49 protein-coding genes, 2 tRNA genes and 1 pseudogene (2 of these 52 only partly in view) are annotated in these 57,671 nt (G+C 73.2%); 42 read left to right on the plus strand and 10 right to left on the minus strand.

All coding sequences use genetic code 11. The features are described 5' to 3' along the window. From nadD to ACF07S_RS05545, 7 genes are all read left to right on the plus strand, one after another. A protein-coding gene (nadD, locus tag ACF07S_RS05515; RefSeq protein WP_391962126.1) for a nicotinate-nucleotide adenylyltransferase crosses the window boundary here: on the plus strand, window positions 1-381 show its 3' portion. The gene continues 258 nt to the left of window position 1, outside the view; the window shows 381 of its 639 coding nt (coding positions 259-639); its start codon lies beyond the left edge, outside the window; it ends in the stop codon at window positions 379-381. 16 nt (window positions 382-397) lie between these two features. Beyond that, on the plus strand, window positions 398-2,176 hold the full coding sequence (locus ACF07S_RS05520; RefSeq protein WP_391973494.1) for a LytR C-terminal domain-containing protein: 1,779 nt from the start codon (window positions 398-400) through the stop codon (window positions 2,174-2,176). Window positions 2,177-2,272: 96 nt separating this feature from the next. Further along, entirely contained in the window at window positions 2,273-2,719 is a 447-nt protein-coding gene (rsfS, locus tag ACF07S_RS05525) for a ribosome silencing factor (RefSeq protein ID WP_391962124.1), read from the plus strand. Beyond that, entirely contained in the window at window positions 2,710-3,384 is a 675-nt protein-coding gene (locus ACF07S_RS05530; RefSeq protein WP_391973495.1) for a histidine phosphatase family protein, read from the plus strand. The genes rsfS and ACF07S_RS05530 overlap by 10 nt, the downstream gene beginning before the upstream one ends. Window positions 3,385-3,515: 131 nt before the next feature. Continuing rightward, window positions 3,516-3,588 (plus strand) — tRNA-Ala (locus tag ACF07S_RS05535). Between the two features lie 316 nt (window positions 3,589-3,904). Further along, a complete protein-coding gene (locus ACF07S_RS05540; protein WP_005479297.1) occupies window positions 3,905-4,138 on the plus strand; it encodes a hypothetical protein in 234 nt (77 codons plus the stop codon). A 123-nt stretch (window positions 4,139-4,261) separates the two neighbouring features. Continuing rightward, window positions 4,262-4,334 (plus strand) — tRNA-Ala (locus ACF07S_RS05545). Window positions 4,335-4,438: 104 nt separating this feature from the next. Here the strand turns inward: ACF07S_RS05545 and ACF07S_RS05550 are convergent. Beyond that, entirely contained in the window at window positions 4,439-6,049 is a 1,611-nt protein-coding gene (locus ACF07S_RS05550) for an NADH-ubiquinone oxidoreductase-F iron-sulfur binding region domain-containing protein (protein WP_391962122.1), read from the minus strand. Next, complete coding sequence (locus ACF07S_RS05555) at window positions 6,046-7,266, minus strand: cytochrome b/b6 domain-containing protein (protein WP_391962121.1); 1,221 nt, start codon at window positions 7,264-7,266, stop codon at window positions 6,046-6,048. The genes ACF07S_RS05550 and ACF07S_RS05555 overlap by 4 nt, the downstream gene beginning before the upstream one ends. A 478-nt stretch (window positions 7,267-7,744) precedes the next feature. On the opposite strand from ACF07S_RS05555, the gene leuS reads away from it, so the two are divergent. The 8 genes from leuS to holA all read left to right on the plus strand — a co-directional run bounded on the left by leuS (window position 7,745) and on the right by holA (window position 18,904). Further along, window positions 7,745-10,630 carry a leucine--tRNA ligase gene (gene leuS, locus ACF07S_RS05560; RefSeq protein WP_391973496.1) on the plus strand — a complete coding sequence of 962 codons (2,886 nt, stop codon included), beginning with the start codon at window positions 7,745-7,747 and terminating at the stop codon, window positions 10,628-10,630. 142 nt (window positions 10,631-10,772) lie between these two features. Next, window positions 10,773-11,519 (plus strand): hypothetical protein, encoded by a 747-nt coding sequence (locus ACF07S_RS05565; protein WP_391973497.1) that lies wholly within the window; start codon window positions 10,773-10,775, stop codon window positions 11,517-11,519. Between the two features lie 83 nt (window positions 11,520-11,602). Beyond that, window positions 11,603-12,448 (plus strand): DegV family protein, encoded by an 846-nt coding sequence (locus tag ACF07S_RS05570; RefSeq protein WP_391962118.1) that lies wholly within the window; start codon window positions 11,603-11,605, stop codon window positions 12,446-12,448. A 538-nt stretch (window positions 12,449-12,986) separates the two neighbouring features. Next, window positions 12,987-14,060, plus strand: a complete 1,074-nt coding sequence (locus ACF07S_RS05575) for a helix-hairpin-helix domain-containing protein (protein WP_391973498.1) — start codon at window positions 12,987-12,989, stop codon at window positions 14,058-14,060. Then, window positions 14,057-16,675, plus strand: coding sequence for a ComEC/Rec2 family competence protein (locus ACF07S_RS05580; RefSeq protein ID WP_391973499.1), 2,619 nt, complete (start codon window positions 14,057-14,059; stop codon window positions 16,673-16,675). Before ACF07S_RS05575 ends, ACF07S_RS05580 begins: the two co-directional genes overlap by 4 nt. 4 nt (window positions 16,676-16,679) lie before the next feature. Further along, window positions 16,680-17,531 (plus strand): arylamine N-acetyltransferase, encoded by an 852-nt coding sequence (locus tag ACF07S_RS05585; RefSeq protein WP_391973500.1) that lies wholly within the window; start codon window positions 16,680-16,682, stop codon window positions 17,529-17,531. Window positions 17,532-17,546: 15 nt separating this feature from the next. Then, the gene (locus ACF07S_RS05590; protein WP_391973501.1) at window positions 17,547-17,801 is read left to right on the plus strand and encodes a hypothetical protein; all 255 of its coding nucleotides are present in this window, start codon (window positions 17,547-17,549) and stop codon (window positions 17,799-17,801) included. 113 nt (window positions 17,802-17,914) lie between these two features. Next, window positions 17,915-18,904: a DNA polymerase III subunit delta gene (gene holA / locus ACF07S_RS05595; RefSeq protein WP_391962113.1), complete on the plus strand. Its 990-nt coding sequence runs from the start codon at window positions 17,915-17,917 to the stop codon at window positions 18,902-18,904. Between the two features lie 325 nt (window positions 18,905-19,229). On the opposite strand, the gene rpsT is transcribed toward holA, so the two are convergent. Beyond that, the gene (rpsT, locus tag ACF07S_RS05600) at window positions 19,230-19,496 is read right to left on the minus strand and encodes a 30S ribosomal protein S20 (protein ID WP_145869297.1); all 267 of its coding nucleotides are present in this window, start codon (window positions 19,494-19,496) and stop codon (window positions 19,230-19,232) included. 253 nt (window positions 19,497-19,749) lie between these two features. Here rpsT and lepA point away from each other — a divergent pair, with 253 nt between their 5' ends. Continuing rightward, window positions 19,750-21,618, plus strand: coding sequence for a translation elongation factor 4 (gene lepA, locus ACF07S_RS05605; protein ID WP_391962112.1), 1,869 nt, complete (start codon window positions 19,750-19,752; stop codon window positions 21,616-21,618). Between the two features lie 245 nt (window positions 21,619-21,863). Next, window positions 21,864-23,738 (plus strand): AMP-dependent synthetase/ligase, encoded by a 1,875-nt coding sequence (locus ACF07S_RS05610; protein ID WP_391962111.1) that lies wholly within the window; start codon window positions 21,864-21,866, stop codon window positions 23,736-23,738. 113 nt (window positions 23,739-23,851) lie between these two features. On the opposite strand, the gene map is transcribed toward ACF07S_RS05610, so the two are convergent. Next, window positions 23,852-24,634, minus strand: coding sequence for a type I methionyl aminopeptidase (gene map, locus ACF07S_RS05615; protein ID WP_391973502.1), 783 nt, complete (start codon window positions 24,632-24,634; stop codon window positions 23,852-23,854). A 66-nt stretch (window positions 24,635-24,700) separates the two neighbouring features. Here map and ACF07S_RS05620 point away from each other — a divergent pair, with 66 nt between their 5' ends. From ACF07S_RS05620 to hemW, 3 genes are all read left to right on the plus strand, one after another. Next, window positions 24,701-25,003, plus strand: coding sequence for a helix-turn-helix transcriptional regulator (locus ACF07S_RS05620; protein WP_391962109.1), 303 nt, complete (start codon window positions 24,701-24,703; stop codon window positions 25,001-25,003). Between the two features lie 353 nt (window positions 25,004-25,356). Continuing rightward, on the plus strand, window positions 25,357-27,570 hold the full coding sequence (locus ACF07S_RS05625; RefSeq protein ID WP_391973503.1) for a SpoIIE family protein phosphatase: 2,214 nt from the start codon (window positions 25,357-25,359) through the stop codon (window positions 27,568-27,570). Between the two features lie 71 nt (window positions 27,571-27,641). Beyond that, window positions 27,642-28,874 (plus strand): radical SAM family heme chaperone HemW, encoded by a 1,233-nt coding sequence (gene hemW, locus ACF07S_RS05630; protein ID WP_391962107.1) that lies wholly within the window; start codon window positions 27,642-27,644, stop codon window positions 28,872-28,874. Window positions 28,875-29,010: 136 nt separating this feature from the next. On the opposite strand, the gene ACF07S_RS05635 is transcribed toward hemW, so the two are convergent. Together ACF07S_RS05635 and ACF07S_RS05640 are read right to left on the minus strand one after the other, a co-directional pair. Beyond that, on the minus strand, window positions 29,011-29,814 hold the full coding sequence (locus ACF07S_RS05635) for a DUF3097 domain-containing protein (protein ID WP_391962106.1): 804 nt from the start codon (window positions 29,812-29,814) through the stop codon (window positions 29,011-29,013). A 34-nt stretch (window positions 29,815-29,848) separates the two neighbouring features. Next, window positions 29,849-30,577 (minus strand): MBL fold metallo-hydrolase, encoded by a 729-nt coding sequence (locus tag ACF07S_RS05640; RefSeq protein WP_391962105.1) that lies wholly within the window; start codon window positions 30,575-30,577, stop codon window positions 29,849-29,851. Between the two features lie 169 nt (window positions 30,578-30,746). Here ACF07S_RS05640 and hrcA point away from each other — a divergent pair, with 169 nt between their 5' ends. From hrcA to ACF07S_RS05685, 9 genes are all read left to right on the plus strand, one after another. After that, window positions 30,747-31,763, plus strand: coding sequence for a heat-inducible transcriptional repressor HrcA (hrcA, locus tag ACF07S_RS05645; protein WP_356315179.1), 1,017 nt, complete (start codon window positions 30,747-30,749; stop codon window positions 31,761-31,763). After that, entirely contained in the window at window positions 31,763-32,899 is a 1,137-nt protein-coding gene (gene dnaJ / locus ACF07S_RS05650; RefSeq protein WP_391962104.1) for a molecular chaperone DnaJ, read from the plus strand. Before hrcA ends, dnaJ begins: the two co-directional genes overlap by 1 nt. 213 nt (window positions 32,900-33,112) lie before the next feature. Next, the gene (locus ACF07S_RS05655; RefSeq protein ID WP_391962103.1) at window positions 33,113-34,186 is read left to right on the plus strand and encodes a nitronate monooxygenase; all 1,074 of its coding nucleotides are present in this window, start codon (window positions 33,113-33,115) and stop codon (window positions 34,184-34,186) included. Further along, window positions 34,183-34,923 carry a 16S rRNA (uracil(1498)-N(3))-methyltransferase gene (locus tag ACF07S_RS05660; RefSeq protein WP_391973504.1) on the plus strand — a complete coding sequence of 247 codons (741 nt, stop codon included), beginning with the start codon at window positions 34,183-34,185 and terminating at the stop codon, window positions 34,921-34,923. The genes ACF07S_RS05655 and ACF07S_RS05660 overlap by 4 nt, the downstream gene beginning before the upstream one ends. A 127-nt stretch (window positions 34,924-35,050) precedes the next feature. Further along, window positions 35,051-35,605 carry a hypothetical protein gene (locus tag ACF07S_RS05665; RefSeq protein ID WP_391962101.1) on the plus strand — a complete coding sequence of 185 codons (555 nt, stop codon included), beginning with the start codon at window positions 35,051-35,053 and terminating at the stop codon, window positions 35,603-35,605. Between the two features lie 46 nt (window positions 35,606-35,651). Then, entirely contained in the window at window positions 35,652-38,933 is a 3,282-nt protein-coding gene (locus tag ACF07S_RS05670) for a S41 family peptidase (RefSeq protein WP_391973505.1), read from the plus strand. A 218-nt stretch (window positions 38,934-39,151) separates the two neighbouring features. Further along, window positions 39,152-39,505, plus strand: coding sequence for a histidine triad nucleotide-binding protein (locus ACF07S_RS05675; RefSeq protein ID WP_391962099.1), 354 nt, complete (start codon window positions 39,152-39,154; stop codon window positions 39,503-39,505). Between the two features lie 6 nt (window positions 39,506-39,511). Then, entirely contained in the window at window positions 39,512-40,417 is a 906-nt protein-coding gene (locus ACF07S_RS05680; protein ID WP_391962098.1) for a ribonuclease Z, read from the plus strand. A gap of 20 nt (window positions 40,418-40,437) precedes the next feature. Further along, complete coding sequence (locus ACF07S_RS05685; protein WP_391962097.1) at window positions 40,438-41,430, plus strand: adenosine deaminase; 993 nt, start codon at window positions 40,438-40,440, stop codon at window positions 41,428-41,430. A 3-nt stretch (window positions 41,431-41,433) separates the two neighbouring features. Here ACF07S_RS05685 and ACF07S_RS05690 read toward each other — a convergent pair whose 3' ends face one another. Beyond that, on the minus strand, window positions 41,434-42,762 hold the full coding sequence (locus ACF07S_RS05690) for an MFS transporter (protein ID WP_391973506.1): 1,329 nt from the start codon (window positions 42,760-42,762) through the stop codon (window positions 41,434-41,436). 182 nt (window positions 42,763-42,944) lie between these two features. Beyond that, the gene (locus ACF07S_RS05695) at window positions 42,945-43,739 is read right to left on the minus strand and encodes an IclR family transcriptional regulator (protein ID WP_391962095.1); all 795 of its coding nucleotides are present in this window, start codon (window positions 43,737-43,739) and stop codon (window positions 42,945-42,947) included. A gap of 233 nt (window positions 43,740-43,972) precedes the next feature. On the opposite strand from ACF07S_RS05695, the gene ACF07S_RS05700 reads away from it, so the two are divergent. The 11 genes and pseudogenes from ACF07S_RS05700 to era all read left to right on the plus strand — a co-directional run bounded on the left by ACF07S_RS05700 (window position 43,973) and on the right by era (window position 53,373). Next, window positions 43,973-44,386, plus strand: coding sequence for a hypothetical protein (locus ACF07S_RS05700; RefSeq protein WP_391973507.1), 414 nt, complete (start codon window positions 43,973-43,975; stop codon window positions 44,384-44,386). Between the two features lie 504 nt (window positions 44,387-44,890). Next, window positions 44,891-45,109, plus strand: a pseudogene (locus tag ACF07S_RS05705) (5-dehydro-4-deoxyglucarate dehydratase); the annotation flags it as partial. After that, the gene (locus tag ACF07S_RS05710; RefSeq protein WP_391973508.1) at window positions 45,106-46,461 is read left to right on the plus strand and encodes a glucarate dehydratase family protein; all 1,356 of its coding nucleotides are present in this window, start codon (window positions 45,106-45,108) and stop codon (window positions 46,459-46,461) included. The pseudogene ACF07S_RS05705 and the gene ACF07S_RS05710, both read left to right, overlap by 4 nt. A gap of 137 nt (window positions 46,462-46,598) precedes the next feature. Then, window positions 46,599-47,720 (plus strand): carbohydrate kinase family protein, encoded by a 1,122-nt coding sequence (locus ACF07S_RS05715; RefSeq protein WP_391962092.1) that lies wholly within the window; start codon window positions 46,599-46,601, stop codon window positions 47,718-47,720. 209 nt (window positions 47,721-47,929) lie between these two features. After that, window positions 47,930-49,000: a PhoH family protein gene (locus tag ACF07S_RS05720; RefSeq protein WP_391962091.1), complete on the plus strand. Its 1,071-nt coding sequence runs from the start codon at window positions 47,930-47,932 to the stop codon at window positions 48,998-49,000. Window positions 49,001-49,012: 12 nt separating this feature from the next. Continuing rightward, a complete protein-coding gene (gene ybeY / locus ACF07S_RS05725; RefSeq protein WP_391962090.1) occupies window positions 49,013-49,510 on the plus strand; it encodes an rRNA maturation RNase YbeY in 498 nt (165 codons plus the stop codon). Further along, window positions 49,507-50,817 carry a hemolysin family protein gene (locus tag ACF07S_RS05730; protein ID WP_391962089.1) on the plus strand — a complete coding sequence of 437 codons (1,311 nt, stop codon included), beginning with the start codon at window positions 49,507-49,509 and terminating at the stop codon, window positions 50,815-50,817. The genes ybeY and ACF07S_RS05730 overlap by 4 nt, the downstream gene beginning before the upstream one ends. Continuing rightward, window positions 50,814-51,173 (plus strand): MmcQ/YjbR family DNA-binding protein, encoded by a 360-nt coding sequence (locus ACF07S_RS05735; RefSeq protein WP_391962088.1) that lies wholly within the window; start codon window positions 50,814-50,816, stop codon window positions 51,171-51,173. Before ACF07S_RS05730 ends, ACF07S_RS05735 begins: the two co-directional genes overlap by 4 nt. Before the next feature lie 21 nt (window positions 51,174-51,194). Further along, entirely contained in the window at window positions 51,195-51,548 is a 354-nt protein-coding gene (locus ACF07S_RS05740; protein ID WP_391962087.1) for a cytidine deaminase, read from the plus strand. A gap of 195 nt (window positions 51,549-51,743) precedes the next feature. Next, window positions 51,744-52,223, plus strand: coding sequence for a hypothetical protein (locus ACF07S_RS05745; RefSeq protein ID WP_391962086.1), 480 nt, complete (start codon window positions 51,744-51,746; stop codon window positions 52,221-52,223). Window positions 52,224-52,386: 163 nt separating this feature from the next. Next, window positions 52,387-53,373, plus strand: coding sequence for a GTPase Era (era, locus tag ACF07S_RS05750; RefSeq protein ID WP_391962085.1), 987 nt, complete (start codon window positions 52,387-52,389; stop codon window positions 53,371-53,373). 51 nt (window positions 53,374-53,424) lie between these two features. Here the strand turns inward: era and ACF07S_RS05755 are convergent, their stop codons facing one another. Further along, window positions 53,425-53,691, minus strand: coding sequence for a protealysin inhibitor emfourin (locus ACF07S_RS05755; RefSeq protein ID WP_391962084.1), 267 nt, complete (start codon window positions 53,689-53,691; stop codon window positions 53,425-53,427). A gap of 21 nt (window positions 53,692-53,712) precedes the next feature. Beyond that, window positions 53,713-54,783: a M4 family metallopeptidase gene (locus ACF07S_RS05760; protein ID WP_391962083.1), complete on the minus strand. Its 1,071-nt coding sequence runs from the start codon at window positions 54,781-54,783 to the stop codon at window positions 53,713-53,715. Between the two features lie 329 nt (window positions 54,784-55,112). Between ACF07S_RS05760 and leuA the strand changes: the two genes are divergently transcribed. Both leuA and ACF07S_RS05770 read left to right on the plus strand, forming a co-directional pair. Then, window positions 55,113-56,834, plus strand: coding sequence for a 2-isopropylmalate synthase (gene leuA, locus ACF07S_RS05765; protein WP_391962082.1), 1,722 nt, complete (start codon window positions 55,113-55,115; stop codon window positions 56,832-56,834). A 184-nt stretch (window positions 56,835-57,018) separates the two neighbouring features. Further along, a protein-coding gene (locus tag ACF07S_RS05770) for a TerB family tellurite resistance protein (protein ID WP_391962081.1) crosses the window boundary here: on the plus strand, window positions 57,019-57,671 show its 5' portion. Its footprint extends 49 nt past the window's final position; only the first 653 of its 702 coding nucleotides appear in the window; its start codon is at window positions 57,019-57,021; its stop codon lies off the right edge, out of view.

Here is a 57,671-nt window from a genome sequence, read left to right on the forward strand (position 1 = left end):
CAGTTCTCGGTGAGCCGCATCGACATCGACCGCGGCGGCCCCACCTACACCGTGGACACCCTGCGCGACCTGCGCGCCCTCAACCCGGACACGGACCTGTTCTTCATCACCGGCGCCGACGCCCTCGCCCAGATCCTCACCTGGCGCGACAGCGAGGAGCTGTTCTCCCTGGCACACTTCATCGGTGTGACCCGGCCCGGCCACCATCTGACCGACGCCGGCCTCCCCGAGGGCGGTGTCTCGCTCGTCGAGGTCCCGGCCCTCGCCATCTCCTCGACGGACTGCCGTGCGAGAGTCGCCAAGGGGGAGCCCGTCTGGTATCTGGTGCCGGACGGAGTCGTGCGCTACATCGACAAGCGCGAGCTGTACCGCGGCGAGTGAGCCGAGAGGGGCACCGGTGAACGACCGATACGACGCGGGACACGGAACCGACGGGGCCGCCCCGTACGAGCTCGTCGGCTACGACGAGTACGGCCAACCCGTCTACCGCCAGGCCACGGCCCAGCAGACCCAGCAGACCCAGCAGTACGACGCCTACCAGCAGCAGGGGCAGCAGGAGCAGCAGGGATACGGCTACGACCCGTACGACCCGTACGGCACGGGCGGACACCAGCAGCCGTACGACCCCTACGGAACCGCAACCGGGACCGGGGTTCCGCAGCAGCCGCAGGACCCCTCCTACGACCCCTACGGCGCCCAGCAGGGCGGCCGGAGCGCGTCCTACGACACCTCCTACGACACCTCTTACGCCCCCTCCTACGACCCCTACGGGCAGGCCGCGCAGGGCGGCACCGGGCAGCAGCCCCGGGTCGCCGAGCAGACCGCGCACATCCCGCAGCAGGCCGGCCCGGTCGACGACGGCGACGGCGACGGCGACGGTCGGGCCCCCGCCGAGCCCGGCCGGGACTACCGCACCGAGCAGTTCGCCTTCGTCGAGGAGCCCGACGGCGACTCCGAGGACGTCATCGACTGGCTCAAGTTCACCGAGAACCGCACCGAGCGGCGCGAGGAGGCCCGGCGGCGCGCCCGCAGCCGGATCGTCGCCCTGGCCGTGGTGCTCGCCCTGGTCGCCGCCGGCGGCGTCGGCTACCTCTGGTACGCCGGGAAGCTGCCCGGCCTGTCCGGCTCCGGCTCCGGCACGGGCACCACCACGGCCGCGGGCGCCCAGAAGCGCGACGTGCTCGTCGTCCACCTGCACGACACCACCAGCGGCGGCACCGCCACCGCGCTGCTCGTCGACAACACCACCACCAAGCAGGGCACCACCGTCCTGCTGCCCAACTCCCTGGCGCTCACCGCCGACGACGGCAGCACCACCACCCTCGCCAAGTCGGTCGACGACGACGGCTCCGAGGGCACCAGGACCGCGCTCGACACCGTCCTCGGCACCGACATCGAGGGCACCTGGCGGCTGGACACCCCGTTCCTGCTCACCCTCGTCGACCTCGTCGGCAACATCGAGGTCGACACCGACACCGACGTGCCCGACCCGGACGCCGGGAAGGGCGAGGCCCCCCTGGTCAACCAGGGCAGGAGCCAGACCCTCAGCGGCAAGGCGGCCGTCGCCTACGCCACCTACCGCGCCCCCGGCGAGGACCAGAACGCCCAGCTGGAGAGGTTCGGGCAGGTCCTGCACGGCGTCCTGCGCAAGATGACCTCCGACCCGGACGCCGCCACGACCACCGTCCAGACCCTCGGGCAGATCATCGAGCCGCCCCTGACCGACAAGGACCTGGGCGCCTTCCTCGCCCGGCTCTCCGACCTCGCCAAGGGCGGCGACCACAGGACCGCGCTGCTGCCCGTGCAGGACGACGGCACGCTCAGCGCGCAGGCGAGCGACAGCGTGGTCAAGGACGTCCTCGGCGGTACCGCCAAGAGCCCCGACGAGGACGCCGCCGTCAGCGTCTCCGTGCGCAACGCCACAGGTGTGAAGGACCACACGGAGAAGGCCCGCGTGGTGCTCCTCAACGGCGGCTTCACCTTCCGGGAGGCCGGCGCGGCCGGCGCCGTGGAGGCCGCGTCGAAGGTCGTCTACGCCGACGCCGCCGAGAAGGAGAACGCCACCGAGGTCGCCAAGACCCTGGGGCTGCCCGCCGACGCCGTCACCAAGGGCGAGGTCTCGGCGAACGCCCGCGTCTCGGTGCTGCTCGGCCAGGACTACGACCCCGGGTCGTAGCCGGGAGGGCGAGGGCGTACCCCGTCATGGCGTGGGGTGCGCCCGGCGGTCCGTGAGACCCTTGAGGGCAAGTGACCGCCGACCGAAAGCCTTGTGGTGACCGCAACCGACCGTTCCATCGAGCTCGTCCACACCGCCGCGCAGGCGGCCGCCGACAAGCTCGCGCACGACATCGTCGCCTACGACGTCAGTGACGTGCTGTCCATCACCGACGCCTTCCTGCTGGCGTCCGCGCCCAACGACCGCCAGGTCAAGTCGATCGTCGACGAGATCGAGGAGCGGCTCAGCAAGGAGCTCGGCGCCAAGCCGGTCCGCCGCGAGGGCGACCGCGAGGCGCGCTGGGTGCTGCTCGACTACGTCGACATCGTCGTCCACGTCCAGCACAGCGAGGAGCGCGTCTTCTACGCCCTGGAGCGGCTGTGGAAGGACTGCCCCGAGCTGGAGCTCCCCGAGGACGCCAGGGCCACACGTGGCAAGGCGGCCGAGCACGCCCGGCTGCGGGAGGCCGAGGAGGCCGCGGAGCCGGGTGGTGAATGGCGGTGAGCGCCATCGGTGAGGCGAGCGGGTCCGGGCGCCGGGGCCGCCGCGTCATCCTCTGGCGGCACGGCCAGACCTCCTGGAACGTGGAGCGCCGCTTCCAGGGCACCACCGACGTCGAACTCACCGAGACCGGCGTCGCCCAGGCCCGCCGGTCCGCCCGTCTGCTCGCCGGTCTCGGGCCGGACGCGATCGTGGCCTCCGACCTGAAGCGGGCCGCGGACACCGCCGCGGAACTCGCCGCGCTCACCGGCCTGGAGATCACCCACGACGAGGCCCTGCGGGAGACCTACGCGGGCGTCTGGCAGGGCCTGACGCACGACGAGATCATCGCCAGGTACGGCGACCAGTACGCCGCCTGGAAGCGCGGTGAGCCCGTGCGCCGCGGCGGTGGCGAACTGGAGACCGAGGTCGCCGACCGCGCCGCCCCCGTGGTGCTGCGGCACGCCGAGAAGCTCCCCGAGGACGGCACGCTCGTCGTGGTCAGCCACGGCGGCACCATCCGCACCACCATCGGCTGGCTGCTGGGTCTCCAGCCCCACAACTGGGAGAGCCTGGGCGGCCTCACCAACTGCTGCTGGTCCGTCCTCGGCGAGGGCGCCCGCGGCTGGCGGCTGCTCGAGCACAACGCCGGCACCCTGCCCGAACCGGTGCTCGGCGACGACGACTGAACGCCCTCCCGTCCGGCCCCGGGACACCCCGGGACCCGGATTTCACTTTCTGGCAGGTCGCAGGCTAAAGTTCTTCTTGTTCGCCCCGCCGAGCGGGACGGAAGACCAGGCGGTTGCACCGCGTGGCACCAGGGGCTATAGCTCAGTTGGTAGAGCGCCTGCATGGCATGCAGGAGGTCAGGAGTTCAATTCTCCTTAGCTCCACGTGACGAAGATCCCGCCTCCCTCCGGGGAGGCGGGATCTTTCGTTGTCCGCACATGAGCAGGACGGCCCTCCCGGACGTACACCTCCACGAGACGTCGAGCCGTGTCCCGACCGGTACCTCGGCGTCGCTGACCGTATTGGTCCGGTCGTGGCAGAATCAAACGGCCGGAAGGGGGCGCGGCCCGACGGGAGGGAGTTGTGATGCCTGCGAGCATCCTCGAGGAGGTCGACCACCTTCTCGGAGCGGTGCCGACGCGACGTATCCCGACCATCCCCTACATGTGCACGGCCCGCGGCCACACCTGGAGCTGATCAATGGGTGCACACAGGCGGAAGTGCGACTGGTGCGGCAGCGGAACGCCGATCGTCCGGGACATGGAGCCGGTCAACGCCGACTACCAGTACTGGTGCGAGGAGTGCGCGCGGGCGCTGATCATAAAAGGCGACCCCATCGAGACGTACCGCGAACTCGAGGGGGAGCCGATCTACGGCCGGCTGCTGGAAGAGCACTGCACCCTCAAGCGCTTCTATTCGTTCGTGACCGCGTGACCGCGTGACCGCGGCGGTGGCATATCGGGCATAGCCGAGCGAAGCGAAACCGATTTGGTGTTGGCCCGGGTCGACCGTGTAAAGTTGGCGTCGCCGCCGGGGAAACCGGGCGGAGCGAAGCAAGGGGCTATAGCTCAGTTGGTAGAGCGCCTGCATGGCATGCAGGAGGTCAGGAGTTCAATTCTCCTTAGCTCCACAGAAGTCGAGGGCGGATCATCCGAACGGATGGTCCGCCCTCGCTGGTTGGTCTCGCTGTCCGGTGGGGATGGTCCGCCCCCGACTCCGCGGGGGCGGACCGCCTCAGCGGCCCAGGGCGCGCCGGCCGCGGCCCTGGGAGAGCACCGGCAGATTCCGCGAGGGCGCCTTGGCCTGGGGAGCCTCCTCCTCGATGCGCAGGGCCAGCGCCGGACAGCGGCGCACCGCGCGCAGCGCCTTCGCCTCGGCGAAGCGCGGCACCTGGGCCTGGGCCACCGTCGGGAAGCCGTCCGCGCCGAGCTGGAAGACCTCCGGGAGGATGTCCGCGCACAGGCCGTGGCCCCGGCACAGCGTCCAGTCGACGTAGATCTTCTGGCGGCTGGGCCCGTTCTCCTCCCCGCCGCCGCCCGGGATGCCCGTAGGGGCCCTGCCCCCCTCGAAGAGCGGCAGAACGCCCGCCACGGGCCGTCCGCAGCCGTTGCCGAGGACATGGGCGGCGAGGTCGTCGGTGAACGCCCTGACGGTCGACTCCAGGAACATCGCGGAGCCGTCCGGGTGCGAGCAGGCGCCGCGCCGCTTCACGTTCTTGGCGACCTGCTTGACCGCCTCCAGGGCGGCCGGCCCGCCGCCGTCGAGGATGTCCTCCAGGCCGCGCGCGGCGGCCGGCAGTCCCAGGTAGCAGGGGCCGCACTGGCCGGCGCTCTCCTCGGCCAGCCACTGGGCCACCCGCAGCGACTCGCCGAGCGCGCAGGTGTCCTGACTGATCGGCAGAATCGCGCCCGCGCCGAGCGAACCGCCCACCGCGTCCAGCGAGTTGCGGGAGACGATCGCCTCGTTGACGGTCGCCGCGTCGATCCACTTGCCGTGGTAACCGCCCGTCAGCACACCCTGCGGCACCGGGGGAGCCCCGGCGAGCTGCAGGACGTAGCGCAGTGGCACGCCCGTCGGCACCTCGATCACCATGGGGCGGGCCACCGCGCCGGACACCGTGAGCATCACGGTGCCCGGCTCGTCGTACAGGCCGGTGTTGCCGTAGCGCTCGGGGCCGATGCGGGCGGCGATGGCGAGCTGGGCGAAGGTCTCCGCGTTGGACAGCAGTGTGGGGGCGCCGCCGACGCCGTTCCTCGAGGCGCTGACCTTGCGGCCCGGCGGGACGGCCGGGCCGCCGTCGATGGAGCGGATCAGGGAGGCCGCGGCGCCGGTGACCATGCGGACCGGGTTGCGCTGCACACGGGCGCGCAGCACGGAGCGGCGCCCGTTGCTCAGGCCGCGTTCGGCGAGCGCGGCCTCCATGGAGCGCTGGGTGGACTCCCGGGTGACCCCCACGACGAGCGTGCGGGCCCCCATGGCCTCGGCGCACAGCAGCGCGCCGTCCAGGATGAGGTGCGGGGCACGGTTGATCAGCACCGTGTCCTTGCGGCAGGCCGGTTCGTCCTCGCTGCCGTTGACGACGACGACCGGCCGGACGCCGCGCTTGATCGCCGATTCGGCGACCGAGCGCAGCTTCTTGTGGAAGGGGAAGCCCGCGCCGCCGCGGCCCCTGAGGTTGATGCGTTCGGCGAGCTGCGCGAGCTGCTCACCGCCCAAGGGCTCGAGCGGTCCGTGCACCTTGAGGTGCATGGGCAGATCGAGCCGGTCGACAAGGTCGAAGCCCGACGTGAGCTGGGGAAGGCCGACCACGCGGACTTCGGGTACGTCGGGCAGGGCCTCGTTCACTTAAAGCCTCCGGAGGGCATGTTCCAAGGTTCGCCCGAACCCGGTGCGTCGACGCCGTAGGACGACGAGGGCGACGCACCGGGGGGTGTTTCAGTGGCGGGACCGCTGTTGTACGTGTCGTCCGGGTTGTACGTGCCGTAGTGGGCGTTCGTCTCAGCGGTGTCGTACACATCACTCGAGCCGTAGCCGGAGCCGACCGGATTGTCGTAGGCCGGGATGGTGTATCCGGTGTCGTTGAGCGGGTCGTAGGCCGACGGCGGGGCCTCGCCGACCGGCGGCGGGGACGGGACCGGCCAGGTGCCCGAGGTGCTCGCGGGCCCGTCCACGCGCGCGATGACCTCCGTGGGCCGCAGGTCCGGCGGCAGTTCCACGCGGGCCGTCCCCTCGGTCAGGGGCGACCGCCGGCCGGGCGTGGAGACCGCGCGGTAGGCGGCGGCGAAGCCGTTCGCCGGTTCCGGGGCGGGGGCCCGCTCGGCACTCCCGTACAGCGGGCGGTCCCCGCCCCGCGCGGAGCCGCGCCGGCCCTCGTGGCCGGGCGGGGCGGACCCGGCCGCCCGGGCTCTGCTCTCCGCCGGCTTCTCCCGGTCGCGCCGGCCGGAGGGGCCGAGCAGCGCGGTGACCCGGTCGGCGATCCCGCGCCTGACCCGGGGCGGGGAGGCGCGCAGCACGAGGACCGCCGTGACGCCGAGCACGGACAGCCCGTAGAGGATCAGGAAGACCGGCTTCGCCGCTCGGCCCGCGTAGAGGCCGTGCACCAGGGCCGCGCACCAGGCCGGGTAGGCCAGCATGTGCATCGCCCGCCAGCGGGCCGCGACCGGGGCCGGGGAGGCGAATCGATTGCGCAGCACACCGGTGACGCCCACGAAGAACATCAGCAGGCCGGCGAGGGTGCCGAGGCCGATGAGGAAGGCCCTGCCGGTGACGGCCTCGTCGTCGGTGAGGGCCAGCCCGAAGGGGATCACCGCGGCGATCCAGGTGGTGTGCTCCTGCCCCACCTTGATGCCGATGTGCATCAGCAGGAAGACGATCGAGGCGACCGCGGTGGTCCGGTGCACCGCCTGCGCCAGGATCCGCTGCCGGGGGCCGAGCAGGATCCGGTCCTGGGCGACGAGTCCCCAGATCACCGAGCAGCTCAGGCAGACCAGTGACAGGACGCCCACACCGAAGCTGAGGAACTCGGCGAGCCAGTCGTCCGCCGTGCTGTCGTCCGGTCTCATGACCCGCCCCCCGGCGTCACGACGCGACGAGGGCACGGCTCGGCCGCAGCCGACCGGCCCCGTGCGGGGGGTGGGCTGCTGTCTGCACGAGAGTTCATGGGGCAACTCCGAAAGGTTCGGTAAAGCGGTCCCGCTGCCGAACTCTAGGCCCCGTCATACCGAGGAGTACGACGTTTGAGCCATTGCGCTGTCATCGAAGGACCGCGCGGTCGTGGTGATGCCCCTCAGGGTGTGTGACGCGGAGTGACCGAGGCTCTCGTGGTGCGGCGGGAAGCGCGTCGCGGCCGAATCGGGGGCTGCGGTACCCTGTCGCCATGCGTGCCGCACGCCTTCTGCTTAGCGAGCCGCGCTGATCAGTCCCGACCGCCGGTTGCCGGCCGGCCGGAATCGGCGCGGCGTCCCCTCCTGTGCGAGGGGATTTTTCATTTCCAGGAAGTCGCAGCAGCAGGCAGAGACGATCGATGGAGCATTGAGGATCATGAGCGAGACGAACCCCGCTGCCACCGCAGCCGCGGAGGCCGCGCCGCACCGCTACACGGCCGCCCTGGCGGCCGAGATCGAGGCACGCTGGCAGGACTTCTGGGACGCCGAGGACACGTACGCCGCCCCGAACCCGAGCGGCGACCTGGCGGGCGACGCGGAGACGGTCGCCAAGCCCAAGAAGTTCATCATGGACATGTTCCCGTATCCCTCCGGCGCGGGGCTGCACGTCGGTCACCCGCTGGGGTACATCGCCACCGACGTCTCCGCCCGCTTCCAGCGCATGACCGGGCACAACGTCCTGCACACCCTGGGTTTCGACGCCTTCGGCCTGCCCGCCGAGCAGTACGCCGTGCAGACCGGCACGCACCCGCGCGTGTCCACCGAAGCCAACATGGAGAACATGAAGTCCCAGCTGCGCCGGCTGGGCCTGGGCCACGACAGGCGCCGGTCGTTCGCCACGATCGACCCGGACTACTACAAGTGGACCCAGTGGATCTTCCTGCAGATCTTCAACTCCTGGTACGACCGGGAGGCGGGGAAGGCCCGCCCGATCTCCGAGCTGGTCGCGCTCTTCGAGTCCGGTGAGCGGCCCGTACCCGGCCACACGCGCGCGTGGAGCGAACTGAGCGAGACCGAGCGCGCCGACGTCCTGGGCGGGTTCCGCCTGGCCTACGCCTCCGACGCGCCCGTCAACTGGTGCCCCGGCCTGGGCACCGTGCTGGCCAACGAGGAGGTCACCGCCGAGGGCCGCTCCGAGCGCGGCAACTTCCCCGTCTTCAAGGCCAAGCTGCGCCAGTGGAACATGCGGATCACGGCTTACGCCGACCGGCTCCTGGACGACCTGGACGCCCTGGACTGGCCCGAGGCCATCAAGCTGCAGCAGCGCAACTGGATCGGCCGCTCCGAGGGCGCCCGCGTCGACTTCCCGATCGACGGCGAGCGCATCACCGTCTTCACCACGCGCCCCGACACCCTGTTCGGCGCGACCTACATGGTGCTGGCGCCCGAGCACCCGCTGGTCGAGAAGTTCACCCCGGACGCCTGGCCCGAGGGCACCCACGAGGTGTGGACCGGCGGCCACGCGACCCCCGCCGAGGCCGTCGCCGCCTACCGCGCGCAGGCCGCGTCGAAGTCCGACGTCGAACGGCAGGCCGAGGCCAAGGACAAGACCGGCGTCTTCATCGGCGCGTACGCCACCAACCCGGTCAACGGCGAGCGGGTGCCCGTCTTCATCGCCGACTACGTGCTGATGGGCTACGGCACCGGCGCGATCATGGCCGTCCCCGCCGGCGACCAGCGCGACTTCGAGTTCGCGCGCGCCTTCGAGCTGCCGATCCGCTGCATCGTCGAGCCCACCGACGGCCGGGGCACGGACACCTCGACGTGGGAGAACGCCTTCGCGTCGTACGACGCGACGATCACCGGCTCGTCGAACGACGAGGTCTCCCTGGACGGCCTGGGCGTCGCCGAGGCCAAGGCGCGCATCATCGAGTGGCTGGAGAACGGGGGCCACGGCGAGGGCACCGTCAACTTCCGCCTGCGCGACTGGCTGTTCAGCCGGCAGCGTTACTGGGGCGAGCCCTTCCCGATCGTCTACGACGAGGACGGCGTCGCCCACGCCCTGCCCGAGTCGATGCTGCCGCTCGAGCTGCCCGAGGTCGAGGACTACGCGCCGCGCACCTTCGACCCGGACGACGCGGACACCCGGCCCGAGACACCGCTGTCGCGCAACGAGGACTGGGTGAACGTCACCCTGGACCTGGGCGACGGGCCGAAGAAGTACCGCCGCGAGACCAACACCATGCCCAACTGGGCCGGTTCCTGCTGGTACGAGCTGCGCTACCTGGATCCGCACAACTCCGGGAAACTGGTCGACCCGGGCGTCGAGCAGTACTGGATGGGCCCGCGCGAGGGCATGCCGCACGGCGGCGTCGACCTGTACGTCGGCGGCGCCGAGCACGCCGTGCTGCACCTGCTGTACGCCCGCTTCTGGTCCAAGGTGCTGTACGACCTGGGACACGTGTCCTCGGCGGAGCCGTTCCACAAGCTGTTCAACCAGGGCATGATCCAGGCCTACGTCTACCGCGACAGCCGGGGCATCGCCGTGCCGGCCGCCGAGGTGGAGGAGCGCGACGGCGGCTACTGGTACCGGGGCGAGAAGGTCTCCCGGCTGCTGGGCAAGATGGGCAAGTCCCTCAAGAACGCCGTCACCCCGGACGAGATCTGCGCCGAGTACGGGGCCGACACGCTGCGCCTGTACGAGATGGCCATGGGCCCGCTGGACGTGTCGCGGCCCTGGGACACCCGCGCGGTGGTCGGCCAGTTCCGGCTGCTGCAGCGGCTGTGGCGCAACATCGTCGACGAGGCGACCGGCGAGGTGACCGTCGTCGACGCCGAGGCCGCCGACATCGACGAGGACACCCTGCGCGCCCTGCACAAGGCGATCGACGGGGTGCGCGGTGACCTGGAGGGCATGCGCTTCAACACCGCCATCGCCAAGGTCACCGAGCTGAACAACCACCTGACCAAGCGGCAGGGGGCGCTGCCGCGGCCCGTCGCGGAGTCCCTGGTGCTGCTGATCGCGCCGCTGGCCCCGCACATCGCCGAGGAGCTGTGGCGCAAGCTGGGCCACCAGGACTCGGTCGTCCACCAGGACTTCCCGGTGGCCGACCCGGCGTACGTGGTCGACGAGACCGTGACCTGCGTCGTGCAGATCAAGGGAAAGGTCAAGGCGCGGCTGGAGGTGTCCCCGGGCATCTCGCAGGAGGAGCTGGAGAAGGCCGCGCTGGCCGACGAGCGGGTCGTCGCGGCGCTGGACGGGGCCGGGATCCGCAAGGTGATCGTGCGCGCGCCGAAACTGGTGAACATCGTCCCGGCGTGAGGTGAGCGGGCCGGGATCCGGGTGGTCCCCTACGGGCAGGTTCGGGGTTGGTCAGGAACTCCGGGCCTGCCCGTAGCGTTTACCGTTGAAGAGCGGCGCGCAGTGCGCCGGGACGGACGGAAGGGCCCGGAGGAGAAGCTTCGTGGAAGCGGTGTTCGCAGTGGTCGCCCTGCTCTTCGTGCTCTTCGTCGTGCTCGGCGTCTACGCCACGGTGAAGGTCGTCGGCGCCGCCAAGCGCGGCGCGGACCGCCACCTTACCCAGGTGCGCCGCACGGTGGAGGACCACACCCTGAGGGCCAAGGCCTTCGTCCAGCCCGGCGCCGCCGGTGAGGTCGCCCAGCTGCGGCTCAAGCTGCGCACCGCGATGCGGGCCACGCAGGACGCGCTGGAGGCCGCGTCCGCCGAGGACGCCTCCCTCAAGGAGTCCCTCGACCTCTTCCAGCGGCTCAGCGCGCACGGCCACGAACTGGACGGCGAACTCAGGCGCCTGGAGTCCGAACCGGACCGCACCACCCTCGCCGCGCGGCTGCCCGGGCTGCGCGAGCGCACCGAGCGCATCACGACGTCCGCGGACTCCCTGCGCTGGGCCGCCCGCGACCGCGCCCACCGCTTCGCGGAGGACGACCTGGACTCGCTGAGCGAGCAGATCGACATGGAGGCCGGGGCCCTGCGGCACTGGACCACCACGGAGCCGAGCCCCGCGCCCCCGCCCTGGCCCGAGGCGCCCGCCGCCGACGCCCCGGCGGCCGGCCGGACCCGGCCGGACAACCCGAAGCCCGCCTCGTCGGGCGAACCGGAGCAGCAGCCGGCGCGGCCCGCCATCACCCCGCCCGCGCCCCGTCCCACCTATCCCTGGCAGAAGAAGCACCGCCCCGAGAACACGACTTGAGCACCAGGTGATCCGGCCACGGGCGGACCGGGCCCGTGGGGCAGGGCTGCCGCACGGCCACCCTGCCAGGTAATCTCCAGCTCATGTCCCGCCATGTCGCGATCGTCACCGATTCAACGGCCTACCTGCCGGCCCGGACGATGGAGCGGCACCGCATCACGGCGGTACCCCTGACGGTGGTCCTCGGCGATCGCGCGTTCGAAGAGGGGACCGAGATCTCCACCCGGTCCCTCGCCCAGGCCCTGCAGAAGCGCCGCCCCGTCACGACCTCCCGGCCCGGCCCCGAGGTGTTCGCCGAGACCTACCGCAGGGTCGCCGAGTCCGGCGCGACCGGCATCGTCTCCCTCCATCTCTCCGCCGAACTCTCCGGTACCCACGACGCGGCGGTCGTCGCCGCCCGCCAGGCACCGGTGCCGGTGCGGGTGGTGGACACCGGCATGATCGCGATGGCGCTCGGGTTCTGCGCCCTCGCCGCGGCGGAGACCGCGGAGGCGGGCGGCACGGTGGACGAGGCGGTCACCGCCGCGGAGAAACGGGCGGCGGGCACCTCGGCCTACTTCTACGTGGACACGCTCGACTATCTGCGCCGCGGCGGCCGCATCGGTGCCGCCCAGGCACTGCTGGGCTCGGCCCTCGCCGTGAAACCCCTGCTCCAGCTGGCGGACGGCCGCATCGAGCCGCTGGAGAAGGTGCGCACGGCGTCGAAGGCGATCGCCCGGCTGGAGGAGATCGCGGCCGAGCGGGCGGACGACGGGGAGGTCGACGTCGCCGTCCACCATCTCGCCGCCCCGGACCGCGCGACGGCTCTCGCGGAGCGGCTGCGGACCCGGCTGCCGGGCCTGGCCGACCTGCATGTCAGCGAGGTGGGCGCGGTGATCGGGGCACATACGGGGCCCGGCCTGCTGGGAGTCGTGGTCTCGTCGCGGTGAGGCGCGTGGGGCGCGTGAGGCACGCGGGGTGCGCGGGGGCTGCTCCGCACTCGTACGGGTGAGGGAGTTGTCCACAACCGGGCGGTAATCCCCGGGAATCGAGCAAGATCATCGCGGTGGGGGCGAGGTGCCGGATCCTCCTCGCATGGCACTTCGATCACGCTCACGCACAGCGACGCCGACCAGCGGGCCGGGCCGCGGACCCACGTCCGACGGCCGCGCGCGTCACCGCCGCCCCGCGCGATCCCACCGTCGGCTCCGCCCCGGCCACCGCTCCCGCCGGGAGCCGTCGGAGGAACTCCGACGGCGGGCCGAGGCACTGTTCGGCAAGGGTGGTGCGGATGGTGGGGAAGCGCGCGCCGTCGGTGGTGGCGGGGACGTGCGGGCCGTCGGGGGCGGCCGGGGCGGCGGGGGCGGCGGGGGCGGCGAGGATACGTGTGACGCCCGCGCGGGCGGGGAATCGCGGGCGACCGGAGGCGGCCGGGAGCCGCGGGCCGCCGGGGGCGGGACAGGCGTCAGGCGGACACCGAGCTGGGCGGTGAGCGGGGCGGGCCCGGACTCGGCGGCCGCCGTACGCGGTTCGGCGGTGCCGGTGCGCTCGGGCGGCGTGATGCACGCGGCGGCTCCGGACCGCCGCGCGGCGCCCCTGGGCCGGACGGCGCCCCTGGCCGGGGCTGCGGTGGTGGCCCGTACGGCTGTCGTCGACCGGGCGGCGGCGGTGGACCGTACGGCTCCTGCCGACCGGGCGGCGGTCACCGTGCCCCGGCCGTCACCGCGACGTGCCGGCGGTGGTGGCGGTGCGGCCGGCGACGACGCGGGCTCCGCGGACCGGGGGGCGGCCGGGGGAGACCCCGAACCGGGGCCTGCGGGGGAGCGGCGCCGGATGCCGGTGGGACTCGCGCTGCGGGAACGCCTGCCGTTGTGGGTGCAGGCGCGGTGCGGGATGGAGCGGCGGAGCGTGGTCGCGCTGTCGGTGCTGCTCGTGGTCGCCGTGGCATTCGCCGTGCAGCACTTCTGGGCGGGGCGCGCCCAGCCCGTACGGGCACCGGAGGTGGTACGGGCGGCGGCCTCCGGAGGGGAGCAGACGGACGGGGGAGCCGGCCGGCCGGCGGAGGGGGCGTCGGCCGGCGCGGAGCGGGCCGCCGGCTCCGCGGCTCCCGGGATCGTGGTGGACGTCAGCGGCAAGGTGCGCAACCCCGGTATCCACCGTCTGCCCGCCGGTTCACGGGTCGAGGACGCCCTGCGGGCAGCGGGCGGAGCACGCCCCGGGACCAGGACCGACACCCTCAACCGCGCCCGTTTCCTCGTCGACGGCGAACAGGTGGTCGTCGGAGGGCCGGCACCGGCCGCCGGACCGGGAGGAGCCACCGCAGCCGCCCCCGGCGGCAGTACCGGCACGGCCGCGGGGGCCGGTCCCCCCGGCCCGGTGTCCCTCAGCACCGCCACCCCGGAACAGCTCGACGCCCTGCCCGGAGTCGGCCCCGTACTGGCCCGGCACATCATCGACCACCGCACCCGCAACGGCGGTTTCCGCTCGGTGGACGAACTGCGCGAGGTCAACGGCATCGGCGACCGCCGCTTCGCGGAGCTGCGGAACCTCGTACGGCCATGAGCACCGAGCCGGACACGACCGCGGCGGCGACACCGCCACCATCCCAGGAGCCCACCGCCCGGCGGCGCGTCCACGCCGCCTCCGGGAACCGGCTCGGGGCCGCCCACCCGCGGCAGGAGGGCCCCACGGACCTTCGGCTGGTCCCGCCCGCACTGGCCGCCTGGGCCACGGCGGCGGTGATGCTGCACGCCCCGCCCGGCCCGGCGGCGGCTGCCGTGCTCGTCTCCCTGCTGACGGCCGGCCTGCTCGTCCTGGCGCGCGGCCGCCTGCCGGAGCGCGGACGCGCCACCGCCCACGCCGGTGCCGCCGTACTGCTCTGCGTCGCCGCCGCCGCCGGATCGGCGGGACTGCACGGGGCGGATCTGCGGCGGGGACCCGTGCCCGCCCTGGCACGGGAGTACGCCCCGGTCACCGCCGAGGCCGAGATCACCGCCGACCCCCGGCTCACCCGGCCCAGGGTCAGCGGGAACCGCATGGCCCCGGCGTCCGTGCTGATCGAGGCCGATCTGGTCCGGGTGCGCAGGGCCGGCGGAGCGGCGGAGACGACCCGGGCACCCGTGCTGCTGATCGTCGACGCCCACCCGGCGCGGCGGGCCGTATCCGGTGGCGGCCGGGGTTCCCCCTGGCTCGGCCTGCTGCCCTCCACCCGCCTGCGGCTCGAGGCACGGCTCGCGCCGGCGATGGCGGGCGGCGACCGGTTCGCGGCGGTGCTCCGCGTGCGGGGCCGCGGCGGACCGGACGTGGTGGGGGAGCCGTCGGGTCCGCAGCGGCTGGCGGGACGGCTGCGGGCCGGACTGCGGGAGGCCACCGACGAACTGCCGGCGGACGCGCGGGCGCTGCTGCCCGGGCTCGTGGTGGGCGACACCGCCAGGATCACCCCGGAACTCGACGAGGCGTTCAGGGAGACCGACCTCACGCACACCCTCGCCGTCTCCGGTGCCAACTTCACCATCCTGCTCGCCCTGCTCCTCGGCCCGCCCGGTCTGGCGCAGCACGTCGAGCGACGCGGACTCGCACCCCGCCTCGGCATCTCCCTGCGCACCACGGCCCTGCTGGGTGCGGCGCTGTCCCTCGCCTTCGTCGTCGTGTGCCGACCGGACCCCAGCGTGCTGCGGGCCGCCGCCTGCGGCTCCGTCGCCCTGCTCGCCCTCGCCACCGGCCGCCGCAGGTCGCTCGTTCCGGCGCTGGCGACGGCCGTCCTGGTCCTGGTGCTCTACGACCCGTGGCTGGCCCGCAGTTACGGATTCCTGCTGTCCGTGCTGGCCACCGGTGCGCTGCTCACGCTCGCTCCGCGCTGGAGCGCGGGGCTGCGGCGGCGCGGGGTGCCGCCCCGCCTCGCGGAGGCGCTGGCCGCCGCGGGCGCCGCGCAGGCGCTGTGCGCGCCGGTCGTCGCCGTGCTCGCGGCGCGGGTGAGCCTGGTGGCGATCCCGTGCAACCTGCTGGTGGAGTTCGCCCTCGCACCGGCCACGGTGCTGGGCTTCCTGGCCCTGGCGACCGCTCCGGTGGCGATGCCGGCGGCGCAGGCACTGGCCTGGTGCGCGGGCTGGCCCGCGCAGTGGATCGCGCGGGTCGCCAGGACCGGGGCGGCGCTGCCCGGCGCCGGGGTGGACTGGCCCGGCAGCTGGGCCGGCGCGGCGGCGCTCGGCGCCGTCACCCTGGCCGTGCTGCTCGTGGGCCGGCGGCTGCTGGGCCACCCCTGGTGGTGCGGCGCCTGCGCCCTGCTGCTGGTGCTCGTGGTGGTGCGGCCGCCGCCACTGGTCCGGGTGATCACGGGCTGGCCGCCGCCGGGCTGGCGCATGGTGATGTGCGACGTGGGGCAGGGAGACGCGCTGGTGCTGGCGGCGGGCGAGGGCACCGGCGTGGTCGTGGACGCCGGACCCGACCCGGACCTCGTGGACGCCTGCCTGCGCTCCCTGGGCATCACCAGGGTGCCCCTCGTCGTACTGACCCACTTCCACGCCGACCACGTGGCGGGCCTGCCCGGCGTACTGCGCGGACGCGCGGTGGGTGGCATCGGGACGACGGCCTTCGAAGAACCGGCGGCACAGGCCGCGTTCGTACGGCGGCTCGCGGCGGCCCGGCGGGTTCCGGTGCGGCATGCCGTCGCCGGTGAGGTGCGGCGCACGGGGGAGCTGACCTGGGAGGTGGTGTGGCCACCGCCGAGCGCTCCGCCGGCACCGGCCCCGCACCCCGCCGGACCGCGCCTTCCCGCCCCGCCGTCACCGGGGTCCGCGTCGGAGGGCCCGAACGACGCCAGCGTGGCCATGCTGGTCCGCACGGCCGGCCTGCGCCTGCTGCTGCTCGGGGACCTGGAACCCCCGTCCCAGCGGGCCCTCGCACGGTCAGCGGCGGGCCGGCGGCTGACCGGTGTGGACGTCCTCAAGGTCGCCCACCACGGCTCGGCGTTCCAGGATCCCGGCCTCATGCGCCGGGCGGCCCCGCGGCTGGCGTTGATCAGCACCGGGGAGGGCAACACGTACGGGCATCCGGCGCCGGGCACGGTCGCCGCGCTGCGTGCCGGCGGCGCAGCGGTGCTGCGGACGGACCGGGACGGGGCGCTGGCGGTGACAGGCGGAGGGGAGGGCGGCGGAGAACTGGGGGTGGCGCGACACTGAGGTCATGACCGAGGCCGTGAACACCGAGTGGACCGACGCCTATCTGCGCCGCCTGGACGTCGGGCGGCCCGCCCGGCCCACCGCGGAGGCGCTGTGCGAACTGCACGTGCGGCACCTGCGGACCGTGCCGTTCGAGAACCTGTCCATCCATCTCGGCGAGGAGATCGTGCTGGACGAGAAGCGGCTGGTGGACAAGGTGGTCCGGGCGCGGCGGGGCGGGTTCTGCTACGAACTCAACGGGGCCTTCGGAGCGTTGCTCGGCGCGCTCGGCTACGACGTCACCCTGCTCGCCGCACGGGTGTACGGGGCCGGGGGCCGGCCCGGGATCCCGTACGACCATCTCGCGCTGCGGGTACGGACGGTGGACGGCGGCGACCGGCTGGCCGACGTCGGCTTCGGGTCGCACTTCCATCTGCCGCTCGTCTTCGGGGAGCGCGGGGAGCAGAAGGATCCCGGGGGCGTCTTCCGGGTCGCGGAGGCGGGTGCCGACGCGGCCGGGGCGCGCGGCGGGCACGACACGGTGGAGGCGGCGGACCTGGACGTGACGCGGGACGGGCGGCCGGTGTACCGCCTGGAGGTCCGGCCGAGGACGCTCACCGACTTCACGGCCGGGGCGTGGTGGCACAGCACCTCACCGGCCTCCCCCTTCACGCGGTCGCCGGTGTGCTCGCGGATCACCGGGGACGGGGGGAGGATCACGCTCAGCGGCCGGCGGTTCACCGTCACGGCCCCGGACGGGACACGGCGGGAGGACGAGCTGGGCGGGGACGAGGAGGTCCTCGCCGTCTACCGGGAGCGGTTCGGGATCACGCTGGAGACGGTGCCGGCGGCGCGGGGCACCGGGCACGGCGGCTGACCCCGGTACCGGACAATGGCCCGTGTGAGTGATGTGCGACATGTGCTGGTGCTGCCCGACCGTGACGCCGCGGAGGAGGCGGCCGCGGCCCTCGGGGAACGGTTCGGCGTGGACGAGGAGCCACGGCTGGTGCGGGACGCCCTGGCGGGGGAGGACGACGCGGAGGACGCGCAGTGGCTCGTCGTCCTGCGCGACGAGCCGGGGCGGCTGGACCCCGGCGAGCTGAACGAGTTCGCGGCGGAGTGGGAGGGCTGGCGCGAGGAGCCGTAGCGGGTCCGCGCCGGTCCGGGCGTCATGGGCGTCTCGGGGCTGTGGGGTCATGGCGTCATGGCGTCATGGGCGGCGGGGCGGTGTTGTCGGTGGCGCGTGGGATGCTTGTCGCGATGGCCAGGAAGACCGCATCCGACGACCCCCTCGCTCCGGTGACACTCGCCGTGGGCCAGGAGGACCTGCTCCTCGACCGCGCCGTGCAGGAGGTGGTGGCCGCCGCGAAGGTCGCCGACGCCGACACCGACGTACGGGACCTGACACCGGACCAGCTCCAGCCCGGCACCCTCGCCGAGCTGACCAGCCCCTCGCTCTTCGCGGAGCGCAAGGTCGTGGTGGTGCGCAACGCGCAGGACCTGTCGGCCGACACCGTCAAGGACGTGAAGGGGTATCTCGGCGCGCCCGCCGAGGAGATCACGCTCGTCCTGCTGCACGCGGGCGGCGCCAAGGGCAAGGGGCTGCTCGACGCGGCACGCAAGGCGGGGGCGCGGGAGGTGACGTGCCCGAAGATGACCAAGCCGGCGGACCGGCTGGCCTTCGTGCGGAATGAGTTCAGGACCGCGGGGAGATCGGCCACCCCCGAGGCGTGCCAGGCCCTCGTGGATGCCCTGGGCAGTGATCTGAGGGAGCTGGCCTCGGCGGTGTCCCAGCTCGTCGCCGACATCGAGGGGACCATCGACGAGGCGGTCGTGGGCCGTTACTACACCGGGCGGGCCGAGGCCTCCAGCTTCACGGTCGCCGACCGGGCGGTCGAGGGACGGACGGCGGAGGCCCTGGAGGCCCTGCGCTGGTCGCTGTCGACGGGGGTGGCGCCGGTGCTGATCACCAGCGCGCTGGCCCAGGGCGTTCGGGCGATCGGCAAGCTGTCGTCGGCGCGCGGCGGCAGACCGGCCGACCTCGCCCGCGAGCTGGGCATGCCGCCGTGGAAGATCGACCGGGTGCGGCAGCAGATGCGCGGCTGGACCCCGGACGGGGTGGCGGCGGCGCTGCGCGCGGTGGCCGAGGCGGACGCGGGAGTGAAGGGCGCCGGGGACGACCCGGAGTACGCGCTGGAGAAGGCCGTCGTCACGATCGCCCGGGCGGCCCGCTCACGGGGCCGGGGCTGACGGCGGACCACTGACCTCCGGCCACCGGCCACCAGCCACCGGCCAGGGGGCGCCGACCACTGGCGACCGGCGACCGGCGACCGGCGTCCGGCCACCGATCGCAGGGCGCCGACCACCGGTCGGCAGCCCCTGGCCACCGCCGGGCGGACAACGCCGAAGGCCCCGCCCGCCACCCGGGGAAGGGCGCGGGCGAGGCCTTCGGATGAAGCGTGTGAGCCCGTACCCGCGTGGCGAACGCAGGCCGCGTACGAGCTCGGGGTGCCGGCCGGGGGCGGATGAGAGAGGGCCCGCCCGGGTCCCGCCGACGGTCAGATCAAAGGGTTGTTCAGCCCTTGACGGCCGCGACCTTCTGCGCCAGCGCCGACTTCTTGTTGGCGGCCTGGTTCTTGTGGATGACGCCCTTGGAGACGGCCTTGTCGAGCAGACGAGCGGCGGAGCGCTGGTACTCGGTGGCCTTCTCGGTGTCACCCGCGGCGGCGGCCTCACGGGCCTTGCGGATCGCGGTCTTCAGAGAGGACTTGACGGCCTTGTTGCGCAGCCGGGCCTTCTCGTTGGTCTTGTTCCGCTTGATCTGGGACTTGATGTTCGCCACGAATGAGCCTCTACAGGTTCTGGCACGGAGCCGCACGATGGCGCACGGATCCCGCACCGGGTGATTTCTTGGGGTGTGCCTCGCGCCGAGAGGGCATGAGACACAGCCCCCCACACTACCAGCGGCCCATTCCGCGGCCCAAACCCGTCCCGGGTCCCCACCCGTGGGACGATGGAGGCTACGTATCGATCCGACCCGAGACCGCAGACGCACAAGCACACGTATGCGGACGCCTCAAGAATCAGGACCCTGCGTGCCCGCGATCCCCAGCCATGTACCCGAGCCGAGCCGTACCGACCCCGCGCTGATCCGCAATTTCTGCATCATCGCGCACATCGACCACGGCAAGTCCACGCTCGCCGACCGGATGCTCCAGCTGACCGGTGTGGTCGAGCAGCGGCAGATGCGCGCCCAGTACCTCGACCGCATGGACATCGAGCGCGAGCGCGGCATCACGATCAAGTCCCAGGCGGTGCGACTGCCGTGGGCCCCGACCCACGACAAGAACGACACGCACATCCTCAACATGATCGACACCCCGGGGCACGTCGACTTCACCTACGAGGTCTCGCGGTCGCTCGCCGCCTGCGAGGGCACGGTCCTGCTGGTGGACGCCGCCCAGGGCATCGAGGCGCAGACCCTCGCCAACCTGTACCTGGCAATGGAGAACGACCTCACCATCATCCCGGTGCTCAACAAGATCGACCTGCCGGCCGCGCAGCCGGAGAAGTTCGCCGAGGAGCTGGCGAACCTGGTCGGCTGCGACCCCGACGACGTGCTGAGGGTGTCCGCGAAGACCGGTCTGGGCGTCGAGGCGCTGCTGGACAAGGTGGTCGCCGAGATCCCCGCCCCGGTCGGCGTCGAGGACGCCCCGGCCCGAGCGATGATCTTCGACTCGGTCTACGACTCCTACCGCGGTGTCGTGACGTACGTCCGTGTCATCGACGGCCAGCTCAACAAGCGCGAGCGGATCCGGATGATGTCCACCGGCGCCACGCACGAGCTGCTGGAGATCGGCACCAACTCGCCGGAGATGCTGTCCGCCGACGGCCTCGGCGTCGGTGAGGTGGGCTACCTCATCACCGGGGTGAAGGACGTCCGCCAGTCGAAGGTCGGTGACACCGTCACCAGCCAGCACAAGGGCGCCCAGGAGGCGCTCGGCGGCTACAAGGACCCCAAGCCGATGGTGTTCTCCGGCCTCTACCCGCTGGACGGCTCGGACTACCCGGAGCTGCGCGAGGCGCTGGACAAGCTCCAGCTCAACGACGCCGCCCTGGTCTACGAGCCGGAGACCTCCGCCGCCCTCGGCTTCGGCTTCCGCGTCGGCTTCCTCGGCCTGCTGCACCTCGACGTGATCCGCGAGCGCCTCGAGCGCGAGTTCGGGCTCGACCTGATCGCCACCGCGCCGAACGTGGTCTACCGCGTGGTCATGGAGGACGGCACCGAGCACGTCGTCACCAACCCGAGCGAGTTCCCCGAGGGGAAGATCAGCGAGGTGTACGAGCCGGTGGTGCGCGCCACCATCCTGGCGCCCAGCGAGTTCATCGGCTCGATCATGGAGCTGTGCCAGACCCGGCGCGGTGTCCTGCTCGGCATGGACTACCTCTCCGAGGACCGGGTGGAGATCCGCTACACCCTCCCGCTGGCCGAGATCGTCTTCGACTTCTTCGACCAGCTGAAGTCCAAGACCCGCGGCTACGCCTCCCTCGACTACGAGCCCACCGGCGAGCAGACCTCCAGCCTGGTCAAGGTCGACATCCTGCTGCACGGCGACAAGGTGGACGCGTTCTCCGCGATCACCCACAAGGACCAGGCGTACGCGTACGGCGTGCGGCTCGTCGCCAAGCTCAAGGAACTGATCCCGCGGCAGGCGTTCGAGGTGCCGGTGCAGGCCGCCATCGGCTCCCGGGTCATCGCCCGCGAGACCATCCGCGCCATCCGCAAGGACGTCCTCGCCAAGTGCTACGGCGGCGACATCTCCCGTAAGCGCAAGCTGCTGGAGAAGCAGAAGGAGGGCAAGAAGCGGATGAAGATGGTGGGCTCCGTGGAGGTTCCGCAGGAGGCCTTCATCGCCGTCCTCTCCAGCGACGACGGCGCGGGATCGGCCAAGAGCAAGAAGTAGCCGGAGGTTACTGCGGGTCACTCCGCGAAGCGGGCGAACAGGGGCCCGCCGCACCCGAGTGCGGCGGGCCTCCGTGCGTCCGGCGGGTAGTCCTCTGTTCGAAGTGACAGGCCGTGGCCCCTTACGTCGTGGCCGATCGGCCCTTACTCTGTCCGTGCTCGATAGTTACTCGCGAGTTAAACAACGACGCGAGGGAAACCCAGCCGCACTGAGCCAGCCGCACCGTCGCGGGCCCGGAGGATGTCGTGAGCGACACACAGACACTGATCGAGAACCGTCCGCCGAGCGTGGCGACCCTCTTCCTGGAGCGTGTGACGGCCACACCGGACATCGAGGCCTACCGCTACCCCGTCCCGTCGTCCTCCGGTGAGGGCCCGGACGACTGGAAGTCGCTCACCTGGGCGCAGTCCGCCGAGCGCGTCCACGCCATCGCGGCCGGTCTGATCGAGCTGGGCGTGCGCCCGGAGGAGCGGGTGGCGCTGGCGTCGTCGACCCGCGTCGAGTGGATCCTCGCCGATCTCGGCATCCTCTGCGCGGGCGCCGCCACCACCACGGTCTACCCGCAGACCAACGCCGACGAGTCGGCCTACATCCTGTCCGACTCCCAGAGCCGGGTGCTCATCGCGGAGAACGCCGAGCAGGTGGCCAAGGCGGTGGACAGGCGCGCCGAGCTGCCGGAGCTGACCCGGGTCGTGGTCGTGGACCCGGCCGGCGTCGAGACCGACGACTTCGTGATCACCCTCGGCGAGCTGGAGAGCCGCGGCGCGGACCGCCTGCGCAGGGAACCGGAGCTGATCAAGGAGCGGGTCGCGGCGATCACCCGGGACCAGCTCGCCACCGTCATCTACACCTCCGGCACCACCGGCCGCCCCAAGGGCGTGCGCCTGCCGCACGACTGCTGGTCGTACATGGCCAAGGCGATCGCCGCGACCGGCCTGGTCAGCGCGGGGGACGTGCAGTACCTGTGGCTGCCGCTCGCGCACGTCTTCGGCAAGGTGCTCACCTCCGGTCAGATCGAGGTCGGTCACGTCACCGCCGTCGACGGCCGCGTCGACAAGATCATCGAGAACCTGCCGGTGGTCCGGCCGACCTACATGGCGGCCGTCCCCCGCATCTTCGAGAAGGTCTACAACGGCGTCGCCGCCAAGGCGAAGGCCGGCGGAGGCGCCAAGTACAAGATCTTCCAGTGGGCCGCCGGGGTCGCCCGCGAGTACGCCAAGGTGACCCAGGACAACTTCCGCCGCACCGGCACCGCGAGCGTCCCCTTCGGCCTCGGCGCCAGGCACAAGGTCGCCGACGCCCTCGTCTACGCCAAGATCCGCGAGGCCTTCGGCGGCAACCTGCGCGCCTGCGTCTCCGGCTCGGCGGCCCTCGCCCCGGAGATCGGCTACTTCTTCTCCGGCGCCGGCATCCACATCCTCGAGGGCTACGGCCTCACCGAGTCCTCCGCCGCCTCCTTCGTCAACCCCGGCGAGGCCTACCGCACCGGAACCGTCGGCAAGCCGCTGCCCGGCACCGAGGTGCGCATCGCCGACGACGGCGAGATCCTGCTGCGCGGCCCCGGCATCATGCAGGGTTACCACAACCTGCCCGAGAGGACCGCCGAGGTCCTGGAGGACGACGGCTGGCTCCACACCGGCGACATCGGCGAGCTCTCGCCCGACGGCTACCTGCGCATCACCGACCGCAAGAAGGACCTCATCAAGACCTCCGGCGGCAAGTACATCGCGCCCGCCGAGGTCGAGGGCCGCTTCAAGGCGGTCTGCCCCTACGTCTCCAACATCCTGGTGCACGGCGCCGACCGGAACTACTGCACCGCCCTCATCGCCCTCGACGAGGTCGCCCTCACGGCGTGGGCCGCCGAGAACGGCATGACGGGCAGGCCGTACGCGGAGATCGTCGCCGCGCCCGCCACGGTCGAGATGGTCGACGGCTACGTCAAGGAGCTCAACGAGGGCCTGCAGCGCTGGCAGACCATCAAGAAGTTCCGGCTGCTGCCGCGCGACCTCGACGTCGAGCACGGCGAGATCACCCCGAGCCTGAAGCTGAAGCGGCCGGTGGTGGAGCGCGAGTACAAGCACCTCATCGAGGAGATGTACGAGGGCGCGCGCGAGGCGTGACCGTCACTCCGTGACGGGCGAGCGGGGCGGGGAGGCAGCGGTGGCGGTGCCTCCCCGCCCGGCGTGATCGAGCGGTCGGCCCGGTCGCCGCCGTGAACGCGGGGGCTCCGGCCTCACGGCCGCGCCTGCCTCGGCAAGGTGAGTATCTCGGCTCCGTCGTCGGTGATGGCGATGGTGTGCTCGCTGTGTGCCGTCCGGCAGCCCGTCGCGCTGCGCAGCGTCCACCCGTCGGGATCGGTGACGAGCTGGGCGGTGTCCGCCATCACCCACGGCTCCAGTGCCAGCAGCAGTCCGGGGCGCAGCGTGTATCCACGGCCGGGCCGTCCGGTGTTCGCGACGTGCGGGTCCTGGTGCATCGTCGATCCGATGCCATGGCCTCCGAACTCGGTGTTGATCGGGTACCCCGCCTCGCCGAGGACCGTGCCGATGGCGTGGGAGACGTCGCCGACGCGGGCCCCGGGCCCGGCGGCGGCGATCCCGGCGGCCAGCGCGCGTTCGGTGGCGCTGATCATCGCGACGCTCTCCGGGGGCTTCGCGTCGCCCACGAGGAAGCTGACGGCGGCGTCCGCGGCGACTCCCCCTCTGGAGACGGCGAGGTCGAGCGTCAGCAGATCGCCGTCGGCGAGCGCGTAGTCGTACGGCCGCCCGTGGAGCACGGCGTCGTTGACGGCCGTGCAGATGTAGTGGCCGAACGGGCCGCGTCCGAAGGACGGCGCGTAGTCGACGTAACAGGAGAGCGCTCCCGCCTCGACGATCATGGTCTGGGTCCACCGGTCGATGTCCAGCAGGTTCGTGCCGATCGTGATGCGGCTCTTCAGCGTCTGGAGGATGTCGGCCACCAGGGCGCCGGTGTCTCTCGCCCGGGCCAGCAGGGTGGGGTTCAGGATCTCGATCATGCGACGCCCTTCTCATGCGACCAATAACTATACCGGTCGAACTATACCGGTATTAGAATCGGTGCCATGGTCAGGTTGCCCCTCACTCCCGAAGAGGTCGAACGCGGACAGCGCCTCGGTGCCCTCCTGCGCCGGGCCAGGGGAGAGCGCTCGATGCTCCATGTCGCTCTCGACGCGGGGGTCTCACCGGAGACCCTCCGGAAGATCGAGGCGGGCCGCGTGGCCACCCCCGCCTTCCCGACCATCGCGGCGATCGCCGATGTCCTCGGCCTCTCCCTCGACGTGGTGTGGGCCGAGATCCGCCGGCCGGAACCCGACGTCGGACCGGCCGGCTCCCTTCACCGCGTACGTGAGCGGTTGACCGCGTAGGTTCCCGTCCCGCGGCCGCGTCGGAGCGTCGGCGGAGGACAAGGCGTGGGAGCGGTCCTCTCCCGAGGTGCCCGGCCGGTACTCCCGGGCGTCCGGGTGCCGGTCCCGGGCCCGGGGCGTGGCCGCCGTGACCGGCCCGGGGCCCCGGGTGGGTCCGCTCCGGCGGGCCCCGGCCCGAGTGCCGGTGCCGTTCGCAATGGGTCGCTTTTCTGTCCGTTCGTGATCACGCGCGTAGCACTGTTCTCACTCCTGAAGGTTCACTTCGGTAACTCGGTGCTTACGGGCGGGGCCGGTCTGTCACCCTGTGGGCGTCGATCGAGGTTCTATTCGTACGAACTGCCCGGGAGCCGCCCATGAGGGCCATTCCGACCCAACGGGAGACCGCCTCGTGCGCCTCCGGCGCGCGGGAGTGCGCGCGGGTGGAAGCGACCCTGCCCGGAAGTCCCCTCGCGCCGGGTTCCGCGCGGGCGCTGCTGCGCAAGTCGCTCACCGAGTGGGCCGATCTCGCACTGCCCGGCGCCGCACACCTCACCGGCCGCTTCGGCGACGACGTCATGCTCGTCGCCAGTGAACTCGTCACCAACGCCGTGGTGCACGCCGGCACCGACGTGCGCCTGACGTGCCGGATCGAGGAGGGGACCGGCGCGCTCGTGGTCGAGGTCACCGACCGGCACCCCCTCCGCGCGCCCGGCGGCGGCGAGCCGGAGGCGCCGGTGTACGAAGCCCCCGAGTTCGGACGCGGCCTGCGCCTCGTCTCCGCGCTCTCCGAGGCCTGGGGGGTCACCTACCGCCCGGGCACGAAGACCGTGTGGGCGCGGCTGCCCGCCGGGGGGTGCGCGACGGGGGAGCAGGTCGAGGCGTACGCGGGGGAGTGCGGGCCGGCGCGGGACCTGAGGGTGGCGCACATCCTCGCGGCGGAGCCGCCCCGCGCCGGACAGGGCGGCTCCGACCCGCTGTTCGCGCTGGTCGGCCGGGGCTCGTCCGGCCACCGGGAGGCACCCGGTCCCGCCCGGGATCCCTGGCGGGGCGGCTCGTACGGCGACGACTGGCTGGCCCGCCGTCACGGGCGGGACGGCGCCTGGCTGGGGCGCGGCGCCCTGTCCTTCCTCGCCGAGGCCTCCGACCTGCTCGCCGGCCAGCTGGACGAGGACCTGGTCGCCTCGCTCACCGGGCAGCTGATCGTGCCGCGACTGGCCGACTGGTGCGCGGTGTGGCTGGAGGACGAGTCCACCGCCCACGGCGGCTGGAGCGGCGGGACCCGGACCGGCGGCCCGCGCCTGGCCCGGGTCTGGCACGCCGGCGAGAACCGCATCGAGGACCTGAGCCGGGCCCTGGAACGGAACCCGCCCCACCCCTGCGACCCGCTGCGTCCGGGCCCCGTGCCCTATCCCTGGCCGGGCCGGGCACTCGACGTCCCCGGCGACGTCCCCGGCGACGGCCCCGGAGCCCTCGCCGATGTCCCGGCCGACGGCACGGGCCACGTCCCCGGCACCCGGGAACCGGCCAGGGGACGGGTCGGGGAACCGTCCCCGGCGGTCTCGGGAACCGCACCCGGCATCCCGGACACCTCCCCGGACCCGGCCGGGGAACCGTCCCCCGCCGTCTCCGGGACCGCCCTCGCCTACCGGCTCGTGGCCGGTGGACGGCCACTCGGGACGCTGGTCATCGGGCGGAGCGGGATCGACCGGTTCCCCGACGAGATCACCGGGCTCGTGGAGGATCTCGGCCGGCGGGTCGCGCTCGCCATCGGGGCGGCCCGGCAGTACTCCCGCCAGGCCACCATCAGCGCCGTGCTCCAGCGCGGGCTGCTGCCCGGCGCCGTCGCCGAGATCCCGGGCGTGCGCAGCGCCCTGGTCTACGAACCCTGCGACAAGGGCGGCCCGAGCGGTGACTTCTACGACCTCTTCCCGGCCGGGGACGGCCGCTGGTGCTTCGCCGTCGGCGACGTCCAGGGCAAGGGCCCGGAGGCCGCCGTCGTCATCGGGCTGGCCCGGCCCTGGCTCCGGCTGCTCGCCCGCGAGGGCTACCGCGTCGCCGACGTCCTCGACCGCCTCAACCAGCTCCTCCTCGACGACGCCACGGAGGCCGCCGACGCCGCCGCCCGCGCGCTGGTGGCCGCCGGTGCCCGGCCCACCGCCCCCGGCGAGGGTCCCCAGACCCGCTTCCTGTCCCTGCTCTACGGCGAACTGGTCCCCTTCGCCGGCGGTGTCCGCTGCACCCTCGCCTCCGCCGGACACCCCCTGCCCCTCCTGCTCGCCCCCGACGGCGCGGTCCGTACGGTCGCCCAGCCGCAGACCCTGCTCGGCGTCGTCGAGGACGCCGCGTACACCAGCGAGACCTTCGAGCTGTACTCCGGCGACACCCTGCTCTGCGTCACCGACGGAGTCACCGAGCGGCGCTCCGGCTCCCGCCAGTTCGACGACGGGGACGGGCTCGCCTCGGCGCTGGCGGGGTGCGCGGGGATGGAGGCCGGCCCGATAGCGGAACGGATCACGCAGCTGGTGCACGAGTTCGGGGCACGGCCGCCCGCCGACGATCTCGCCCTGCTGGTGCTCCAAGCGGAGTGACGCCGCTCCAAGCGGAGTGACGCCGCTCCCTTTGAACGGAGCAACGCGGAGGGTGCGGGACAATGGAGCACATGCCTTCCGCACTCCCCGACGGCGAGCCCGTCCCCGCCGACGGCGCGCTGCCCGCGTCCGCGCTCGCCGGGGCCGCCGACCGCCCCCTCGGCTTCTACCTGCACGTTCCGTACTGCGCGACCCGCTGCGGCTACTGCGACTTCAACACCTACACCGCGACCGAACTGCGCGGCACCGGCGGAGTGCTGGCCTCCCGCGACAACTACGCCGAGACCCTGATCGACGAGATCCGCCTGGCCCGCAAGGTGCTGGGCGACGACCCGCGGCCGGTCCGCACGGTGTTCGTCGGCGGCGGCACGCCGACGCTGCTGGCCGCCGGCGACCTGGTGCGGATGCTGGGCGCGGTCCGCGAGGAGTTCGGGCTGGCGGCGGACGCCGAGATCACCACGGAGGCGAACCCGGAGTCGGTCGACCCGGCCTACCTGGCGACCCTGCGGGCCGGTGGCTTCAACCGGATCTCCTTCGGCATGCAGAGCGCCAGGCAGCACGTCCTGAGGGTGCTCGACCGCACCCACACCCCCGGGCGGCCGGAGGCGTGCGTCGCCGAGGCCCGCGCGGCGGGCTTCGAGCACGTCAACCTGGACCTGATCTACGGCACGCCGGGCGAGTCCGACGACGACTGGCGGGCGTCCCTGGAGGCGGCGCTCGGCGCCGGACCGGACCACGTCTCCGCGTACGCGCTGATCGTCGAGGAGGGCACGCAGCTGGCCCGCCGCATCCGTCGCGGCGAGGTCCCGATGACGGACGACGACGTCCACGCGGACCGCTATCTGATGGCCGAGGAAAGTCTTTCGGCGGCGGGCTTCACGTGGTACGAGGTGTCCAACTGGGCCACCTCCGAGGCGGGCCGCTGCCTGCACAACGAGCTGTACTGGCGCGGCGCCGACTGGTGGGGCGCGGGGCCGGGCGCGCACTCGCACGTGGGCGGGGTGCGCTGGTGGAACGTGAAGCACCCCGGCGCGTACGCGGCGGCGCTGGCGGCGGGGCGGTCGCCGGGAGCGGGCCGGGAGGTCCTGTCGGACGAGGACCGGCGGGTGGAGCGGATCCTGCTGGAACTGCGGCTGGAGGAGGGCGTCGAGCTGGGGCTCCTCCGTACGGCGGGTCTCGCGGCGGCGCGCCGGGCCCTGGCGGACGGGCTGCTGCGGCGGGGGCCGTACGCGTCGGGCCGTGCGGCTCTCACCCTGCGGGGGCGGCTGCTGGCGGACGCGGTGGTGCGGGACCTGGTCGACTGACCGGGGTCCTCCGCCCCGCCGCTCCTTCCCTTCCCGCCCTCGGGCGCTGCGCCTACGGGACCCTTCGGCCCGGACGGCCTCGTCCTCCGACGCCGACGGGCCGGAGCGGCCCCTCCCGGCCGCGGGGCCGGACCCGTCAGGACGGGGCCGTGACGAAATCGATCAGTTCCTCCACGCGGCCCAGGAGCTCCGGCTCCAGGTCCTTGTAGGAGTGGACCCGGGAGAGGATGTGCTGCCACGCCGCGCCGGTGTTCTCCGGCCACCCCAGCGCCCGGCACACCCCCGTCTTCCAGTCCTGCCCCCGCGGCACCCGCGGCCACCCGGCGATCCCCACGGCCGCCGGCTTCACCGCCTCCCAGATGTCGATGTACGGGTGGCCCACCACCAGGGCGTGCTCGCTCGTCACCGACTCCGCGATGCGCCACTCCTTGGAGCCCGGGACCAGATGGTCCACCAGGACACCCAGGCGCGCGCCCGGACCGGGGGCGAAACCGGCCACGACCGACGGCAGGTCGTCGACGCCCTCCAGGTACTCCACGACCACGCCCTCGATGCGCAGGTCGTCGCCCCACACCTTCTCGACCAGCTCCGCGTCGTGCCGGCCCTCGACGTAGACGCGACCCGCGCGGGCGACCCGCGCGCGGGCGCCGGGGACGGCCACCGAACCGGATGCCGTGCGGGACGGGCGTACCGGACCGGCGGCGGGCCTCACCAGGGTCACCACGCGGCCCTCCAGCAGGAAGCCGCGCGGTTCCAGTGGGAAGACCCGGTGCTTGCCGAAGCGGTCCTCCAGGGTCACCGTGCCGGCCTCGCAGCGGATCACCGCGCCGCAGAAACCCGTGCCGGGCTCCTCCACCACGAGACCGGGCTCGGCCGCGACCTCGGGCACCGGCTGCGGCTTCTTCCACGGAGGGGTCAGATCGGCGGAGTACGGGCGCATTCTGCTGACGATACGAGGAGCCCACCCGCGCTGATCAGCGCGACACGCCGAAACGGGCCGCCAGGGCGTCGCGCTGGGCCCGGACGAACGCCGCGTCCACCACCGCCCCGTGACCGGGGACGTACCGCGCGTCCTCGCCGCCCAGTTCCAGCAGCCGGTCCAGGGCGGCCGGCCAGCGCGAGGGCACGGCGTCGGGTCCGGCCTGCGGTTCTCCCGACTCCTCCACCAGGTCGCCGCAGAAGACCACCTCCGGGTCGCCGGGGACCAGCACCGCGAGGTCGTGCGCCGTGTGCCCGGGGCCCACGTTCGCCAGCAGCGCCTGCCGGCCGCCGCCCAGGTCGAGCGTCCACTCGCCGCTGACCGGGTGCCGCGGCCGGACCAGGGCGTCCACCGCCTCCTCCGCCAGGCGCGCGTCCAGCCCGCCCCGCACCGCGTCGGCGCGCAGCTCCTCCCGCCCGCGGCCGGTCAGTGCCGTGTCCATGCCCACAGCGCCGAACACCTCCGCGCCCGCGAACGCCGCCGCCCCGAGCACGTGGTCGAAGTGCGGGTGGGTGAGCGCGAGATGCGTCACACGGCGGCCGGTGAGCGCCTGCGCCTCGGCCCGCAACCGCGCGCCCTCGCCCAGGTGGGAGCCCGCGTCGACGAGCAGCACGGCGTCCGGGCCCACGACCAGCCCCGCCGTGCAGTCCCACACCGGCAGCCGGCACCGTCCCACCCCGTCGGACACCCGCTGCCATCCCGGCTCTTCCCACGTCACGGTCATACCGCGACGCTAGCGGGGACGGCGTCCCGGGGCGCGGGGGACGGACCGGCCTTGCCGGGGGCGTACCCCCCGGCCGTACACTGGCCGGGGAAGTCTGGCACTCGCGTGCGAAGAGTGCCAGGGAGTGTCAGGGAACGCGTCGGGCGGAAGGCTTCTGGAGGTGTGCGCGATGCTCAGTGAACGCAGGCTCCAGGTGCTGCGCGCCATCGTCCAGGACTACGTCGGCACCGAGGAGCCGGTCGGCTCCAAGGCGCTCACCGAGCGGCACAACCTCGGCGTCTCCCCGGCCACCGTGCGCAACGACATGGCGGCCCTGGAGGACGAGGGCTTCATCGCCCAGCCGCACACCAGTGCCGGGCGCATCCCCACCGACAAGGGCTACCGGCTGTTCGTCGACAAGCTCGCCGGGGTCAAGCCGATGAGCCCGCCCGAGCGGCGGGCCATCCAGAACTTCCTCGAGGGCGCCGTCGACCTCGACGACGTGGTGGCCAGGACGGTCCGGCTGCTCGCGCAGCTGACCCGGCAGGTCGCCGTCGTGCAGTACCCGTCGCTGACCCGCTCGACGGTGCGGCACGTGGAACTGCTGTCCCTCGCCCCCGCGCGTCTGATGCTGGTGCTGATCACCGACACCGGCCGGGTCGAGCAGCGCATGGTCGACTGCCCGGCGCCGTTCGGCGAGTCGTCCCTGGCGGATCTGCGCGCGCGGCTGAACAGCCGGGTCGCGGGCCGCCGGTTCGCCGACGTGCCGGGCCTGGTGGAGGACCTCTCCGACGCCTTCGAGGCCGAGGACCGCGGTACGGTCTCGACGGTGCTCTCCACTCTCCTGGAGACGCTCGTCGAGGAGAACGAGGAGCGGCTGATGATCGGCGGCACCGCCAATCTCACCCGCTTCGGCCATGACTTCCCCCTCATGATCCGGCCCGTGCTGGAGGCGCTGGAGGAGCAGGTCGTGCTCCTCAAGCTGCTCGGCGAGGCGAAGGATCCGGGCGTGACCGTGCGTATCGGTCATGAGAACGCCCATGAGGGACTCAACTCCACGTCCGTCGTGTCGGTGGGCTACGGTTCGGGCGGCGAGGCGGTTGCCAAGCTCGGCGTGGTCGGACCGACCCGCATGGACTACCCGGGAACGATGGGAGCGGTACGCGCAGTGGCACGGTACGTCGGACAGATCCTGGCGGAGTCGTAGTGGCCACGGACTACTACGCCGTACTCGGCGTGCGCCGCGACGCGTCGCAGGAGGAGATCAAGAAGGCCTTCCGGCGGCTCGCCCGCGAGCTGCATCCGGACGTCAACCCGGATCCGAAGACCCAGGAGCGGTTCAAGGAGATCAACGCCGCCTACGAGGTGCTGTCGGACCCGCAGAAGAAGCAGGTCTACGACCTCGGCGGCGACCCGCTCTCGCAGGCCGGCGGCGCCGGCGCCGGCGGTTTCGGCGCGGGCGGCTTCGGCAACTTCTCCGACATCATGGACGCGTTCTTCGGTACGGCGTCGCAGCGCGGGCCGCGCTCGCGCACCCGCCGGGGCCAGGACGCGATGATCCGCATCGAGATCGAGCTGGACGAGGCCGCCTTCGGCACGACCAAGGACCTCCAGGTCGACACGGCGATCGTCTGCACCACGTGCAGCGGGGAGGGCGCCGCCCCGGGCACCACCGCGCAGACCTGCGACATGTGCCGCGGCCGCGGTGAGGTCTCGCAGGTCACCCGGTCCTTCCTGGGCCAGGTCATGACCTCGCGCCCCTGCCCGCAGTGCCAGGGCTTCGGCACCGTCGTCCCCACTCCGTGCCCGGAGTGCGCCGGCGACGGCCGGGTCCGCTCCCGGCGCACGCTCACCGTCAAGATCCCGGCCGGTGTCGACAACGGCACCCGGATCCAGCTCGCCGGCGAGGGCGAGGTCGGACCCGGCGGCGGTCCCGCCGGTGACCTGTACGTCGAGATCCACGAGCTGCCGCACGCGCAGTTCCAGCGGCGCGGCGACGACCTGCACTGCACCGTCACCCTCCCGATGACGGCGGCGGCCCTCGGCACCAAGGTGCCGCTGGAGACACTGGACGGCATGGAGGAGGTCGACATCCGGCCCGGCACCCAGTCCGGCCAGTCGATCCCGATGCACGGCCGGGGCGTCACCCACCTGCGCGGCGGCGGCCGGGGCGACCTCATCGTCCACGTCGAGGTCCAGACCCCGGGCAAGCTCGACCCCGAGCAGGAGCGACTGCTGCGGGAGCTGGCCAAACTGCGCGGCGAGGAACGCCCCACGGGCCAGTTCCAGCCGGGACAGCAGGGGCTGTTCTCCCGTCTGAAGGACGCCTTCAACGGGCGTTGACGGTGCGGTGGGGCCGCGTGCGCCGGGCGGCCGCCGGGTCCGGGGGCCGTCCCCCGGGCGGGCGCGGCCGGCCGGGGCGGCAGGGGCCGTCCTCCCGTCCGAGGGACGCCTTCGACGGGCGTCGACACCCCTGCCGGCGCCCTTCGGGAAGCGGCTCGCGCCAAGGGGAAGGGCGGGTTCGGAGTCGATCGGGGGACGTGGCAACATGCCGTCATGTCCTCCGTACCGACCGATCTCCTCCCGCACCCGATCGTGCAGGCGCCCATGGCGGGCGGTGTCTCCGTGCCGCAGCTCGCCGCCGCCGTGTCCGAGGCCGGCGGGCTCGGTTTCCTGGCCGCCGGGTACAAGACCGCGGACGGGATGTACCAGGAGATCAAGCAGCTGCGGGGACTGACGGGCCGGCCCTTCGGCGTCAACCTCTTCCTGCCGCAGCCGGAGACCGCCGACCCGGCCGCCGTCGGCGTCTACGCCCACCAGCTGGCCGGCGAGGCCTCCTGGTACGAGACCGCGCCGGGCGACCCGGACGGCGGCCGCGACGACGGCTACGACGCCAAGCTCGCCGTACTGCTGGACGACCCGGTGCCGGTGGTGTCGTTCCACTTCGGCGTCCCGGCCCGTGAGGTACTGGACTCCCTGCGCCGCGTCGGCACCTTCACGCTGGTCACCGCCACGACCGTGGAGGAGGCCCGGGCCGTGGAGCGGGCCGGCGCGGACGCGGTGATCGCGCAGGGCGTCGAGGCCGGCGGCCACCAGGGCACCCACCGGGACGTCCCGGAGACGGACGGCTCCGGCGTCGGGCTGCTGTCCCTCCTCGCCCAGGTCCGGGAAGCCGTCGGCATACCGGTCGTCGCCGCCGGGGGCATCATGCGCGGCGGCCAGATCGCCGCCGTCCTCGCCGCCGGGGCCGTTGCGGCCCAGCTCGGCACGGCCTTCCTCGCCGCCCACGAGTCCGGCGCGCACACCCTGCACAAGCAGGCCCTGACCAACCCCCTGTACGTCCGCACCGAGCTGACCCGCGCCTTCTCCGGCCGCCCGGCCCGAGGCCTGGTCAACCGGTTCCTGCGCGAGCACGGGCGGTACGCGCCCGCCGCCTACCCGGACGTCCACCACCTCACCGCGCCGCTGCGCAGGGCCGCCGCCAGGGCCGGGGACGCGCAGGGCATGGCGCTGTGGGCGGGACAGGGCCACCGCATGGCCCGTGAGCTGCCCGCCGGGCGGCTGGTGGAGGTGCTGGCCGCCGAACTGGCCTCCGCCCGGACGGCGTTGTCGGCGGGAGGCACCCGATGACCGCGCCGGTGTTCGTCGTCGACCACTTCGACACCGACGGCGCCGGCCGTTACGTGCTCGACGGCCCCGAGGGACGGCACGCCGTCTCCGTGAAGCGGCTGCGGGCCGGTGAGGACGTCGTCCTCACCGACGGCGCCGGCCGCTGGGCCGAGGGCGAGGTGGACGGCACCGAGGGCAAGGACCGGCTGGTCGTGCGGCTCGGCCGGGTCGCCGAGGAGCCCGAGGAGTTCCCCCGGCTCACCGTCGTGCAGGCGCTGCCCAAGGGAGACCGGGGCGAGCTGGCCGTGGAGACGATGACCGAGGTCGGCGTCGACGCGATCGTGCCGTGGCAGGCGGCCCGCTGCATCACGCAGTGGAAGGGCGAGCGCGGGGCGAAGTCCCTCGCCAAGTGGCGGGCGACGGCCAGGGAGGCCGGCAAGCAGTCCCGCCGGGTGCGCTTCCCGGAGGTCGCGGACGCGGCCACGACCAGGCAGGTCGCCTCGCTTCTCGCCGAAGCCGACTTCGCCGCCGTACTCCACGAGAGCGGCACCGAACCCCTGGCGACGGCCGAACTGCCCGCCTCCGGCCGCATCGTGCTGGTCGTCGGCCCCGAAGGCGGCGTCTCCCCGGAGGAGTTGGCCCTGTTCGAGGAGGCCGGCGCCCGCGCCCACCGGCTGGGCCGCAGCGTGCTGCGCACCTCCACCGCCGGAACGGCCGCCGCGGCCCTGCTGCTCGGCCGCACGGGCCGCTGGTCCTGACCGTCCCCCGGGGGCGGCGCCCCCGGGACCGGGAAAGGGCGGCGGGGGGCGCAGGAACGCCCCGGCGCTCCGTACGTGGCCGTATGCGCTCTACCGCCCCGCCCGTGACGGTGGCAGTCTGCCGTCCATGGGGGCGACGAAAAGGGCTCCGCGAGGGGCGCGTTGGTGGCGGCGGCAGGCGCTCGCCGCCGGGTTCGTGGTGGCCGCCGTGGGCGGCGCCGTGGCGTGCGAGGGCGGCGGCCTGAGTTCCGCGGCCATCGCGTTCACCACCGACGAGGCCGTGACCGAGGAGCTCGACCGGCGGAAGGCCGGGGTGCGATGGCTCAGCTGCACCGCGTCCCTCGGGGACGGGGGCGAGTCGTCGTCCTCGCCGCGGGCGGGAGGCGAGGACACCGTCGCCTCCGTCGACTGCGAGGGCGAGACCCGGGACGGCGAGGAGATCACCGTCACCGGGAAGGTCACCCACGCCGTCAACGGCGCCTGTGTGCGCGGGAACATCACCGCGAAGGTGGACGGAAAGCAGGTGTTCCGGGTCGACGGCCTGGGCGACTGCGACTCCACCAGCCCGCCGGGCGTGGGCGAACCCACCCACCGCGGGCCGGACCCCACCGTCACCGTGACCGTCACGACGACCGTGTGGTGCGAGCGGTACCCCTCCTGTCGCCCCGTCGAGGGCAAGTGACCGAAACCCCTGTCCGGGACCGTCCGCGCCTGCATAGGGTGACCGGGTGACACAGCCTGCACCGGTCGCATCCGCCGCTTATCTCCGGTTCCCGCACCCGCACGGCGAGTTGGTCGCCTTCACCGCCGAGGACGACGTGTGGCTCGCCCCGCTCGACGGCGGCCGGGCCTGGCGGGTCAGCGCCGACAACGTGCCCGTGACCCACCCCCGGATCTCGCCCGACGGCACCACCGTCGCCTGGACCTCCACGCGCGACGGCGCCCCCGAGGTGTACGTCGCGCCCGCCGACGGCGGCCCCGCCCGGCGCCTGACCCACTGGGGGAGCCACCGGACGCAGGTGCGCGGCTGGACCGCGGACGGGCGGGTCCTGGCGATCACCACCCACGGCCAGCCCAGCCCGCGCCGCACCTGGGCCCGTGCCGTCCCCCTCGACGGCGGTCCCGCCGCCACGCTGCCCTACGGCCCCGTCGGCGACGTCGCCCACGGGCCGCACACCGTGCTGCTGTCCGCGCCGATGGGCCGCGAGGCCGCCTGGTGGAAGCGCTACCGGGGCGGCACGGCGGGCAAGCTGTGGATCGACCGGGACGGCGAGGGGGAGTTCGTCCGGCTGCACGAGGACCTGGACGGAAACATCGAGTACCCGCTGTGGGCGGGGACGGGGGTCCCCCCGGTCCGGGCGGAGCCGGGGGCTTCGGGAAGGATCGCCTTCCTCTCCGACCACGAGGGCACCGGCGCGCTGTACTCCTCCCTCGCCGACGGCTCCGACCTGCGCCGCCACACCCCCCTCGGGGGCACCTCCCGCTCGGGCGAGGCCGGGAGCGGGGGAGGCTTCTACGCCCGGCACGCCGCCACCGACGGCACTCGCGTCGTCTACTCCAGCGCCGGCCGGCTGTGGCTGCTGGACGACCTCGACGGGGCCGAGCCGCGCCCGCTCGACATCCGGCTCGGCGGGCAGCGCGTCGACCTCCGGCCGTTCCCGGTCAACGCCGCCCGCTCGTTCGGCTCCGCCTCCCCGGACCACACCGCGCGCGGCAGCGCCGTCTGCGTCCGCGGCACCGTCCACTGGGTCACCCACCGCTCCGGCCCCGCCCGCGCGCTCGGCGCGACCCCGGGCGTACGGGCCCGGCGGCCGTGCGCCTTCCGCGTGGACGGCGAGGAGTGGGTGGTGTGGGTGACCGACGCCGAGGGCGAGGACGCCCTGGAGTTCGCCCCCGCCACCGGCCTCGCCCCGGGCGCCACCCCGCGCCGCATCGCCGCCGGCCGGCTCGGCCGGGTCGTGGAGCTCACCATGGCCCCCGACGGCAGCCGTGCCGCGGTCGCCTCCCACGACGGCCGGGTCCTGCTCGTCGAGCGGGAGACCGGCGAGGTCCGGGAGATCGACCGCAGCGAGGACGGCGACGTCTCCGGGCTGGTCTTCTCGCCCGACTCCGCCTGGCTCGCCTGGTCCCACCCGGGGCCGCGCCCGCTCAGCCAGCTCCGCCTCGCGAGCACCACCGACCTGTCGGTCACCGAGGCCACCCCGCTGCGCTTCCAGGACTACGCGCCCGCCTTCACCCTCGACGGCAGGCACCTCGCGTTCCTGTCGGCCCGCTCCTTCGACCCGGTCTACGACGAGCACGTCTTCGACCTGGCCTTCGTCGAGGGCGTCCGTCCGTACCTGATCACCCTCGCGGCGACCACCCCGTCCCCGTTCGGTCCGCAGCGGCACGGCCGCCCCTTCGAGACACCGGACCGGGAGGAGACCCCCGACAGCGAGGGCGCCCCGGCCACCCGGATCGACCTCGACGGCCTCGCCGACCGGATCGTGCCGTTCCCCGTCGAGGCCGCCCGCTACGGCAACCTGCGCGCCGCGAAGGACGGGGTGCTGTGGCTGCGGCACCCGGTGCGCGGGGTGCTCGGCGCCTCCCGGGCCACCCCCGACGACCCCGACCCCAAGACCGACCTGGAGCGCTACGACCTCGCCCAGCAGCGCATCGAGCACCTGGCCGTGGACGCCGACCACTTCGAGGTCAGCGGCGACGGCAAGCGGGTGCTGCTGTGGACCGACGGCCGGCTGAAGGTCGTCCCCAGCGACCGGCGCGCCTCCGGCGACGAGGACAGCGACAGCAACATCACCGTCGACCTCGGCCGGGTGCGCCAGTTCATCGACCCGGCCGCCGAGTGGCGGCAGATGTTCGACGAGAACGGCCGCATCATGCGGGACAACTTCTGGCGTCCCGACATGAACGGCGTCGACTGGGACGGCGTCCTCGACCGCTACCGTCCCGTCCTCGACCGCCTCGCCACCCACGACGACCTCGTCGACCTGCTGTGGGAGGTGCAGGGCGAACTCGGCACCTCGCACGCCTACGTCACCCCGCCCGGCGGATACGGCCGCGGCGCCCGGCAGGGACTGCTCGGCGCGGACATCTCCCGGCACGAGGACGGCAGCTGGCGCGTCGACCGCGTCCTGCCCTCGGAGACCTCCGACCCCGACGCCCGCTCCCCGCTCGCCGCGCCCGGCGTGGCCGTGCGCCCCGGCGACGCGATCGTCGCGGTCGCCGGGCAGCCCGTCGACCCGGTGACCGGGCCGGCACCGCTGCTGGTCGGGACGGCGGGCAGGGCGGTCGAGCTGACCGTGTCGCCGGCCGGGGGCGGGGATCCCCGGCACGCGGTCGTGGTGCCGCTCGCCGACGAGGAGCCGCTGCGCTACCACGCCTGGGTCACCGGCCGGCGGGCGTACGTACTGGAGAAGTCCGGTGGACGGCTCGGATACATCCACGTTCCCGACATGCAGGCGCCCGGGTGGGCGCAGATCCACCGCGATCTGCGGGTGGAGGTGCTGCGCGAGGGGCTGGTCGTGGACGTGCGGGAGAACCGGGGCGGGCACACCTCGCAGCTGGTCGTGGAGAAGCTGGCCCGGCGGATCGTCGGGTGGGACCTGCCGCGGGGGATGCGGGCGGAGAGTTATCCGCGGGACGCGCCCCGGGGACCCGTCGTCGCCGTCGCCGACGAGTTCTCCGGGTCGGACGGGGACATCGTCAACGCGGCGATCCGGGCGCTGGGGATCGGGCCGGTGGTCGGGACCCGCACGTGGGGTGGCGTGATCGGGATCGACAGCCGGTACCGGCTGGTCGACGGCACCCTCGTCACCCAGCCCAAGTACGCCTTCTGGCTGGAGGGTCACGGCTGGGACGTGGAGAACCACGGGGTCGATCCCGACGTGGAGGTCGTGCAGCGGCCCCAGGACCACGCGGCCGGGAGGGACGTGCAACTGGACGAGGCGGTGCGGCTGGCGTTGGCCGCGCTGGAGACCGCGCCGGCGAAGGTGCCGCCGGCGCTGCCGTGAGCGGGGGCGGTCGCGCGGCCCGGCGCTCCCGGGGTGCCTCCCGGGGCACTTCGGGCGAGCGGGGCACCCCCGTCGCCCCCGAGGCGGGACTGCCCGCGGGTGCGCGGGCGCGGACCTCGAGCGCGGGAAGAACGCCACCGTCCGGGGGGACTGCCCGCGGGTGTGCGGGCGCGGATACGATGCCCCGGTAAGAGATCATCCGCGGGAGGAGGCCACGCATGGCAGGGGAGCCGCAGGACGACTGTCTGTTCTGCAAGATCGTCGCGGGGACCATTCCGGCGACGGTCGTGCGAGAGACCGAGACGACCATCGCGTTCCGTGACATAAATCCCCAGGCGCCCACCCACGTCCTGGTGATCCCGAAGGCGCACCACGAGGACGCCGCGGCCCTCGCCGCCGCCGAGCCCGGGATCGCCGCGGACGTGCTGCGCGAGACGCGGGCCGTCGCGGACGAGGAGAAGCTGGAGAGCTACCGGATCATCTTCAACACCGGCAGCGGCGCCGGCCAGACCGTCTGGCACGCGCACGCCCACGTCCTGGGCGGTCGCGGCCTCGAGTGGCCCCCCGGGTAACCCGCCTTGTCCGTACGCGAACTGGTGGTGCTCGGCACCGCCAGCCAGGTACCCACCCGGCACCGCAACCACAACGGCTATCTGCTGCGCTGGGACGGCGAGGGCATCCTGTTCGACCCCGGCGAGGGCACGCAGCGCCAGATGCTGCGCGCCGGGGTCGCCGCCCACGACCTGAACCGGATCTGCGTCACCCACTTCCACGGCGACCACTCGCTCGGGCTCGCCGGGGTGATCCAGCGCATCAACCTCGACAAGGTGCCGCACGGGATCACCGCGCACTTCCCGCGCTCCGGGCAGCGCTTCTTCGACCGGCTGCGGTACGCCACCGCCTACCGGGAGACCGTCGCCCTCACCGAGGCCCCGGTCGACGCGGACGGTCCGCTCGCCCGCACCCCCGGCTACACGCTGGAGGCCCGGAAGCTGTCCCACCCCGTCGAGGCCTACGGCTACCGGCTGGTCGAGCCCGACGGCCGGCGCATGCTGCCCGACCGGCTCGCCGCGCACGGCATCGAGGGCCCGGACGTCGGCCGCATCCAGCGCGAGGGCACGCTCGGCGGGGTCCCGCTGGAGGAGGTCAGCGAGGTGCGGCGCGGGCAGCGGTTCGCGTTCGTCATGGACACCCGGCTGTGCGACGGGGTGTACGCGCTCGCCGAGGACTGCGACCTGCTCGTCATCGAGTCGACGTTCCTCGACGAGGACGAGCGGCTCGCGGCCGAGTTCGGTCATCTGACCGCCGGTCAAGCGGCGCGGGTGGCGCGCGACGCGGGCGTACGGCATCTCGTCCTCACCCACTTCAGCCAGCGCTACACCGACCCGGCGGAGTTCGAGCGGCAGGCGCGGGCGGCCGGGTACGAGGGCGAGCTGAGCGTGGCGCACGATCTGCAGCGGGTGGGACTTCCGAAGCGTCGGTGAAACGGCCGTACGATATTTCGATGCCCGTACCCAAAGCCGAACTCCACCTTCATATCGAAGGCACCCTCGAACCCGAGCTGGCCTTCGCGCTCGCCGCGCGCAACGGCGTCGAGCTGCCGTACGCCGACACCGGCGCGCTCCGGGAGGCGTACCGCTTCCAGGACCTGCAGTCCTTCCTGAACCTGTACTACGAGCTCATGGCGGTGCTGCGCACCGAGCGGGACTTCGAGGACCTCGCCGACGCCTATCTCGCCCGTGCCGCGGCCCAGGGCGTACGGCACGCGGAGATCTTCTTCGACCCGCAGGCGCACCTGGCGCGCGGCGTCGGCATGGGCACGGTGGTCGAGGGGCTGTGGCGGGCGCTGGGCAGGAGCGAGGGGACGCACGGCGTCTCCACCCGGCTGATCATGTGCTTCCTGCGGGACGAGTCCGCCGGGTCGGCCCTGGCGACCCTGGACGCCGCGAGGCCGTACCTGGACCGCATCACCGGTGTCGGCCTGGACTCGGCCGAGGCCGGGCATCCGCCGGTGAAGTTCCGCGAGGTGTACGAGGCCGCCGCCGCGCTGGGCCTGCGGCGCGTGGCGCACGCCGGCGAGGAGGGGCCGCCGGAGTACATCACCGAGGCGCTGGACGTCCTCGGCGTCGAGCGCGTCGACCACGGGCTGCGCTGCGTGGAGGACCCGGCGCTGGTGGAGCGGCTGGTGCGCGACCGCGTCCCGCTGACCCTGTGCCCGCTGTCGAACGTCCGGCTGCGCACGGTGGACACCCTCGCCGCCCATCCGCTGCCCGCGATGCTCGACGCGGGCCTGATGTGCACGGTCAACTCCGACGACCCGGCCTACTTCGGCGGCTACGCCGGGGACAACTTCGACGCGGTGCGCGAGACGCTGGGCCTCGGCCCGGAGCGCCTGCGCGAGCTGGCCCGCAACTCCTTCCTCGCCGCCTTCCTGGAGGACGACGAGGAGCGCAGGTCCCGCTGCCTGGCCGAGGTGGCGGCGTACGACTTCGGGTAGCCCTCAGCGCTGCCCGGGCGCCCGGGCGGCGGCCGCCGTGTCGTAGGCGCCCCGGGCCGGGGCCGGGGTGCCCTCCACGGGGATCCGTACCACCGCCTGCTCCGGGGCGCCGATCTCGGGCACCGTGCCCGTCGGCGTCCCCGTGGCCGCGGCGACCAGGGCCGCCGGGTGGCCGCCGCGGCGGCGGACCGCGCCCGGCAGCAGCGGCCGTCCGCCGGTGTGCAGGGCGACGGCGGTCATCGGGACGGCGACCAGCAGCAGGCCGGCGCCGAGCACCGCGCCCATCACCGGGAACCCGGCCTGCGCGGACAGCACACTGCCGGTCAGCGGTCCCGCCGCCGTGCCCAGCGACGACGCCGAGCCCACCAGCACGGCCCAGCGCCCCCGCGGATCCAGCGAGGCGGCCAGCCCGATCAGGTACGACAGGACCACCGGGTACATCGTGTTCCAGGCGATCTCGCCGCCGGCGAAGCCGACCAGGCCGTCCGCGGAGGCGGTGAGCGCGATGCAGCCGGCGATGAGCACGGTGCCGCCGCCGATGGGCAGGGCCCGCCCCATCCGCGAACCCAGCGCGCCCGCGCACACGACGCCCAGCAGCCCGGCGCCCAGCGCCACCGCGAAGACGACCCCCACGGCCGGCTCGGACAGGTGCGCCTGGCCGACCCCGATGCGGCCGCTCACGCCCCACAGCGCGTTCTGCGCGAGCGACCACAGCAGCATGGCGCCGGCCAGCACCAGTCCCGAGCGCCGGTGCGGCAGGCGGGCGGCCGTACCGGCTTCGGCGTGGCGCGGAGCGGGCGTGCCGGCGGGCAGCCGGGAGGTCAGCGGCCACACGGCCAGCGCGGTGAGGGCGATGGCGGCCAGGGTGAGCCCGTGGCCGGGCAGATGAGGCACCGTCAGGTACAGCAGCCCGGCGAGCGCGGAGACACTGAGCAGTCCGAGGGTGGAGGCGCGGTGCGGATCGCGTTCCGCGGCGATCCGGGTGGCGGCGACGGTCGTCGCCGTGCCCGAGCCGAAGCCGCCGACCACGGCACCGGCGACGACGGCCGGCACGGCGGTGGTGAGGGCGGCCCCGCCGTAGCCGACGACGGCCAGTACGAGACCCAGCCGGGCCAGGGTCCGCGCCCCGGCCCGCTCCACGCGGGAGGCGAGCAGGAAACCGGCGGTGGCCGAGCTCAGCAGCAGCGCGCTGCCGACGGCTCCCGCCTGGGTCGCGGTCAGGCCGAGGCCGCGTTCGAGCCGCCCGACGGTGGTCGGGAGGAGGTACGGGGCGAGGTACCCGGCCGTGAAGAGGGCGACGAGGGGCCAGGGGGTGGTGCGAGGGGCGAACACGGGCGTTCCCAGGGCATGCGAAAGGGACGGTGCGAGGAATGCGGGAAAGGGGCGACGACCGTCGACTGACAGGAGCGCGCGGGCAATTTGTATCAAGCCGGGGGACGGCCGGGGGAGGGCGGCCGGTGTGATCTGGATCACTCTTGCGTTTGTGGTCCGCGAAGGGCGGGTAGCAGTGGTCGCTATCGCCAGTGAACGGCCCCGCCACCTGCGGGAACGACGGCCTCCACCTTCGCCCGGATCTCCCGCATCACGGCGACGATCCGCTCCTCGCGCTCCGGTGTCAGCCGGGCCACCGGCACCGAGCAGCTGAGGGCGTCCTGCGCGGGGGAGTCGTACCGCAGGGCGAAGCCGAAACCGACGATCCCGGGCACGCCCTCCTCCCGGTCCACCGAGTGGCCGCGCTCGCGCACCCCGGCCAGATCGGCGGCCAACGACGCGCGGGAGGTGTGGGTGCGGGGCGTGGCCGCCTCGTACGGGCCCTCGGGCAGTTCCTCGTCCGGCCGCTCCGCCAGCAGTGCCTTGCCCAGCGCACCCATGTGCGCCGGCAGCCGCCGTCCGACGCGGCTGATGGTCCGCAGGTACTCGTGCGACTCGCGGGTCGCCAGGTACGCCACGTCGTACCCGTCGAGCCGCCCCATGTGGATCGTCTCGCCCAGCGCCTCGGAGGCCTCGTCGAGGTAGGGCCGCACCACCCGCACCCGTGGATCGGAGTCGAGGTAGCTGGTGCCGGTGAGCAGGGCGTGGATGCCGATGCCGTACAGCGAGCCGGTGACGTCGGTGCGGACCCAGCCGCGCGAGACCAGGGTCTGCAGCAGCGCGTACATCGAGCTGCGCGGCACCTCCAGCGCGTCCGCCAGCTCCTGAAGACGGGCGGGGCGGTCACCGCGCGCGGCGAGCAGTTCCAGCAGCTCCACCGTCCGCGCGGCGGACTTCACCTCGCGCACGCCCCCGGCCGCGCCCCCTGTTTCCGGCATGCGCCGATCGTAGACCGGCGTGGCGGCCGGTCCGCCGACAGTGCTCGACGGTGCGGCCCCGGGCCGGCCCGCCGGGTGGGGATTTCCCGTCGTCGTCGGCACGTGTGCACACGGATCGCCTGCCGGCCGCCCCGTGGTACGTCCATACTCGAGGCACGGCGACCGATGTCCCGCATCGCCGTTCCGGGCTCCCGCCCTCACCGTGAAGGGATCGGACGAAGGGTTTCATCCGCATGCACGCGAAGGACGCCGCCGACCGCCCCGGGTCCGGCCTCACCCGTCCGGCATTCGTTCCCCCCGGCGCGACCAGGGTGACGGGGAGGGACTTCCGCGAGGCCGCCCATCGCTACGGCGTCCTCGACGCGCTGCTGGGTTCGGGGCTGGACGCGGCCCGGGTGCAGGTCTTCCACGACCAGGAGGGCGACGGTGTCCACTGGGTCGTCACCCTGGACGGCGGGCGCACGGCCGTGCTGACCGACGACACGGAGCAGCACGTGGGCCACCTGGAGGGGCCGTGGCCCTTCAAGGCCCTGTTCATCGGCCCTGACGGTGTCCGAACGGAGATCGACCACTCGGTCGGTGACCTCACGGCCCACGTCGTCAGGTGGTGCACCGGGGCCGCGGGACCCCGGACCGACCCCCGCTGACCGGCAACCGGGCCCCGTCCGGCTCCCTGTGGGCCGGGGGAGGGCTCCGGTGAAGGGGGTTCGGCGTCTTCCGGGCCGCCCCGGCGCGTCGGGCACCACCGGAACACCGTCCGGTCCTTCCCGCCGCGGTGTCGCACCACCCGGCTCGCCCGGCGGTCTCCCGCCACCGCCCCGCGAAGGGCCGCCGGGCCCGTCCTGGCCGGTCGTCGCCCTGGCCCTCCACGCCGAGGGCGCATGACCATTGACGACTCACGTTCGCGTATCTAATCTCCATCTTCATACATGGATGACGTCTACATGGGGAGATGGAGGACGGTGAGTCCCGAAACGGGAACGAGCGGTGCGGCCGACGTGGCGGGGCGCCTGGAGGACGGCTTCCGCGCCTGCCTCGGGGCCCGGCTCGCCACCGGCCCGGGCGCCGTCCTCCCCGCCCGCGGCACCGGCGGGTTCTTCTCCCTGGGCGAGGACGAGGACGAGGACGAGGACCGCCGGGTCGTCGCCGTCACCGTCGAGAAGCTGCTGCGCGACCTCCACGTCCCGCTCGCCGGACTGCGCGAGCGCGTCCCCGGATGCGCGGTGTCGCCGGTGAAGGCGGCGGCCCGGCTGCGCGGACGCCCCGTCGGCCCCGTGCGCGCCCCGCTCACCGCCCCCTCGGACCGGGACCTCGCCGACCTCAGGACCCTGCTCACCGCCGGACCCGACCTCGTAGGAGCCGCCCTGTGACCACGCCGAAGCACGACCTGACCGTGACCGAGGTCCGGCTGACGCCGGTCCTCGTCGCCGACCCGCCCCTGCTCAACACCCAGGGCGTCCACCAGCCCTACACCCCCCGCCTGATCATCGAGGTGGTCACCGCCGACGGCACCGTCGGACTGGGCGAGACCTACGGCGACACCAAGTACCTGGACCTGGCCGAGCCGCTCGCGGACAAGCTCGTCGGCCGCCGGGCCGGCGACCTCAACGCGCTGTTCGCCGAGGCCGGCGAGATCGCCGTCGACGCCTCCCAGGTGTCCGGGAAGGTCGACGTCGGCGGACTGCGCGGCGTGCAGACCGCCGACAAGCTCCGCCTGTCCGTGCTCTCCGGCTTCGAGGTCGCCTGCCTCGACGCCCTCGGCAAGAGCCTCGGCCTGCCCGTGCACGCCCTGCTCGGCGGCAAGGTGCGCGACGCCGTCGAGTACAGCGGCTACCTGTTCTACAAGTGGGCCGGCCACCCGGAGGGCGTCGACTGCGAGCAGGACGACTGGGGCGCCGCCGTCGACCCGGCCGGCATCGTCGAGCAGGCCCGGCGCTTCAAGGAGCGGTACGGCTTCACCTCCTTCAAGCTCAAGGGCGGCGTCTTCCCGCCCGACGAGGAGATCGCGGCCGTCCGCGCCCTCGCCGCCGCCTTCCCCGGCCACCCCCTGCGCCTGGACCCCAACGGCGCCTGGTCCGTGGAGACCTCCCTGACGGTCGCCGAGGAACTCGGGGACGTCCTCGAATACCTGGAGGACCCCGCCCTGGGCACCCCCGCCATGGCCGAGGTCGCCGCCCGCCTGCGGGGGGCGGCGCGCAGCGCCTCGGGCGAGGGCGGTGGTGGGCGACGGGCGGGCGTCCCCCTCGCCACCAACATGTGCGTCACGACCTTCGCCGAGATCGAGGAGGCGTTCACCCGGGGCGCCGTCCAGGTCGTCCTCTGCGACCACCACTACTGGGGCGGACTGCGCAACACCCAGCAACTCGCCGCCGTCTGCCGCACCTTCGGCGTGGGCGTCTCCATGCACTCCAACACCCACCTCGGGATCAGCCTCGCCGCCATGACCCACGTGGCGGCCACCGTGCCCGACCTCCACCACGCCTGCGACTCCCACTACCCCTGGCAGTCGGAGGACGTCCTCACCGAACGCCTCACCTTCGAGGGCGGTGCCGTCCGGGTCTCCGACGCGCCCGGCCTCGGCGTCGAACTCGACCGCGACCGACTGGCGTTCCTGCACCGGCGCTGGCTCGACGACGACGGCTCGCTGCGCGACCGCGACGACGCGGCGGCCATGCGCGTCGCCGACCCGGACTGGACCACCCCGGCCGTGCCGCGCTGGTGAGACGCCCGCCGTCCCCCTCCTCCCCCTCCGCCGCGATCGGAGCCGCTCGTGTCCGCGGGGCCGGCGTGACGGCGGTCGCCCGTCCGTGGCGTGGTGCACACTGGCTGGATCCGCACCACGTCAGGGAGCGCACCGTGATGGCGTCCACCCGGAAGGCACTCACCCAGGGACCGAACTGCTCCCCCCAGATCGATCCCCTCGCCGCCCTGCGCACACCGGGCGATCCCCCCTGGGACGTCTATCTCACCGGCACCGTCTTCCTCGACATCGTCTTCACCGGGCTCGACTCCGCCCCGGTACGCGGGACCGAGTCCTGGGCCCGCGGGATGGGGTCGAGCCCCGGCGGCGTCGCCAACATGGCCACCGCGCTGGCCCGCCTGGGCCTGCGCACCTCCCTCGCGGCGGCCTTCGGCGACGACCACTACGGCGAGTACTGCTGGGACACGCTGCACCAGGGCGAGGGCATCGACCTCTCCCCGTCGCGCACCGTGCCCGGCTGGCACTCGCCGGTCACCGTCTCCATGGCCTACGAGGGCGAGCGCACGATGGTCTCCCACGGCCACGAACCGCCCCCCGGGGAACCGGCCCCCGACCGCCCGCCCCGCGCACGGGCCGCCGTCGCCTCCCTCACCCCCGGTCACAGCGCCCCCTGGATCGCCCAGGCCGCGCGCAAGGGGGCGAGGATCTTCGGCGACGTCGGCTGGGACGACACCGGCACCTGGGATCTGGCCGCGCTGCCCGACCTGCGGCACTGCGAGGCGTTCCTGCCGAACGCGGAGGAGGCCATGCGCTACACCCGCACCGACTGCCCCCGCGCCGCCGCGCACGCCCTCACCGAGCACGTCCCGGTCGCGGTGGTCACCCTGGGCGCGCAGGGCGCGTACGCGGTGGACCGGCGTACGGGGGAGACCGCCTCGGTGCCGGCCATCGAGGTCGAGGCGCTGGACCCGACCGGCGCGGGGGACGTGTTCGTCGCGGGGTTCGTCACCGGCACGCTGGCCGGCTGGCCGCTGGCCGACCGCCTCGCCTTCGCCGGCCTCACCGCCGCGCTGTCCGTCCAGGAGTTCGGCGGTTCGCTGTCGGCGCCGGGCTGGACGGAGATCGCGGCGTGGTGGCGCAGGGTGCAGTCCGTCGACGGGCAGGACCCCGCTGCGCTGCGGCGGTACGGGTTCCTGGCGGACCTGGTCACGGAGGAACTGGTACGGCCGTGGCCGCTGCGGCGGGCGGTGCCGACGATCGGCTTCCGCCGGTCGGCCTGACGAGCGGGGCCTGCCCCGCGCCCCGCTCCCGGGGCCCCGCACCCGTTCCCCGGGCCCCGCCCACCACCACCCGGCTCGGACGGACGGGGAACCGGCCGTCGAAAAGGCCTACGGCGTTGTCACCCGCGCGTCGTACCCTGGGAGTCGCGAGGCCGCCCTCAGCTGTGCGGCCGTGACGAGGAGGAACCGCAGGCCTTCAGCGCCGGCCCATGACTCAGACACCCACAGCTCACACCCCCGCGCAGGGGCAGGCGAGAGTGCAGCTGACCATCCCCGCCCAGCACCCCATGGTGACCGTGCTGGGTTCCGGGGACTCGCTCCTGCGCGTCATCGAGAAGGCCTTCCCGGGGGCCGACATCCACGTCCGGGGCAACGAGATCAGCGCGGTCGGCGACGCATCGGAGGTCGCCCTCATTTCGCGCGTGTTCGACGAGATGATGCTGGTGCTCCGCACCGGGCAGCCGATGACGGAGGACGCAGTGGAACGCTCGATCGCCATGCTCAAGGCGAGCGAGGACGGGGAGAGCGACGGCCAGGAGACCCCGGCCCAGGTGCTCACGCAGAACATCCTGTCCTCGCGAGGCCGCACGATCCGTCCCAAGACGCTCAACCAGAAGCGCTATGTGGACGCGATCGACAAGCACACCATCGTCTTCGGCATCGGCCCGGCGGGCACCGGAAAGACGTACCTCGCCATGGCCAAGGCGGTACAGGCCCTGCAGTCCAAGCAGGTCAACCGCATCATCCTGACCCGGCCCGCCGTCGAGGCGGGGGAGCGGCTCGGCTTCCTGCCCGGCACGCTCTACGAGAAGATCGACCCGTACCTGCGCCCGCTGTACGACGCGCTGCACGACATGCTCGACCCGGACTCGATCCCCCGCCTGATGGCGGCGGGCACGATCGAGGTCGCCCCGCTGGCGTACATGCGCGGCCGCACGCTGAACGACGCCTTCATCATCCTGGACGAGGCCCAGAACACCAGCCCCGAGCAGATGAAGATGTTCCTCACCCGTCTCGGCTTCGACTCGAAGATCGTGATCACGGGTGACGTGACGCAGGTCGACCTGCCGGACGGCACCAAGTCCGGCCTGCGGCAGGTGCAGGACATCCTGGAAGGACTGGACGACGTCCACTTCTCCCGGCTGTCGTCCCACGATGTCGTCCGGCACAAGCTGGTGGGCCGTATCGTCGACGCGTACGAGCAGTACGACAGCCAGCACGGCACCCAGAACGGCGCTCACAAGGGCGGCCGGGGCAAGTCCGGGCACAAGGGGAAGTAGACCGAGCACCAGATGTCGATCGACGTCAACAACGAGTCCGGAACCGAGGTCGACGAGCAGGCGATCCTCGACATCGCCCGGTACGCGCTCGCGCGGATGCGCATCCACCCGCTCTCCGAACTCTCGGTGATCGTCGTGGACGCCGGAGCCATGGAGCAGCTGCACATCCAGTGGATGGACCTGCCCGGGCCGACGGACGTCATGTCGTTCCCGATGGACGAGCTGCGGCCGCCGTCCAAGGACGACGACGAGCCCCCGCAGGGGCTGCTCGGCGACATCGTGCTCTGCCCCGAGGTCGCCGCCCGGCAGGGCGAGGAAGCGGAGACGCAGCACACCATGGATGAGGAGCTCCAGCTGCTCACCGTCCACGGTGTGCTGCACCTGCTCGGCTACGACCACGAGGAACCGGACGAGAAGGCCGAGATGTTCGGCCTGCAGGCCGCCATCGTGGACGGCTGGCGCGCGGAGAGGGGCCTGACCGGCCCCTCCCCGGCTCCGACCGTGTCATGAGCCCCCAACTCGTCCTCGGCGCGGTCGCTCTGGTCGTCGTCGCCTGGCTGGCCGCCTGCGCGGAGGCCGGCATCGCCCGCGTCTCCAGCTTCCGCGCCGACGAGGCCGTACGCTCCGGCCGGCGGGGCAGCACCCGGCTCGCGCAGATCGCCGCCGACCCCACCCGCTACCTCAACGTGGCGCTGCTGGTCCGCGTCGCCTGCGAGATGGCCGCCGCGGCGCTGGTCACCCACGGCTGTCTGCGCGAGTTCGACGGGACGGCGGAGGCGCTGCTGATCGCCATCGCGGTCATGGTCCTCGTCTCCTACGTCGCCGTCGGCGTCTCCCCGCGCACCATCGGCCGCCAGCACCCGTTGAACACCGCCACGGCCGCCGCGTACGTCCTGGTCCCGCTCGCGCGGATCATGGGCCCGATCCCGTCGCTGCTCATCCTCATCGGCAACGCGCTCACCCCCGGCAAGGGCTTCCGGCACGGCCCCTTCGCCTCCGAGGCGGAACTGCGCGCGCTGGTCGACCTCGCGGAGGCGGAGTCCCTCATCGAGGACGAGGAGCGCCGCATGGTGCACTCGGTCTTCGAACTGGGCGACACCCTGGTGCGCGAGGTCATGGTCCCGCGCACCGACCTGGTGGTGATCGAGCGGTACAAGACCATCCGCCAGGCCCTCACCCTCGCCCTGCGCTCCGGTTTCTCCCGGATCCCGGTGACCGGCGAGAGCGAGGACGACATCGTCGGGATCGTCTACCTCAAGGACCTGGCCCGCAAGACGCACATCAGCCGGGACGCCGAGAGCGAGCTGGTGTCCACGGCGATGCGCCCGGCCTTCTTCGTGCCCGACACCAAGAACGCCGGCGATCTGCTGCGCGAGATGCAGAAGGAACGCAACCACGTCGCCGTCGCCGTCGACGAGTACGGCGGCACCGCGGGCATCGTCACCATCGAGGACATCCTCGAGGAGATCGTCGGCGAGATCACCGACGAGTACGACCGTGAGCTGCCGCCGGTGGAGGAGCTGGGCGAGGAGCGCTACCGGGTCACCGCCCGCCTCGACATCGGCGACCTCGGCGAGCTGTACGGCCTGGAGGAGTTCGACGACGAGGACGTGGAGACCGTCGGCGGGCTGCTCGCCAAGCACCTGGGCCGGGTACCGATCGCGGGTGCCTCGTCCCTCGTCGCGCTCCCCGACACCCGCGAGCTGCGGCTGACCGCGGAGGCCGCGGCCGGCCGCCGCAACAAGATCGTCACCGTGCTGGTGGAGCCGGTGTCCCCGGCGGACCCGCCCGGAGTGCGGGAGGCGGACCCCGAGTGACCCCGCGGCAGCTGCGCGCCCTGTGCCTGTCCTTCAACGCGGCCGCGGAGGACTTCCCGTTCAACCCGGAGACCTCGGTCTTCAAGGTCCGGGGCAAGCTGTTCGCCCTGACGAACCTGGACGCCAGGCCCCTCACGGTCAACCTCAAGTGCGACCCGGAGGACGCGATCCGGCTCCGCGCCGGCCACCCGGGCCTGATCGTCCCCGGCCACCACATGAACAAGCGCCACTGGAACACGGTGACGGCGGACGGCGGCCTCCCGGACCGCCTGGTCCGGGAGCTGGTCGAGGACTCCTACGACCTGGTGGTGGCCGGCCTGCCGCGGGCCGACCGCCTCCGCCTCGACCGGCCCTGAACGGCCTTTATGCTCAGGTGCATGACCGACAGCAGCGCGCTCGACCCCGAGGACCGCAAGATCGTCACCCTGGCCCGTTCCGCGCGGGCCCGCAACGGCGTGCCCGAGGGGGCGGCCGTACGGGACGAGACCGGACGCACCTACGTCGCCGGGACCGTGGCCCTGGACTCCCTGAAGCTCAGTGCCCTGCGGACGGCGGTGGCGATGGCCGTGGCCTCCGGCGCGAAGTCGCTGGAGGCGGCGGCGGTGGTGACGGAGGCGGAGTCGGCGTCGGCCGGGGACCGCGCGGCCGTGCGCGATCTCGGCGGCCCCGGCACCCCGGTGCTGGTGGCCGGCCCGGACGGGGTGGTCCGGGAGACCCTCACCGCGGGCTGAGGGCCCGCCGCACCACCCCTTGTTACCGTCGGTAAATAGGCCGGAATCACACCTTGTCGCACGCTGCCTCCCGCGCATCAATGGAAACGCCGGACCTGACGTGACGTCAGCCGGCGTGGCACAGCGGGTCCGGACCCCTTCTGCCGAGCAGTTCCCCCACGGAATCCCCCCCCCACGAAAGGGAGCCGGAATCCCATGAGAGGCAACCGGATCGGAACAGGTGCGTCCCTGGTGGCAGGTGCTCTCGCGGTCTGCGGGCTGGCCTTCGCCCCCACCGCCGCCGCCGTCGCCCCCGGATCGGCGACGGTCACCGCCGACTGCGGCAGCTACGGCGGCGGCGAGGCCACCCTCACGGCCACTCAGAACGGCACGTCCGCCACCGTCACCCTCACCACCTCCGCGGTCACCGCGCCCGTCGCCCTGGGCAAGGACTCACTGGTCTCGCAGCTCACCATGGTGAAGGCCGGCGGCGGCACCACCGTCTTCAAGGGCACCAGGAACCCGGCCATGGCGACCGGCGACGCCCTCGAGGTCGGCCCGCTCACCGGGACCGTGGCCGCCGGCGACAGCCTGGAGGCGTACGGCGGTTCGCTGAAGGTGACCGCGTTCGGCTTCATCACCATCACCTGCAGGGCGACCGGCCCGCAGGCACCGGGCCCGTTCGTCTTCGACTGATCCGGGCCGCAGGGGCGGGCGGTACGGACAGGTGACCGACACCGGTGGACGACCCGCCGGACGGCCGGCCGGGGCCGGGCCCCCGCGGGTGCCCGGCCCCGGCCGGTCCGTCGTTCCGGCCGGTGGTACGGCGGTGCTCCGGCGATCAGGGACAATGGGCGGCATGAGTGTTCGTACGCAGTCATCCGAGCAGCCTGCCGACGAGGGGGGCAGCTCCCGCGCCTTCAGGGCTGCGGAGGACCACAGGGCCGGTTTCGCCTGCTTCGTGGGCCGTCCCAACGCGGGCAAGTCCACCCTCACGAACGCTCTGGTCGGGCAGAAGGTGGCGATCACCTCCAACCGGCCGCAGACGACCCGGCACACCGTGCGCGGGATCGTGCACCGCCCGGACGCGCAGCTGATCCTGGTGGACACCCCCGGCCTGCACAAGCCGCGCACCCTGCTCGGCGAGCGGCTGAACGACGTGGTCCGCGCCACCTGGGCGGAGGTCGACGCGATCGGTTTCTGCCTCCCCGCCGACCAGAAGATCGGCCCCGGCGACCGCTTCATCGCCAAGGAGCTCGCCGGGATCAAGAGGACCCCGAAGGTCGCGATCGTCACCAAGACCGACCTGGTGGACGGCAAGGCCCTGGCCGAACAGCTGATCGCCGTCGACCAGCTGGGCCGGGAACTGGGCATCACCTGGGCGGAGATCGTCCCGGTCTCGGCGACCGCGAACAAGCAGGTCGACCTGCTGGCCGACCTCCTGATCCCGCTCATGCCCGAGGGCCCCGCCCTCTACCCCGAGGGCGACCTCACCGACGAGCCCGAACAGGTCATGGTCGCGGAACTGATCCGCGAGGCCGCCCTGGAGGGCGTACGCGACGAGCTCCCGCACTCCATCGCCGTGGTCGTCGAGGAGATGCTCCCGCGCGAGGACCGCCCCGCCGACAAGCCCCTGCTCGACATCCACGCCAACCTGTTCATCGAGCGCCCCAGCCAGAAGGGCATCGTCATCGGCCCCAAGGGCAAGCGCCTGAAGGACGTCGGCATCAAGTCCCGCAAGCAGATCGAGGCGCTCCTCGGCACCCCGGTCTTCCTGGACCTCCATGTGAAGGTCGCCAAGGACTGGCAGCGTGACCCGAAGCAGTTGCGCCGCCTGGGGTTCTGATCCCTCCGCACCGGCCGTGAACGAAGCCGGCGCCCCTGCCCGGCGACCGGGTCACGCGCCTTCCCCCAGCACCCTGCGGATCAGTTCCCGCTGTTCCTCCGTCAGCCGGGGGTCCGCGCAGTACACCGACTTCCCGTCCACCGTGATCCGGTAGCCGAAGCCGTCCGGCACCCCGGGCGGCGGTGTGCCCCGGCCGGCGGCGACGGCCCGCTCGGCCAGGGCGTGCCACTCACGGGCGTCGGCGCGGTCCGAGGTGTCCACCTCGGCCCGCCGCTCGATGCCCGCGAAACCACCGGTGCGTGTGACCTGAATGCGCATGGGTCCGTGTCTAGTACGGAACTACGGCGTCCGCACCCCCACCCGCTCCCACGCCTTGGTCACCGCCTGCAGTTCCTCGCCCTCGCCGTACCGGGCGCGGGCCGCCTTCACCGTCAGGCCCGCGAAGTCCGCGAACAGCGCGTCCTGCTCCAGCTCGCCGCCGGTGAGGACGTCGTACCAGACCTGCCCCGCCCGCTCCCAGGCGTGCCCGCCGAGGGTGGTGGCCGCCAGGTAGAAGGCGTGGTTCGGGATGCCGGAGTTGATGTGCACGCCGCCGTTGTCGCGGCCGGTGCGGACGTAGTCGTCCATCGTCGCCGGCTGCGGGTCCTTGCCGAGGACGTCGTCGTCGTACGCGGTGCCCGGCTCCTTCATCGAGCGCAGCGCCTTGCCCGTGACGCGCGGGGCGAGCAGGCCCGCGCCGATCAGCCAGTCGGCCTCGGACGCGGTCTGGCCGAGCGAGTACTGCTTGATCAGCGCGCCGAAGACGTCCGACATGGACTCGTTGAGCGCGCCGGGCTGGCCGAAGTACGTCAGGTTCGCGGTGTACTGCGTGACGCCGTGCGCGAGTTCGTGCCCGATGACGTCGATGGGGAGGGTGAAGTCGAGGAAGATCTCCCCGTCCCCGTCACCGAAGACCATCTGCTCGCCGTTCCAGAAGGCGTTGTTGTAGTCCCGGTCGTAGTGCACGGTCGCGTCCAGCGGCAGCCCGTCGCCGTCGATGGAGTCGCGGGCGTACACCTCGAGGAACAGCTCGAACGTGGCCCCCAGGCCGGCGTAGGCACGGTTGACGGAGGCGTCCTTGCCGGGCGGGGCGCCCTCGCCGCGCACCGTGTCCCCGGGCAGCTCGGTGCCGTGCCGGGCGTCGTACACGGTGCGGTGCGGTGTGCCGGGCCCGGTCCCGGCGGGCCGGGCTGCGGCCGCGGCACCGATCACCGTGGTCAGACGGCGCCGGGTGCGCTCGTAGGCGTCGCGCTGGAGGGTGCGGCGCGCGGGTCCGGCGAGCGCGGGGTCCCCGGCCTGCGCGAGCCGGTCGAGGACATGCGGCGGGACGATCGTGCAGAAGACGGGCTCGAAGCCCCCGTTGGCGGTCATGTCCGGCACCTTCGCACCGTGTGACGCGCCTGTCACCACCCGCAACCATGATGGGGGAACTCTCCCGCCAGTCCGCCTCCCGTCCCCCCGTGAAGTGGTATACGGCACTTTTCGCCCGGTTCCTCCCGCCGGTCCCGCATACTGATACGGACCCTCGCACGACGGGCGACTCGGTTATGCTGCGGAGCATCATGCGTATCGGGCTGCTCCTCCTTAGCTGCCGCGGCGAGGGTCCCCAGTAGAGGCCGACCCCCTCCCCGCGGAGTCTGGCGTTGCGCCGTCGGCCGTCCCTTCGGACACCCCGCGGACCACCGAGGAGCCCCCGCATCATGGCGAACCGCCAGCAGCCCAGCCCTATGCCGATCCACAAGTACGGCCGCTACGAGCAGGTCGACCTCCCCGACCGCACCTGGCCGCAGCAGCGGATCACCACCGCTCCCCGCTGGCTCTCCACCGACCTGCGCGACGGCAACCAGGCCCTGATCGACCCCATGTCGCCGGCCCGCAAGCGCGCGATGTTCGACCTGCTGGTCACGATGGGCTACAAGGAGATCGAGGTCGGCTTCCCGGCCTCCGGCCAGACCGACTTCGACTTCGTCCGCTCCATCGTCGAGGACCCGGACGCCATCCCGGACGACGTCACCATCTCCGTACTGACCCAGGCCCGTGAGGACCTGATCGAGCGCACGGTGGAGTCCCTGAAGGGCGCCAGGCGCGCCACCGTCCACCTGTACAACGCCACCGCCCCGGTCTTCCGCCGGGTCGTCTTCCGCGGCTCCAGGGACGACATCAGGCAGATCGCCGTCGACGGCACCCGTCTGGTCATGGAGTACGCCGAGAAGCTGCTGGGCCCGGAGACGGAGTTCGGCTACCAGTACAGCCCGGAGATCTTCACCGACACGGAGCTGGACTTCGCGCTGGAGGTCTGCGAGGCGGTGATGGACGTCTACCAGCCCGGCCCGGGCCGCGAGATCATCCTCAACCTGCCCGCCACCGTCGAGCGCTCCACCCCCTCCACCCACGCCGACCGCTTCGAGTGGATGGGCCGTCACCTGTCCCGCCGCGAGCACGTCTGCCTGTCGGTCCACCCGCACAACGACCGCGGCACCGCCGTCGCCGCCGCCGAGCTGGCGCTGATGGCCGGCGCCGACCGCGTCGAGGGCTGCCTGTTCGGGCAGGGCGAGCGCACCGGCAACGTCGACCTGGTCACCCTGGGCATGAACCTGTTCTCGCAGGGGGTCGACCCGCAGATCGACTTCTCCGACATCGACGAGATCCGCCGTACGTGGGAGTACTGCAACCAGATGGAGGTCCACCCGCGCCACCCGTACGTGGGCGACCTGGTCTACACGTCCTTCTCCGGCTCCCACCAGGACGCCATCAAGAAGGGCTTCGACGCCATGGAGGCCGACGCGGCCGCCCGCGGAGTCACCGTGGACGACATCGAGTGGGCGGTCCCGTACCTGCCCATCGACCCCAAGGACGTCGGCCGCTCCTACGAGGCCGTCATCCGCGTCAACTCGCAGTCCGGCAAGGGCGGCATCGCCTACGTCCTGAAGAACGACCACAAGCTGGACCTGCCGCGCCGGATGCAGATCGAGTTCTCGAGGATCATCCAGGCGAAGACGGACGCCGAGGGCGGCGAGATCACCCCGGCCGACATCTGGGCGGTCTTCCGGGACGAGTACCTGCCCAACCCGGAGAACCCCTGGGGCCGCATCCAGGTCGCGAACGGCCAGACCACCACCGACCGCGACGGCACGGACACCCTCACCGTCGAGGCCACGGTCGACGGCGTGGAGACCACCCTGGTCGGCACCGGCAACGGACCGATCTCGGCGTTCTTCCACGCGCTGCAGGACGTCGGCGTCGACGTACGCCTGCTCGACTACCAGGAGCACACGATGAGCGAGGGCGCCTCCGCGCAGGCCGCCTCGTACATCGAGTGCGCCATCGGCGACAAGGTGCTGTGGGGCATCGGAATCGACGCGAACACCACGCGGGCCTCGCTGAAGGCGGTCGTCTCGGCCGTCAACCGCGCGGCGCGCTGACCAGCCGAATCGGCGGTTTGAGGCCCCGCTCGCCGGAAAACGGCGGGCGGGGCCCCGTCGTATACCGGCCATCTGTGCGTGCGGGTCACGGAAAGGTCTCGTCCGGGGTACTGACTCCGCCTCATGGATGTGGCTAACATCACGCAAGCGCGGCGATGATGCTGCGGTGTTACGGAGGTGCGACGTGCTGCCAGGACGGGGACCCGACGGCCGTGCCGCTGTCGCCAGACTGTCGCGCCTGCTGGGCACCCGCACCTCGTGGACGCCTGTCGGCGACGGGGAGTTCTTCTGCCCCGGCTGCGGCGGCGACCGCAACTACCAGCGGCTGACCGGACACCGCCGCTTCGCCCTGTTCGGCGTGCCGGTGCTGCCGCGCGGCGCGACCGGACCCGTCGTCGAATGCGCGGCCTGCCGCCGCCACTTCGGCACCGACGTCCTGGACCATCCCACCACCACCCGCTTCTCCGCGATGCTCCGCGACGCCGTGCACACCGTCGCCCTCGCGGTGCTGGCCGCGGGCGGCACCTGTTCCCGCGCGTCCCTGGAGACCGCCGCGGCCGGGGTGCGTGCCGCCGGCTTCGACGACTGCACGCAGGAGCAGCTGGCCGCGCTCGTGGAGGCGCTGGAGGCGGACACCGGCCGCTACACCGGCGAACCCTGCGTGGCGGGTCTGGCCATCGAGCTGCACGAGGCCCTGGACCCGCTGGCCCCGCACCTCGCCGCCCCGGGCCGTGAGTCGATCCTCCTGCAGGGCGCCCGCATCGCCCTGGCCGACGGCCCCTACACCCCCGCCGAACGCGACGCCCTGGCCACCGTGGGCGCTGCCCTCACCATCTG

The sequence above is a fragment of the Streptomyces sp. NPDC016640 genome (assembly GCF_043076215.1).
Taxonomy (GTDB): Bacteria; Actinomycetota; Actinomycetes; order Streptomycetales; family Streptomycetaceae; genus Streptomyces.

What these genes read in the sequence shown, in the direction of transcription:
- ACF07S_RS05530 (WP_391973495.1), top strand. Translation starts at nt 2,710, where the DNA reads ATGGCGGTGAGCGCCATCGGTGAGGCGAGCGGGTCCGGGCGCCGGGGC.
- ACF07S_RS05540 (WP_005479297.1), top strand. Translation starts at nt 3,905, where the DNA reads ATGGGTGCACACAGGCGGAAGTGCGACTGGTGCGGCAGCGGAACGCCG.
- ACF07S_RS05555 (WP_391962121.1), bottom strand. Translation starts at nt 7,266, where the DNA reads ATGAGACCGGACGACAGCACGGCGGACGACTGGCTCGCCGAGTTCCTC.
- leuS (WP_391973496.1), top strand. Translation starts at nt 7,745, where the DNA reads ATGAGCGAGACGAACCCCGCTGCCACCGCAGCCGCGGAGGCCGCGCCG.
- ACF07S_RS05570 (WP_391962118.1), top strand. Translation starts at nt 11,603, where the DNA reads ATGTCCCGCCATGTCGCGATCGTCACCGATTCAACGGCCTACCTGCCG.
- ACF07S_RS05580 (WP_391973499.1), top strand. Translation starts at nt 14,057, where the DNA reads ATGAGCACCGAGCCGGACACGACCGCGGCGGCGACACCGCCACCATCC.
- ACF07S_RS05585 (WP_391973500.1), top strand. Translation starts at nt 16,680, where the DNA reads ATGACCGAGGCCGTGAACACCGAGTGGACCGACGCCTATCTGCGCCGC.
- ACF07S_RS05590 (WP_391973501.1), top strand. Translation starts at nt 17,547, where the DNA reads ATGGCCCGTGTGAGTGATGTGCGACATGTGCTGGTGCTGCCCGACCGT.
- holA (WP_391962113.1), top strand. Translation starts at nt 17,915, where the DNA reads ATGGCCAGGAAGACCGCATCCGACGACCCCCTCGCTCCGGTGACACTC.
- map (WP_391973502.1), bottom strand. Translation starts at nt 24,634, where the DNA reads ATGATCGAGATCCTGAACCCCACCCTGCTGGCCCGGGCGAGAGACACC.
- ACF07S_RS05620 (WP_391962109.1), top strand. Translation starts at nt 24,701, where the DNA reads ATGGTCAGGTTGCCCCTCACTCCCGAAGAGGTCGAACGCGGACAGCGC.
- ACF07S_RS05625 (WP_391973503.1), top strand. Translation starts at nt 25,357, where the DNA reads ATGAGGGCCATTCCGACCCAACGGGAGACCGCCTCGTGCGCCTCCGGC.
- hemW (WP_391962107.1), top strand. Translation starts at nt 27,642, where the DNA reads ATGCCTTCCGCACTCCCCGACGGCGAGCCCGTCCCCGCCGACGGCGCG.
- ACF07S_RS05635 (WP_391962106.1), bottom strand. Translation starts at nt 29,814, where the DNA reads ATGCGCCCGTACTCCGCCGATCTGACCCCTCCGTGGAAGAAGCCGCAG.
- ACF07S_RS05640 (WP_391962105.1), bottom strand. Translation starts at nt 30,577, where the DNA reads ATGACCGTGACGTGGGAAGAGCCGGGATGGCAGCGGGTGTCCGACGGG.
- hrcA (WP_356315179.1), top strand. Translation starts at nt 30,747, where the DNA reads ATGCTCAGTGAACGCAGGCTCCAGGTGCTGCGCGCCATCGTCCAGGAC.
- ACF07S_RS05655 (WP_391962103.1), top strand. Translation starts at nt 33,113, where the DNA reads ATGTCCTCCGTACCGACCGATCTCCTCCCGCACCCGATCGTGCAGGCG.
- ACF07S_RS05660 (WP_391973504.1), top strand. Translation starts at nt 34,183, where the DNA reads ATGACCGCGCCGGTGTTCGTCGTCGACCACTTCGACACCGACGGCGCC.
- ACF07S_RS05665 (WP_391962101.1), top strand. Translation starts at nt 35,051, where the DNA reads ATGGGGGCGACGAAAAGGGCTCCGCGAGGGGCGCGTTGGTGGCGGCGG.
- ACF07S_RS05675 (WP_391962099.1), top strand. Translation starts at nt 39,152, where the DNA reads ATGGCAGGGGAGCCGCAGGACGACTGTCTGTTCTGCAAGATCGTCGCG.
- ACF07S_RS05685 (WP_391962097.1), top strand. Translation starts at nt 40,438, where the DNA reads ATGCCCGTACCCAAAGCCGAACTCCACCTTCATATCGAAGGCACCCTC.
- ACF07S_RS05695 (WP_391962095.1), bottom strand. Translation starts at nt 43,739, where the DNA reads ATGCCGGAAACAGGGGGCGCGGCCGGGGGCGTGCGCGAGGTGAAGTCC.
- ACF07S_RS05700 (WP_391973507.1), top strand. Translation starts at nt 43,973, where the DNA reads ATGCACGCGAAGGACGCCGCCGACCGCCCCGGGTCCGGCCTCACCCGT.
- ACF07S_RS05715 (WP_391962092.1), top strand. Translation starts at nt 46,599, where the DNA reads ATGGCGTCCACCCGGAAGGCACTCACCCAGGGACCGAACTGCTCCCCC.
- ACF07S_RS05720 (WP_391962091.1), top strand. Translation starts at nt 47,930, where the DNA reads ATGACTCAGACACCCACAGCTCACACCCCCGCGCAGGGGCAGGCGAGA.
- ybeY (WP_391962090.1), top strand. Translation starts at nt 49,013, where the DNA reads ATGTCGATCGACGTCAACAACGAGTCCGGAACCGAGGTCGACGAGCAG.
- ACF07S_RS05730 (WP_391962089.1), top strand. Translation starts at nt 49,507, where the DNA reads ATGAGCCCCCAACTCGTCCTCGGCGCGGTCGCTCTGGTCGTCGTCGCC.
- ACF07S_RS05740 (WP_391962087.1), top strand. Translation starts at nt 51,195, where the DNA reads ATGACCGACAGCAGCGCGCTCGACCCCGAGGACCGCAAGATCGTCACC.
- ACF07S_RS05745 (WP_391962086.1), top strand. Translation starts at nt 51,744, where the DNA reads ATGAGAGGCAACCGGATCGGAACAGGTGCGTCCCTGGTGGCAGGTGCT.
- era (WP_391962085.1), top strand. Translation starts at nt 52,387, where the DNA reads ATGAGTGTTCGTACGCAGTCATCCGAGCAGCCTGCCGACGAGGGGGGC.
- ACF07S_RS05755 (WP_391962084.1), bottom strand. Translation starts at nt 53,691, where the DNA reads ATGCGCATTCAGGTCACACGCACCGGTGGTTTCGCGGGCATCGAGCGG.
- ACF07S_RS05760 (WP_391962083.1), bottom strand. Translation starts at nt 54,783, where the DNA reads ATGACCGCCAACGGGGGCTTCGAGCCCGTCTTCTGCACGATCGTCCCG.
- leuA (WP_391962082.1), top strand. Translation starts at nt 55,113, where the DNA reads ATGGCGAACCGCCAGCAGCCCAGCCCTATGCCGATCCACAAGTACGGC.